This is a genomic window from Vibrio sp. HS-50-1 (genome assembly GCF_024747315.1).
Taxonomy (GTDB): Bacteria; Pseudomonadota; Gammaproteobacteria; order Enterobacterales; family Vibrionaceae; genus Vibrio; species Vibrio diabolicus.
On the sequence record NZ_JAMPZF010000001.1, the window covers coordinates 1 to 57671 of the forward strand.

Annotated in this window: 53 protein-coding genes (1 of these 53 running past the window's edge); 16 read left to right on the forward strand and 37 right to left on the reverse strand. The window is 44.4% G+C overall.

Translation table 11 applies throughout. The features are described from left to right. Nucleotides 1-37: 37 nt before the first annotated feature. From NDJ01_RS00005 to NDJ01_RS00040, 8 genes are all read right to left on the reverse strand, one after another. Entirely contained in the window at nucleotides 38-511 is a 474-nt protein-coding gene (locus tag NDJ01_RS00005; protein WP_046876177.1) for a DUF2947 domain-containing protein, read from the reverse strand. Nucleotides 512-524: 13 nt separating this feature from the next. After that, on the reverse strand, nucleotides 525-1112 hold the full coding sequence (locus tag NDJ01_RS00010; protein ID WP_005376917.1) for an HD domain-containing protein: 588 nt from the start codon (nucleotides 1110-1112) through the stop codon (nucleotides 525-527). 1 nt (nucleotide 1113) lies between these two features. Beyond that, nucleotides 1114-1698 (reverse strand): ribosomal protein S5-alanine N-acetyltransferase, encoded by a 585-nt coding sequence (rimJ, locus tag NDJ01_RS00015; protein WP_226420851.1) that lies wholly within the window; start codon nucleotides 1696-1698, stop codon nucleotides 1114-1116. A gap of 54 nt (nucleotides 1699-1752) precedes the next feature. Continuing rightward, a complete protein-coding gene (tyrR, locus tag NDJ01_RS00020; protein WP_258586039.1) occupies nucleotides 1753-3297 on the reverse strand; it encodes a transcriptional regulator TyrR in 1545 nt (514 codons plus the stop codon). Between the two features lie 100 nt (nucleotides 3298-3397). Then, a complete protein-coding gene (locus tag NDJ01_RS00025; protein ID WP_258586040.1) occupies nucleotides 3398-4438 on the reverse strand; it encodes a YcjF family protein in 1041 nt (346 codons plus the stop codon). Then, the gene (locus NDJ01_RS00030; RefSeq protein WP_145532999.1) at nucleotides 4435-5811 is read right to left on the reverse strand and encodes a YcjX family protein; all 1377 of its coding nucleotides are present in this window, start codon (nucleotides 5809-5811) and stop codon (nucleotides 4435-4437) included. The genes NDJ01_RS00025 and NDJ01_RS00030 overlap by 4 nt, the downstream gene beginning before the upstream one ends. A gap of 263 nt (nucleotides 5812-6074) precedes the next feature. After that, nucleotides 6075-6260 (reverse strand): hypothetical protein, encoded by a 186-nt coding sequence (locus tag NDJ01_RS00035; RefSeq protein ID WP_012841654.1) that lies wholly within the window; start codon nucleotides 6258-6260, stop codon nucleotides 6075-6077. Nucleotides 6261-6433: 173 nt separating this feature from the next. Continuing rightward, on the reverse strand, nucleotides 6434-7951 hold the full coding sequence (locus NDJ01_RS00040; RefSeq protein WP_243186445.1) for a fumarate hydratase: 1518 nt from the start codon (nucleotides 7949-7951) through the stop codon (nucleotides 6434-6436). Nucleotides 7952-8222: 271 nt separating this feature from the next. Between NDJ01_RS00040 and pabB the strand changes: the two genes are divergently transcribed. Further along, entirely contained in the window at nucleotides 8223-9584 is a 1362-nt protein-coding gene (gene pabB, locus NDJ01_RS00045) for an aminodeoxychorismate synthase component I (RefSeq protein ID WP_258586041.1), read from the forward strand. Nucleotides 9585-9953: 369 nt separating this feature from the next. On the opposite strand, the gene NDJ01_RS00050 is transcribed toward pabB, so the two are convergent. Together NDJ01_RS00050 and NDJ01_RS00055 are read right to left on the reverse strand one after the other, a co-directional pair. Further along, nucleotides 9954-11654, reverse strand: a complete 1701-nt coding sequence (locus tag NDJ01_RS00050) for an ATP-binding protein (RefSeq protein WP_258586042.1) — start codon at nucleotides 11652-11654, stop codon at nucleotides 9954-9956. 7 nt (nucleotides 11655-11661) lie between these two features. Next, nucleotides 11662-12201: a heme NO-binding domain-containing protein gene (locus tag NDJ01_RS00055; protein ID WP_258586043.1), complete on the reverse strand. Its 540-nt coding sequence runs from the start codon at nucleotides 12199-12201 to the stop codon at nucleotides 11662-11664. Nucleotides 12202-12443: 242 nt separating this feature from the next. Between NDJ01_RS00055 and NDJ01_RS00060 the strand changes: the two genes are divergently transcribed. The 5 genes from NDJ01_RS00060 (at nucleotide 12444) to NDJ01_RS00080 (ending at nucleotide 18589) form a co-directional block, all read left to right on the forward strand. Next, nucleotides 12444-13043, forward strand: a complete 600-nt coding sequence (locus NDJ01_RS00060; protein ID WP_005396902.1) for a CoA pyrophosphatase — start codon at nucleotides 12444-12446, stop codon at nucleotides 13041-13043. Nucleotides 13044-13387: 344 nt separating this feature from the next. Continuing rightward, on the forward strand, nucleotides 13388-14641 hold the full coding sequence (locus tag NDJ01_RS00065) for an aromatic amino acid transport family protein (RefSeq protein WP_047009959.1): 1254 nt from the start codon (nucleotides 13388-13390) through the stop codon (nucleotides 14639-14641). A 98-nt stretch (nucleotides 14642-14739) separates the two neighbouring features. Then, entirely contained in the window at nucleotides 14740-16101 is a 1362-nt protein-coding gene (locus tag NDJ01_RS00070; RefSeq protein ID WP_005396900.1) for an L-serine ammonia-lyase, read from the forward strand. A gap of 210 nt (nucleotides 16102-16311) precedes the next feature. Next, nucleotides 16312-18027, forward strand: a complete 1716-nt coding sequence (locus NDJ01_RS00075) for an EAL domain-containing protein (protein WP_145532987.1) — start codon at nucleotides 16312-16314, stop codon at nucleotides 18025-18027. 94 nt (nucleotides 18028-18121) lie between these two features. Next, entirely contained in the window at nucleotides 18122-18589 is a 468-nt protein-coding gene (locus NDJ01_RS00080) for a GNAT family N-acetyltransferase (RefSeq protein ID WP_065646580.1), read from the forward strand. Between the two features lie 90 nt (nucleotides 18590-18679). On the opposite strand, the gene queD is transcribed toward NDJ01_RS00080, so the two are convergent. Beyond that, nucleotides 18680-19042, reverse strand: coding sequence for a 6-carboxytetrahydropterin synthase QueD (gene queD, locus NDJ01_RS00085; protein WP_005376896.1), 363 nt, complete (start codon nucleotides 19040-19042; stop codon nucleotides 18680-18682). A gap of 292 nt (nucleotides 19043-19334) precedes the next feature. Between queD and NDJ01_RS00090 the strand changes: the two genes are divergently transcribed. Both NDJ01_RS00090 and asnS read left to right on the forward strand, forming a co-directional pair. Continuing rightward, on the forward strand, nucleotides 19335-20960 hold the full coding sequence (locus NDJ01_RS00090) for a methyl-accepting chemotaxis protein (protein ID WP_258586044.1): 1626 nt from the start codon (nucleotides 19335-19337) through the stop codon (nucleotides 20958-20960). 188 nt (nucleotides 20961-21148) lie between these two features. Then, the gene (gene asnS, locus NDJ01_RS00095; RefSeq protein WP_046876186.1) at nucleotides 21149-22549 is read left to right on the forward strand and encodes an asparagine--tRNA ligase; all 1401 of its coding nucleotides are present in this window, start codon (nucleotides 21149-21151) and stop codon (nucleotides 22547-22549) included. A 101-nt stretch (nucleotides 22550-22650) separates the two neighbouring features. Here the strand turns inward: asnS and NDJ01_RS00100 are convergent, their stop codons facing one another. Together NDJ01_RS00100 and NDJ01_RS00105 are read right to left on the reverse strand one after the other, a co-directional pair. Further along, a complete protein-coding gene (locus tag NDJ01_RS00100; protein WP_012841649.1) occupies nucleotides 22651-22869 on the reverse strand; it encodes a hypothetical protein in 219 nt (72 codons plus the stop codon). Between the two features lie 106 nt (nucleotides 22870-22975). After that, entirely contained in the window at nucleotides 22976-24397 is a 1422-nt protein-coding gene (locus tag NDJ01_RS00105; RefSeq protein ID WP_065646581.1) for a PLP-dependent aminotransferase family protein, read from the reverse strand. A gap of 259 nt (nucleotides 24398-24656) precedes the next feature. Here NDJ01_RS00105 and NDJ01_RS00110 point away from each other — a divergent pair, with 259 nt between their 5' ends. The 3 genes from NDJ01_RS00110 (at nucleotide 24657) to NDJ01_RS00120 (ending at nucleotide 26954) form a co-directional block, all read left to right on the forward strand. Then, on the forward strand, nucleotides 24657-24887 hold the full coding sequence (locus NDJ01_RS00110) for a hypothetical protein (protein WP_065646582.1): 231 nt from the start codon (nucleotides 24657-24659) through the stop codon (nucleotides 24885-24887). A 245-nt stretch (nucleotides 24888-25132) separates the two neighbouring features. Then, entirely contained in the window at nucleotides 25133-25432 is a 300-nt protein-coding gene (locus NDJ01_RS00115; RefSeq protein WP_074191498.1) for a hypothetical protein, read from the forward strand. A gap of 331 nt (nucleotides 25433-25763) precedes the next feature. Then, nucleotides 25764-26954, forward strand: coding sequence for an amino acid aminotransferase (locus NDJ01_RS00120; protein ID WP_258586045.1), 1191 nt, complete (start codon nucleotides 25764-25766; stop codon nucleotides 26952-26954). An 82-nt stretch (nucleotides 26955-27036) separates the two neighbouring features. Here the strand turns inward: NDJ01_RS00120 and NDJ01_RS00125 are convergent, their stop codons facing one another. After that, on the reverse strand, nucleotides 27037-27678 hold the full coding sequence (locus tag NDJ01_RS00125) for a porin family protein (RefSeq protein ID WP_258586046.1): 642 nt from the start codon (nucleotides 27676-27678) through the stop codon (nucleotides 27037-27039). 318 nt (nucleotides 27679-27996) lie between these two features. On the opposite strand from NDJ01_RS00125, the gene NDJ01_RS00130 reads away from it, so the two are divergent. Continuing rightward, complete coding sequence (locus NDJ01_RS00130) at nucleotides 27997-29886, forward strand: DUF294 nucleotidyltransferase-like domain-containing protein (protein ID WP_005396868.1); 1890 nt, start codon at nucleotides 27997-27999, stop codon at nucleotides 29884-29886. An 8-nt stretch (nucleotides 29887-29894) separates the two neighbouring features. After that, entirely contained in the window at nucleotides 29895-30614 is a 720-nt protein-coding gene (locus NDJ01_RS00135; protein ID WP_080936826.1) for a 3'-5' exonuclease, read from the forward strand. Between the two features lie 70 nt (nucleotides 30615-30684). Here NDJ01_RS00135 and NDJ01_RS00140 read toward each other — a convergent pair whose 3' ends face one another. Then, nucleotides 30685-32568 (reverse strand): methyl-accepting chemotaxis protein, encoded by a 1884-nt coding sequence (locus NDJ01_RS00140; RefSeq protein ID WP_012841645.1) that lies wholly within the window; start codon nucleotides 32566-32568, stop codon nucleotides 30685-30687. Nucleotides 32569-32798: 230 nt separating this feature from the next. Beyond that, nucleotides 32799-34370, reverse strand: a complete 1572-nt coding sequence (locus NDJ01_RS00145) for a BCCT family transporter (RefSeq protein ID WP_005394723.1) — start codon at nucleotides 34368-34370, stop codon at nucleotides 32799-32801. A gap of 387 nt (nucleotides 34371-34757) precedes the next feature. Between NDJ01_RS00145 and NDJ01_RS00150 the strand changes: the two genes are divergently transcribed. Beyond that, nucleotides 34758-35234, forward strand: coding sequence for a MarR family winged helix-turn-helix transcriptional regulator (locus tag NDJ01_RS00150; RefSeq protein WP_031780419.1), 477 nt, complete (start codon nucleotides 34758-34760; stop codon nucleotides 35232-35234). Nucleotides 35235-35274: 40 nt separating this feature from the next. On the opposite strand, the gene NDJ01_RS00155 is transcribed toward NDJ01_RS00150, so the two are convergent. The 6 genes from NDJ01_RS00155 to NDJ01_RS00180 form a co-directional block, all read right to left on the reverse strand. Further along, nucleotides 35275-35913 carry a response regulator transcription factor gene (locus NDJ01_RS00155; RefSeq protein ID WP_257888995.1) on the reverse strand — a complete coding sequence of 213 codons (639 nt, stop codon included), beginning with the start codon at nucleotides 35911-35913 and terminating at the stop codon, nucleotides 35275-35277. Continuing rightward, nucleotides 35906-37261, reverse strand: a complete 1356-nt coding sequence (locus tag NDJ01_RS00160) for a cache domain-containing protein (RefSeq protein ID WP_005394729.1) — start codon at nucleotides 37259-37261, stop codon at nucleotides 35906-35908. The genes NDJ01_RS00155 and NDJ01_RS00160 overlap by 8 nt, the downstream gene beginning before the upstream one ends. Nucleotides 37262-37412: 151 nt before the next feature. Beyond that, nucleotides 37413-38699, reverse strand: a complete 1287-nt coding sequence (locus tag NDJ01_RS00165; RefSeq protein ID WP_170891591.1) for a TRAP transporter large permease subunit — start codon at nucleotides 38697-38699, stop codon at nucleotides 37413-37415. Between the two features lie 12 nt (nucleotides 38700-38711). After that, the gene (locus NDJ01_RS00170; RefSeq protein ID WP_047009966.1) at nucleotides 38712-39251 is read right to left on the reverse strand and encodes a TRAP transporter small permease subunit; all 540 of its coding nucleotides are present in this window, start codon (nucleotides 39249-39251) and stop codon (nucleotides 38712-38714) included. Between the two features lie 115 nt (nucleotides 39252-39366). Next, complete coding sequence (locus NDJ01_RS00175) at nucleotides 39367-40458, reverse strand: TRAP transporter substrate-binding protein (protein WP_005394734.1); 1092 nt, start codon at nucleotides 40456-40458, stop codon at nucleotides 39367-39369. A gap of 414 nt (nucleotides 40459-40872) precedes the next feature. Then, entirely contained in the window at nucleotides 40873-41277 is a 405-nt protein-coding gene (locus NDJ01_RS00180) for a hypothetical protein (RefSeq protein ID WP_005394736.1), read from the reverse strand. A gap of 273 nt (nucleotides 41278-41550) precedes the next feature. Here NDJ01_RS00180 and NDJ01_RS00185 point away from each other — a divergent pair, with 273 nt between their 5' ends. Next, entirely contained in the window at nucleotides 41551-42216 is a 666-nt protein-coding gene (locus tag NDJ01_RS00185) for a DUF2982 domain-containing protein (RefSeq protein WP_012841641.1), read from the forward strand. 18 nt (nucleotides 42217-42234) lie between these two features. Here the strand turns inward: NDJ01_RS00185 and NDJ01_RS00190 are convergent, their stop codons facing one another. The 15 genes from NDJ01_RS00190 to nrfB all read right to left on the reverse strand — a co-directional run bounded on the left by NDJ01_RS00190 (nucleotide 42235) and on the right by nrfB (nucleotide 56692). Further along, entirely contained in the window at nucleotides 42235-42891 is a 657-nt protein-coding gene (locus NDJ01_RS00190; RefSeq protein WP_258586047.1) for an MBL fold metallo-hydrolase, read from the reverse strand. A 95-nt stretch (nucleotides 42892-42986) separates the two neighbouring features. Continuing rightward, the gene (locus NDJ01_RS00195; RefSeq protein WP_048625700.1) at nucleotides 42987-43535 is read right to left on the reverse strand and encodes a DUF882 domain-containing protein; all 549 of its coding nucleotides are present in this window, start codon (nucleotides 43533-43535) and stop codon (nucleotides 42987-42989) included. A 166-nt stretch (nucleotides 43536-43701) separates the two neighbouring features. Further along, nucleotides 43702-45243 carry a murein L,D-transpeptidase gene (locus NDJ01_RS00200; protein ID WP_258586048.1) on the reverse strand — a complete coding sequence of 514 codons (1542 nt, stop codon included), beginning with the start codon at nucleotides 45241-45243 and terminating at the stop codon, nucleotides 43702-43704. Nucleotides 45244-45384: 141 nt separating this feature from the next. After that, nucleotides 45385-46467: a DUF1513 domain-containing protein gene (locus NDJ01_RS00205; protein WP_258586049.1), complete on the reverse strand. Its 1083-nt coding sequence runs from the start codon at nucleotides 46465-46467 to the stop codon at nucleotides 45385-45387. Further along, nucleotides 46448-47485, reverse strand: a complete 1038-nt coding sequence (locus tag NDJ01_RS00210; protein WP_074191508.1) for an imelysin family protein — start codon at nucleotides 47483-47485, stop codon at nucleotides 46448-46450. The genes NDJ01_RS00205 and NDJ01_RS00210 overlap by 20 nt, the downstream gene beginning before the upstream one ends. Nucleotides 47486-47495: 10 nt before the next feature. Beyond that, entirely contained in the window at nucleotides 47496-48878 is a 1383-nt protein-coding gene (locus NDJ01_RS00215) for a di-heme oxidoredictase family protein (RefSeq protein WP_258586050.1), read from the reverse strand. Nucleotides 48879-48975: 97 nt separating this feature from the next. Further along, nucleotides 48976-50238 carry an imelysin family protein gene (locus NDJ01_RS00220; RefSeq protein ID WP_258586051.1) on the reverse strand — a complete coding sequence of 421 codons (1263 nt, stop codon included), beginning with the start codon at nucleotides 50236-50238 and terminating at the stop codon, nucleotides 48976-48978. Between the two features lie 176 nt (nucleotides 50239-50414). Further along, on the reverse strand, nucleotides 50415-51071 hold the full coding sequence (gene ribA / locus NDJ01_RS00225) for a GTP cyclohydrolase II (protein WP_005394759.1): 657 nt from the start codon (nucleotides 51069-51071) through the stop codon (nucleotides 50415-50417). A gap of 217 nt (nucleotides 51072-51288) precedes the next feature. Next, nucleotides 51289-51465, reverse strand: coding sequence for a hypothetical protein (locus tag NDJ01_RS00230; protein WP_005394761.1), 177 nt, complete (start codon nucleotides 51463-51465; stop codon nucleotides 51289-51291). A 146-nt stretch (nucleotides 51466-51611) separates the two neighbouring features. Further along, entirely contained in the window at nucleotides 51612-52022 is a 411-nt protein-coding gene (nrfF, locus tag NDJ01_RS00235; protein WP_005394762.1) for a heme lyase NrfEFG subunit NrfF, read from the reverse strand. Further along, nucleotides 52009-52542, reverse strand: a complete 534-nt coding sequence (locus NDJ01_RS00240) for a DsbE family thiol:disulfide interchange protein (protein ID WP_164666484.1) — start codon at nucleotides 52540-52542, stop codon at nucleotides 52009-52011. Before NDJ01_RS00240 ends, nrfF begins: the two co-directional genes overlap by 14 nt. Next, a complete protein-coding gene (locus NDJ01_RS00245; RefSeq protein WP_258586052.1) occupies nucleotides 52520-54424 on the reverse strand; it encodes a heme lyase CcmF/NrfE family subunit in 1905 nt (634 codons plus the stop codon). Before NDJ01_RS00245 ends, NDJ01_RS00240 begins: the two co-directional genes overlap by 23 nt. A 9-nt stretch (nucleotides 54425-54433) precedes the next feature. Beyond that, on the reverse strand, nucleotides 54434-55405 hold the full coding sequence (gene nrfD, locus NDJ01_RS00250; RefSeq protein ID WP_258586053.1) for a cytochrome c nitrite reductase subunit NrfD: 972 nt from the start codon (nucleotides 55403-55405) through the stop codon (nucleotides 54434-54436). Beyond that, a complete protein-coding gene (gene nrfC, locus NDJ01_RS00255) occupies nucleotides 55402-56088 on the reverse strand; it encodes a cytochrome c nitrite reductase Fe-S protein (protein WP_017636123.1) in 687 nt (228 codons plus the stop codon). The genes nrfD and nrfC overlap by 4 nt, the downstream gene beginning before the upstream one ends. 1 nt (nucleotide 56089) lies before the next feature. Beyond that, nucleotides 56090-56692, reverse strand: coding sequence for a cytochrome c nitrite reductase pentaheme subunit (gene nrfB / locus NDJ01_RS00260; protein WP_258586054.1), 603 nt, complete (start codon nucleotides 56690-56692; stop codon nucleotides 56090-56092). A gap of 467 nt (nucleotides 56693-57159) precedes the next feature. On the opposite strand from nrfB, the gene nrfA reads away from it, so the two are divergent. Next, nucleotides 57160-57671 carry the beginning of an ammonia-forming nitrite reductase cytochrome c552 subunit gene (gene nrfA / locus NDJ01_RS00265; RefSeq protein WP_374044605.1) on the forward strand. The gene runs 898 nt beyond the window's last position, so only the first 512 of its 1410 coding nucleotides appear in the window; its start codon is at nucleotides 57160-57162; its stop codon lies off the right edge, out of view.

Sequence of the window (57671 nt, forward strand, 5' to 3'; positions counted from 1 at the left end):
AAAGCCACCTCGAAAAGGTGGCTTGCTGTATAACTCGCTATTGACGAACACCGAGTTTCACATTGCCTTTTGAATCAAACCAAAGCGCTTGTGAACGGCGACGTCCAATCAATATTGGACCATCATCATAAAAGAGAAAGTTCTTCCAATGCTTTTTAAAAATCGACCACTTAGTTTCGATGACATTGTACTTCTCGTAGCAAAAGTAAACGGTCACATCGTCTTGCCAATCGATATGTGCTTCTACTTCCGCTGGCATGTCCGGATCATCCAACTCCCACGCAGCCATCCAATCAACGACTTCAGACCAGTTCGCCTCATTCATTGGCCAATCTTGGGAGCTAAGTCGATCCATATCAGGGCTTTGAGCACTAATATTTTCTTTCCAAAATTGTGCTGAACGAGCTTGGCTCATCGGCTTAATAAAAGCCAAATCTTCTTTTGGCACAGGCATCGACTGATGCGTAAAAATCCATTTTCTTTGGTATTCATCCAAAGGCAAATAAGACATTCAGTCTCCTTTATTACGATTTCAGCCAACCTTTCTCTGTGGCTTCTTCTATCAACTCTTTCGCTTTGTCCCATAAGGTAACAGAGCCAAATTCAATTCGTTTATTAATGGTAAGTGCTTGTTCACGAGAGACGCCATGCTCCTTCCAACTCTGACCATTATTATGGTAGTTCAAGAGCATTGGAATTAACCGATCGAGAGCTTTTGCATACTTTGCATCATCGGTCTGCGCGGCTTCAAATTCATGCCAAAGCGCCAATAACTCTTGCTCCTGATCGCTGGGTAACATACCAAACAAGCGTTCTGCCGCTCTAATTTCTTTTTCTGCCTGCTCTTGAGACGCGGCAGTATCATAAACAAAGGTATCCCCCGCGTCGATCTCTACTACGTCATGTATCAATAACATTTTCATCACTCGGCAAATATCAACAGGTGCATTTGCATGCTCTTCCATCAATATTGCCATCAGTGCGACATGCCAACTATGCTCACCACTATTTTCGAGACGCCCTTCAGCACTTTTAACTCGGGTTCGGCGCAAAATACTTTTGAGTTTATCGAGCTCGATTACAAGTGCTAATTGCTTTTCCAATCGCTCCATACTATCGCCCTTCTGGTTGCCAATTCGGATTAATAAGTGACGTTAGAACGTGGTCTTGCCATTCACCATTAATCAAAAGGTAATCTTTTGCATACCCTTCTCGATTGAACCCTACATGCTCTAGCACAGATTCACTACGTTTGTTGTGAGGCATGTACCCGGCTTGAATACGATGCAGTTTCTGAACGTTAAACATGTAGTCGCAAGCCATAGTTAATCCACGACGCATATAACCATGCCCTTGTGCTTTTTCAGCGAGAGAGTATCCGACGTTACAAGAATAAAAAGGGAAACGACTCAAATTACTAAAGGATATCGTACCTAGCATTTCACCCGAAGAGGCTCTGACCAAGAGGCAATAATACCCCAACCCCATTCGATGCAGCTCATTGAGCTTGATAAGCTTTTGCAACCAACCGTTCACTGAGAAAAAAGCCTCTTCACGTTTCGGCTCAAACGGTTTCAGGTATTCTCGGTTCGCTTGAAAATACTCGGCAATCATATCTGCGTCAACGATTTCAGCGGTACGCAGAAGCAAGTCACCGTCCAACTTATGAACGGCGATAGATGAGCTGTTATCTTCCATTACAAATGATTAATTCCGTCTTTTCGTTCAATTCGATTAATTCGATTAATTCGATTAATTCTTGCGGATACCGTAATCACGCAGTTTATTAGCGATTGAGGTATGCGATACATTTAAGCGCTTAGCAAGCTTGCGGCTTGATGGGAATGACTGATACAAACGCTCCAGAACCTGAGATTCATAGTCACGCATGATCTCATCCAATGAACCGTCGATGTTAAGAGTCGCACTACCAGCACCGAATGATTGAGGCTGAGGTAAATTGAAGTGATCCGCGTTTAGTATACCACCATCCATTTCTGTGAGCGCTCGAAGAACCATGTTATCGAGTTGGCGCATGTTTCCTGGCCACTGATAATTTGCAAGGGCATCAACTAGACCATCATCAAACTCTGGCTTATCAAGCCCAAGCTGTTGAGCATGTTTCGCCACAAATAACTCAAGCAATGGCGCAACGTCATTTGAGCGCTTACGTAACGGAGGAATGCTGAGCGTAAGTACGTTGAGACGATAATACAAATCTTCACGGAACATTCCTGCCTCAGAAAGTTCGGCAAGGTTATGTTTTGTTGAAGCGATGATGCGAACATCGACATGCATCTCATCTTCTGCACCGACACGACGGAAATTACCATCCTGTAGAAAACGTAACAGCTTGATTTGAAGATGCGAACTCATTTCACCGATTTCATCAAGAAATACCGTCCCGCCATTTGCTTGCTCAAAGATGCCTTTGTGACCTTGTTCATGATTAAATGAACCCGGCGCGTGACCAAAAAGTTCGGTTTCTGCTACATCGTCAGGCATCGAAGCACAACTCAAAACTAGGAATGGCTTGCTCGCACGGCTAGAACGGCTGTGGCAAGCTTTAGCAAGCATTTCTTTACCGGTCCCTGTTTCGCCCTCAATTAACAGTGGCTGGTCAAGCACAGACAGCTTCTTAGCTTGGTTCATTAGCGCTTTATGACGGTTCGATATACCAACAAAGTGCTCAAAACCCAGAGGATTATGCAGCGGTAGCGCTTCTTCAATTCTGGCAACTTGCTGACTAGAGCGAATCGTCATTAGAGTACTCGCTAGAGTCGAGTTTTGCGCTTCGTCTCGGATATAAACTGGCATCAACTCAAGAACATAGTCCAAGCCATCAATCACAAGGTTTTCCCGCGTTCTGCCATTCACACCTTCAGACCAGCGAGAAAAACGAACACTTGGCAGCAAAGCTCCGATCTGCGTACCAATTACTTCTTGCTTGTGAAGACCAAGCAGTGAAAGTGCAGACATGTTTGCCATGTCTACGGCACCTTTAAGGTCGATGGCAAAAACCGGATCGGGCAAGTTATCAACTAGCGAGAGCAACTCCGTATTGTGGCGCTCCATCGGCATAAACTGGATTTTACGTACGTCTTTCACCCCCGGAATACGGCGGATTTCAGCCATCAGCTCACTAAACGTATCAAAATCAATATCTGGGCAATTCAAATAGATAATACCGCTAATATCGATTTCGATACCACGCAAGTCGATGCTTTTAGACGCTAAAATATCGAGCAGTTCTCGGGTCAAGCCGAGTCGATCTTCACATAAGACTTCAAGACGCACTGAAAATATCCCAATTCACGACTGTCAGGAAAAGTTGACAGTAGTTTCTATCATGCTTGGAATGGCGTCAAGCAATCCTATCCATCAAAGTTGATATTCGTTACGGTTTCATCGTAATTGATGCAACTTTCGCCGCCACAGCCTTGCGTATGGTGCCCAATTTAACCTGACGGTCAGGATACCATGGTAGTGGACGCAATAAGGTCATCGCTTTCAAGCCCAAACGTGCCGTTAGAATACCAACACCTAGCCCCTGCCCCACACGAGCGGAGACTTTACCCGCAAGGTCCATCGACATCAAGTCCATACTGGCATCAATAGCTAGCTCACTGGCACCAGCCGCCGCCATATTGACAAATACCGCTTTTAGTAGCTTGATGCGAGAGGCGTAACCTAGCTCTACCCCATATACCTTGGAGAGGTTGTCGATCATTTTGAAATTTCGCCACGCCACCAGCAACATATCAGCGGCAGCCAGAGGGCTCACCGCTACTAGGGCCGCACACTCGGTTGCGTGCTGCGATACGATTTTCGTTGCCAATTTGTCTTGTTGGCTCACAACCATCGAGTCATACATATCAAGGATTTCAGCATCACTATGAGCAGGGTTAATGCTGTTCTGCCAACGATCAAAGCCCGGGTTCTCTGCCATCACACCACTTTGTTCTGCCACTGTTTCGCAAAAGGCTTTCCCTTTCCCCACACTCTCACTATTAACAAGTGCTTCGGCTTCTTCTTGAACACTAAAATGATTTCGTAGTTTGCGCAGTTTCCAAAGCTCTTTACCCATCGCCCCTAAACCAAGCGAAGCGATCGCAGCAATAAACCCCGTCCAGCTTAAAGCCAGCCAATCAGAAGTTTGAATTGCGGTTATAACCGAGTCCACCGCTTGCCAGCCAACCAAACCAGCAAAGGTGGCAAATGCGCCAGTCGCAAGCCATTTTCTGCCCGGTTTTGGACGAATGACATGCTCGAGTTGCAATTCCTGTTCGGTCTCCTGGCGCTCTTCTTTAAGTTCAACAGGTACGAATGTTTCTTTTTCGCCGAATGTTTGCTGCGCCGTCAACTCCGGTTGATTCGATTGCTGCTCTTTTTCCATCGCCTTTTCAGAGAAAACTTGTTTTTGCTTCAACTCACTCATTTCAATTTATCTCCAATCAGGTAATCCAGTGCTTTGTCTAAGCGTATGTGCTTCACTGGCTCATCATTCTGTGAGGGCATTGGACGGAATGACGTAAAATCAAACCCGTTGTTTTGCCAATAAGCCGCATTTGGTAGTTTTTTCGGCACTTCTCCCGGGAACATCGTCATCGGCTCACCATCCAACGTCGTACCCTGTAACGCCGGAATCGTCTTATCTCCAGAAGAAATAAATCCCGTCGTGGTTGATTGGATAGAAGCGATACTCATGCAACTCATCTCGATATTCTCGTAGGCTGCGGTTTGCCACGCTGGATGCACCATTTGTTGTAGCAAAGACACTAAATTGGGATGCTGATCGGGCGTTATGTGATCCGCTTTTGTGGCAGCAAATAGCACTTTGTCTATTTTTGGCGAGAACAAACGACGTAAAAAGCTACTGCGGCCATAACGAAAGCTATGCATGATCTGCTCTAGCGCTTGGCGCATGTCGTAAAACGCTTCATCGCCGGCATTGAGAGGCTGCAAGCAATCCACAAGTACAATCTGGCGATCGAAGGTCGCAAAATGATGCTTATAAAACGCTTTCACTACTTTCTGTTGGTATTCCTGAAAACGCGCTTCGAGCATCGCCAAGTTGCTGCCCTTAAGCGCCTTGCTTTCCGAATCAGCACGACACGGGAAAAACTGTAGCACTGGCGCGCCTCCGAGCTCACCAGGTAATACGAAGCGGCCAGGCTGTACCCAATGAAGACCTGCGTCTTTACAGGCATGAAGGTACTCGGTGTATGTATGCGCAACTTTCTCGAGTAGTTTCTCGTTCACTTCAGCAGAAAGATCCACCTTTTCTAATTCAGACAGCCAAGCTTTGGCTAAATCGCCACGCTGGCCTTTAAGTGCATCAAACTGAGTTTGCGACCACGTCGCAAAGTCCATGTCCAATAACGGCAGGTCGAGCAGCCACTCTCCTGGATAGTCGATAATATCAACATTTAAAATTGCGGTTTTACTCAACAGCTTTTTCGTGGTTTTATTTGGTTTGTACTTGAGCGCTAAGCGAATCTCACTCACATCCCGTGTTGGTACTGGCCATTGAGGTGGGGTCGCATGGATCTGGCTCATCGCTTCGTCGTAAGCAAAACGTGGCACCATCATATTCGCTTGAGGTTCACGCTTCGCTCCAATAAGACGCTTATCTCTGGCTGCAGTCAAAAGAGGCAAATTATCATGGGTAGCGGTATGGAGGAGCTGATTCACTAATGACGTGATGAATGCCGTCTTACCTGCACGAGAAAGTCCGGTGACGGCAATTCGAACATTGGAGTCCATACCTCTGTTGATAAAGTCATTGACTTCTTTCTTTATTCTTTTCATTGCGCTTCTTTATCTTGCTCCGCTCTAAAACAACGTTATCAGCAACTTCGGGTATTAATCTATAAATACTTACCTTTCAATACTGAACTCTATGAGTCTAACTTTATATACCTTAATAAAAGATGAACAAAACATTCGCTTAAAGCAGGGTGAAAAAAGAAAAGCCCCTGAGTGGTTCAGAGGCTTACTTAATCAACACTAAAGCATTAGTGACCCTATTTATGCTGATTACTGTGTTGAACAGAAACCTGCTTTCTTTGAGTCTAGTCGTCTTCGATTAATTTATAGATAACAAATAGAGCGATTTCTAAAATCAGCCACAACACACATGTGATGGTCACGTACTTCTCATCAAAAATGCTGATGCCGTGAAGGATCAAGTCGTAGCCAACAAAGCCACCTACCACTACAGCAAGAATAATTTGTAGAATCTGAATAAAACGAGGCATGCCGTCTCCTAATTATTGTTCGCATAACGTTTGATTGCTATGCCCTGAGGTTTATATCTACATTATATAGACAAAAAGTGCAGTTTTCGCTGCACTTTTGTCAAATGTTTGCTAGGTAAATCAGCACCTTGTCACATTCTCTCTACTGAGACAATGTAAGATTACCGTTTGCCTTACGCTTCCATCTCTTGAATTTTCACTTTCCAAGTGTCTGGACCGATTTGGTGCGCGTTAACACCATTTGAGTCGACAGCCACTGTTACTGGCATATCTTCAACTTCAAATTCGTAAATCGCTTCCATACCTAAATCTTCAAATGCGACAACGCGAGCTTTCTTGATCGCTTTCGCTACAAGGTACGCCGCGCCACCAACAGCCATTAGGTAAACCGCTTTGTGATTCTTGATAGATTCAACCGTTGCAGGACCACGCTCAGCTTTACCGATCATGCCCATGATGCCTGTTTTTTCTAGCATCATATCGGTGAATTTATCCATACGCGTTGATGTTGTTGGACCAGCAGGACCAACGACTTCATCACCAACTGCATCGACAGGACCTACGTAGTAAATGAACTTACCGTTTAGATCTACACCTTCTGGTAGACCTTCGCCATTATCTAGCATGCCTTGAATACGTTTATGCGCTGCATCACGGCCAGTCAGAATTTTACCTGATAGAAGAACGGTTTCGCCTGTCTTCCACTCTTGTACTTCTTCTTTAGTAATCGTGTCTAAGTTTACGCGACGCGTGTTTTCTCCCGCTTCCCAAGTAATGTCTGGCCAATCTTCTAGTTTAGGTGGAGTGAGCTCTGCTGGGCCGCTGCCATCAAGCGTGAAGTGTACGTGACGAGTCGCCGCACAGTTCGGGATCAAACAAACAGGCTTAGAAGCCGCGTGCGTTGGCGCCGTTTTGATCTTAACGTCGACAACCGTCGTCAAACCGCCAAGGCCTTGCGCGCCGATACCAAGTTTGTTCACGCGGTTGAAGATATCAAGACGAAGCTCTTCTTCTGCATTTTGTGGGCCACGGTCAATAAGCTCTTGAATATCGATGTGTTCCATTAGAGATTCTTTTGCCAATACCGCTGCTTTTTCAGCCGTACCGCCAATACCAATGCCAAGCATGCCAGGAGGACACCAGCCCGCACCCATTGTTGGTAGCGTTTTCTCTACCCACTCTGCAATATCGTCAGATGGGTTTAGCATCACCATCTTAGTTTTGTTTTCACTACCGCCGCCCTTCGCTGCGATCTGAATTTCAACTTTATCGCCCGGAACCATGTTGATGTGTACGACAGCAGGCGTGTTGTCTTTGGTATTAATACGTTTACCGGCAGGATCCATAAGTACTGACGCACGCAACGGGTTGTCTGGGTTCGTATACGCTTGTCGAACACCTTCATCTACCATCTGCTGAACCGTCATATCGGTTGAGTCCCATTGCACGCCCATACCGATGTTGATGAAACACGTCACGATGCCAGTATCCTGACAAATTGGTCGGTGACCTTCTGCTGACATTCGGGAGTTAATTAGGATCTGAGCAATCGCGTCTTTCGCGGCTTGACTCTCTTCGCGGTGATAGGCTTTTTCAAGAGCTTGAACAAAGTCTAGCGGGTGGTAGTAAGAAATATACTGTAGCGCATCAGCGACACTGCTGATCACATCCTGCTTGCGTATTACCGTCATTACATGCCTCGTTATAGTTATGCTTCCATTATTGGCTTGGCTTCAATCGTGTTTGTTGAGCTTATTGCTCTTTTGAGCTTCGTTTTTTTATAAACAATTGTCGAACGGCTGATATCGACACACGAAACGCTGAAGTCGCCTACTTGTAAACCATCTCAAAACCCTATGAATAGAGGGTGTTTGGCTATACAGAGGAATATGATACTCTTGCTGCCCATGACATGCCATGCAGTGAACGATCTCTTTGTCACAAATTACACAAATGAACAACATGGACAATCAATTCATTGATTTTAAAGCGCTGGAATATGCACCAGAGTTTGCTCTTCACCTCTTTTCTCGCATTCAACACCAGCCTTGGGCGATGTTGCTGCGTTCTGCATCAGAAACGCATATCGATAGCCGCTTCGATGTGTTGGTTGCCAACCCAATTGCAACGTTAGTAACCACTGCCGAAATTACACAAGTTGAAACGCCATCGAATGCCTATTCAACTCAAGATGACCCATTCACGCTGCTTCATCAGTTGCAAGAAGAGTGGCTTCCTCACGTTGAGTTAAATAAAGAATTGGATTTGCCTTTTGTCGGCGGTGCGCTCGGTTACTTCAGTTACGATTTAGGTCGACGCGTAGAAACGATGCCAGAACTGGCCGAAAAGGATCTCAACACGCCGGATATGGCTGTAGGTCTGTATGAATGGGCCGTCGTTGTTGACCATAAGCTTAAAAAAGCCTGCCTAGTCGGTCAGAATATCGAGCAAGCTTGGCAATGGTTAGACGAGCAAGAAGCAAAGCAAAGCGTAGACTTCGCTCTGTCTGGTGATTGGCAGTCAAACATGACGGAAGAGAGCTACGCTACTCACTTTGACAAGGTGCAAGAATACTTGTTGAGCGGTGACTGCTATCAGATCAATTTGGCGCAACGCTTTAACGCACCGTATCAAGGCAGCGAGTGGCAAGCGTATCTAAAATTAGAGTCCGCCAACCAAGCGCCATTTTCCGCTTTTATCCGTATGCCAGAGTCTTCGATTTTGAGTATCTCTCCAGAGCGCTTTCTAGAACTCAAAGATCGCGTCATTGAAACGAAACCAATCAAAGGTACTCGCCCACGCCATGAAGATCCAAAGCAAGATAACGCTAATGCTCATGACTTGCAGACTGCGGAAAAAGATCAAGCAGAAAACCTGATGATTGTCGATTTGCTGCGTAATGACATTGGTCGAGTTGCATCACCGGGTAGCGTTCACGTGCCAAAGCTGTTTGAGATTGAAAGCTTCCCTGCTGTGCATCATTTGGTGAGCACCATTCGTGCGAAGTTGGATGAGCAATACTCTCCTGCGGATTTGCTGCGAGCGTGCTTCCCGGGCGGTTCAATTACGGGCGCACCTAAAGTTCGCGCAATGCAGATCATTGAAGAATTGGAGCCGCATCGACGCAGCGCGTATTGCGGCAGTATTGGCTACATTTCTCGCCATGGTCGTATGGATACCAGCATCACCATCCGCACTCTCGTAGCGGAGAATCACAAACTGTACGCTTGGGCAGGCGGCGGCGTCGTTGCGGATAGCGATTGCGCTTCTGAATATCAAGAAACGTTGGATAAGCTCTCAAAGATTTTGCCAGCGCTGCAATAGTAGGTTTCGCCAAATGGCAACGGCCTATGAATCCTGCTAACGAAAACAAGCAAAAACGACTCCAGTACGGATAATGCCGCTCGTTTAACAGCGAGTGGCATATTTCTGTATCTCGTCATCCTGTACCGCGCCGAAAGAGCGTGATACAGGCTCTTCTATCCGAGCACTTTATGGTCAAATTTGTTTCATTAGCCGCTCAGCATGCTGCTATTAGATTCCTAGTCTCGCCAAGGCTCGCTGGAATGACACAAGAAACATCGTTAAGCGATCGGCATTATCCAGTGTGGAGCGTTTTTTGTGTGTTTTATTTACAGGTACTTTGGCTTTTAGCCGTTGGCTAACAAGAATCCGTTTTTTAAGAGGCAGCGTCTACTGCTCAAGCCACTTACACATGATCTGTTCAATATCGGTTGCGGTGTACGGCTTAGTGAGGATGTCGTCCATGCCTGAATCAATACACTTTTGACGCTCTTCAATGGTTGTACCGGCGGTTAAGGCAATAATAGGATGGGTGAAACCACGCTCTCTTAGGTACATCGTCGCCTCATAACCATCCATTTCTGGCATTCGGCAATCCATAAATATCAGTTCGTAATCTTTGTTTTTCACCGCTTCTAAAGCTTCTTTCCCATTGGCTTTTAAATCAGGCGTAATTTCGAGTTTTTTCAGCATTTGAGTAACTATCACTTGGTTCATTCTGATGTCGTCAACCACCAGTATTGAGCGTCCTGCCAAATCACTTCGCTCTATGGTAGCTAATTCCCCCTCTGCTGCGCCTTGGGCTTGCCCCTCCTTTAGAGGTATAAAGACTTTAAAGGTGGTACCTTTGCGTTCTTCACTTTCAAAGCTAATCTCGCCCTGCATCAAATCCACTAGATTTTTACAAATCGCAAGGCCCAAACCTGAGCCTTCAAAACTGCGCTTCGCCGAGCGATCTACTTGCACAAATGGGTCAAATAGTGAGGGCTGTGCTTCTATCGGGATGCCAATACCCGTGTCTTCAACCTCAAAATGCGCAATACCGTTTATCCACTCCACTCGCAGCACCACCCCACCCAAATGAGTAAACTTAATAGCATTTCCCACCAAGTTGACCAAGATCTGTGTAATTCGCTCTAAGTCACCAACTAAAAACTCAGGAATACCGAGCTTTTTATCGATGGAGAAATGAATTCGCTTTTCTGCTGCTTTAGCTGAAAATACCCCCATGATGGCTTTTTCAAGCTCTTCCCAAGCAAAGACCTTATCGATGATTTCCATCATACCGGCATTCATCTTGCTGAAGTCGAGAAGATCGTTAATGATGACCCTCAACAAATCTCCCGATTGAGTCAAATTGTTTAGGTAATGGCGTTGCTCTTCACCTAACTGTGTTCGACTTAGTAGTTCAGCACTACCTAATACGCCATTAAGAGGTGTACGCAACTCGTGGTTAATCATTGCGACAAACTCTTTCGTCGCTTTTTCCGATTCCTCTGCCCGCTTTCGCAGCTCCACTTCTCGCTCTAAACTCAAATGACGGCCAATGACCCCATGAACCAAATCCGATACCAGCTCCATCTGTTTGGAAATAAAAGACTGATCGATTTGGTCCAACTGAACAGAGAAGATCAACTCCCCTACTGTTTGCTTGTCAATGATGATAGGCAAATGCAAGTTCTCCCCCTGCCAATTGGGGACAGTCTTAATCGTATTCTCATGGCGAAGCTGTAAATGACCAAAATGATGTCGGCGCAAAGAAGAGAGTTTTGTGGAATCAAGATGTAAGTAAGCCGCAGAAATGATTGAGTTCGAAGTGAGCTGTTCAATAAAACTGGCAATCATGGCTTCATCAAACGTGCTCGACAAAAAAGTTCGACCAAACTTAATCAGCGTCGCGTCAACTTTCTCTTCGAACTCAAACTTGCGTAAATCCTTTTTTGATTTCAACTCAAGCTTTTTCAAAGCAACACTTAGCTGTTGAGTAGATTCATAAAGTTCGAAGCTCTTCTGCTCCAATAACCGCTCAGCTGCTTTTCTTGATTCGATTTCTCGTTTGAGTTTCCTTTCTAGCGAGGAACTTCCTGTCATATCGTTCTTATTGTGCCTCTAACCAAAAGCGAACCTGGCTACCATCTTCTGACTGGTTTTGGTGTTTGATATGAATAACTTCATCAAAGTGCGCCGCGCAGCCTTTTATTAGACCTAAACATACGTGAGACATGCACCGCGCACTCCGATAATCAAACACCATGTTTGATTGAGTCTCGCTGATAAAATCAAACTGAGGAGGATTAGCATCTGGGTAGAGCTTTTTGACCTCGACATGAATAAAATCTTCAACATGGCGAACAAATTGAAATGTCGTTTCACACTGCTGCAAACTGGCATGACTAGGAATCGAGCGAAGTAAATTCAAAAAAACGCACTCTCCAAATACTTCTTGCAGTTGTTCAGGCGGAATGCCAGATACTTTGCTGAGATTCACAATCAATTTAACCAAGTCTTTATGATCGTAACTGCCAACTGCCGTATAAATCCCTTCGTCATTAGAAAGGTCGAGCACTTGGTCTAACACATCGAGACCAAACTTCTCTTCCACTAACTCCATGAACTCGGTGAAAATAATCCCTTTCATTAGTCAATACTTGCCCCATAGTGACGTCTTAAAATAAAGAATGGTTTATAACCTTATAAGTTTCAAATTATTATACCCAAGCAGAGTGAGACACACGACACAAAGCAGGGAAAGAACCAATGGACGTGCTTTGGTATTGCCGCACTAATACTTTAATACTGTACCAACAGCGATAGCACCACGCCTCTTGCGGCCATTGAGTATAATAAATAATGGTTAGGCACAATAAATAAGGATTTGGTTTGGTTATCGACAAAACTCAATTACTGCAAAACTTTCAATTTCGGCTTCCAACGGGTTACCACAAAGAGTCCCTCGCGCGACTGAAATGGATGAAAGGAAAATCACTGCGAGACGCAGCGGTCTTAATTGGTTTTGTAGAACGCCCGGAGGGGCTACAGGTCATTTTGACAAAGCGAGCTGCGCACTTGCGTCATCATCCGGGACAAATCAGTTTCCCCGGCGGTAAGTTTGAGCAGGAAGATCATCATCTAATCAATACGGCATTGAGAGAAACCAAAGAAGAGATCGGCATAGAAGATGAACATATTCATGTATTTGGCCAGCTTCCAACATTGCCAACGATTAGTCAGTTTAATGTGACACCGTTTTTGGCCTTTATTTCTCCTGAGTATAAAACGCATATTGACCCAAATGAGGTGGAGTCTGTTTTTGAAGTTCCTGCTAACCACATTCTGAATCCGAAAAAGTTGTACAGCACCAAGTTTGACCTAAAAAACAGCAGTCATCGTGTATTTGCTATCCCATATAGACAGCATTTCATCTGGGGCATGACCGCACAAATCATCGAATCAATGCAAAAACATATCATTTCACATTAAAAACTTCTGATATCGGTATTTTTATGGATGCGATCATCATGCGCATCAATATTAATAAAACGTTGCTTCATAAACATTCATTCACATTAGATTAATTTGCCGCTTTCACCGCAAACGCTTGCGGTGAAATAAATTTATACAAACAGCCCTATCGATAAGTTTTTCTAATTTTACTCATTAGCAGAAATCACGAGTAGCACATCATTTTCGTGATAAAAAGCAGGTTTTTGACATATCATTCAATAAGCGTAAGCAATAAATGATTTAGATCTAATTTTCCTAGTGTAAAATCTTGCAAAATTACTCCCGACTTATTTCCTGTTCCCAAAATGAGTAACTAAAAAATGAATACAACTACTTCTGCGGTTTCTACCGCACAATCGTCTAGTAAGTTTTCTTACAAAGACTTTACCTGGTGTCTGTCCCTTTTTGGTACGGCAGTAGGTGCCGGTGTACTATTCCTTCCTATTAAAGCAGGTGCAGGTGGCTTTTGGCCATTAGTAATCCTATCCCTAATCGCAGCACCAATGACTTGGTTCGCACACAAATCTTTAGCTCGCTTCGTTCTTTCTGCGAAAAACCCAGAAGCGGACATCACTGACACAGTAGAAGAGCACTTTGGTAAGACTGGCGCAAACCTTATTACGTTCGCTTACTTCTTCGCTATCTACCCAATCGTACTTATCTACGGTGTTGGTATCACAAACACGGTTGACTCTTTCCTAGTTAACCAAATGGGTATGGAATCTATTCCTCGCTGGCTACTTTCCGGTGCACTTATCGCTGCAATGACAGCGGGCGTAGTGTTCGGTAAAGAGCTTATGCTGAAAGCAACTTCAGCGATGGTTTATCCTCTAGTGTTCATCCTACTAGCGCTGTCTGTGTACCTAATTCCTGGTTGGAACACTTCAATGATGGAAGTATCACCTGACTGGGGTGCAATGCCAGCTATCGTATGGCTAGCAATCCCTGTTATCGTGTTCTCTTTCAACCACAGCCCAATCATTTCTCAGTTCTCTAAAGAACAACGTCGTGTATACGGTGATGACGCAGTTAAGAAAACTGACGCTATCACTGGTGGCGCAGCGATGATGCTAATGGGCTTTGTAATGTTCTTCGTTTTCTCTGTTGTACTTTCTCTGTCTCCAGAGCAACTAGCAACAGCACAAGAGCAAAACATCTCTGTTCTTTCTTACCTAGCAAACGTTCATGAGTCTCCACTGATCTCTTACTTAGGTCCACTGGTTGCTTTCGCGGCTATCACTTCTAGCTACTTCGGCCACTTCCTAGGTGCGCATGAAGGTCTAGTTGGTCTAGTGAAATCTCGTTCAAAATCGCCAGTAAGCAAGATCGAGAAGATGTCTCTTATCTTCATCGTAATCACAACTTGGATCGTTGCTATCGTTAACCCAAGCATCCTAGGTATGATTGAAACAATGGGCGCACCGATGATTGCGGCAATCCTATTCTTGATGCCTATCTTCGCAATGCAAAAAGTTCCAGCGATGGCGAAGTACAAAACTTCAGCACCTGTGCAAATTTTCACAGCAATCTGTGGTCTTGCTGCCATTAGTTCTGTAATCTACGGCGCTCTTTAATCATCCCTGCCCTAGCACGGTATGATTAATCCAAAAATATAACGATAAAATTAAGCCTCCCAACTCCCCTTGGGAGGCTTTCTTCTGAGGTAATCGATATGATTAGTGTTTTTGATATCTATAAAATCGGTGTTGGACCTTCAAGCTCACACACTGTAGGCCCAATGAAAGCGGGTAAAGAGTTTATTGATGACCTTCGTGCAATGGGAAAACTGCGCGACATCACTAAAATCACCGTTGACGTTTATGGATCACTATCACTGACAGGGAAAGGTCACCACACAGATATTGCTATCATCATGGGTCTTGCAGGCAACACTCCTGAGAAAGTTGATATCGATTCTATCCCGGGCTTTATCGCTCGCGTAGAAGAAACTGAACGCCTTCCTGTTGGCATGCACTGTCACACAGTATCGTTCCCGCGTGAAGGTGGAATGAACTTCCACAAAACAAACCTTGAGTTACACGAAAACGGCATGCAAATCCACGCTTGGATTGATGACGAAAAAGCGTACTCAAAAACTTACTACTCCATCGGCGGTGGTTTCATCGTTGATGAAGAAAACTTCGGTAAAGAAGTTGAGAACCCAGTAAAAGTTCCTTACCCGTTTACAACGGCAGAAGAGCTTGTAAAGCAATGTCATGAAAGCGGCCTGTCTATCAGTGCGCTAACCATGAAAAATGAACATGCGCTTCATTCTGACGAAGAAACTCGTACTTACTTCGCAAACATCTGGCGCACAATGCGCGAATGTATGGATCGCGGTATGAACGAAGAAGGCATTCTGCCTGGTCCACTACGCGTGCCTCGTCGTGCAGCAGCACTTCGTCAGCAACTGCTTACTTCTGAAAAAACAACGAACGATCCAATGTCTGTTGTTGACTGGGTAAACATGTTTGCTTTTGCAGTAAACGAAGAGAACGCAGCAGGTGGTCGTGTTGTAACTGCTCCGACTAACGGTGCATGTGGCATCATCCCTGCGGTACTGGCTTACTATGACAAGTTTATTCAAACCGTAACTGAGAAAGACTACATCCGTTACTTCGCAGCTTCTGGTGCAATTGGCGGCCTTTACAAGCGTAACGCGTCTATCTCTGGTGCAGAAGTTGGCTGTCAGGGCGAAGTTGGCGTGGCATGTTCTATGGCAGCAGCTGGCCTTGCTGAGCTTATGGGTGGTAGCCCAGAGCAAGTATGTATGGCGGCTGAAATTGCGATGGAGCACAACCTAGGTCTAACTTGCGACCCGGTTGCAGGTCAGGTTCAGGTTCCATGTATCGAGCGTAATGGTATTGCAGCTGTAAAAGCAATCAACTCAACTCGTATGGCACTGCGTCGTTCTTCTGCTCCTACTGTTTCTCTAGATAAAGTTATCGAAACAATGCTAGAGACAGGTAAAGACATGAACGCGAAATACCGTGAGACTTCTCAAGGCGGCCTAGCAGTAAAAGTTATCTGTTAATAAGCCTTGCTGAATATCGACGAAACCCGAGCCGCCGCTCGGGTTTTTTATACCTCATTAACTATGAATAATGGGTTGCTACGCCCAGCATAAAAAAACCTAAAACCTTGAATATATCCAATTATTATGGATATCCCCGTAAAAAATCACATCCCTCTCCTAGCTTTATTGATAACGTAGCCAAAAATTAAACTTGGAGCACACCAACACATGATTAGGTTTGAAATTGGAAACCAAATCTGCGTTTGCTTGTCCGAAAACGAAATATCTTTAGAGCTCAATCAATCACTCCACCACTCCATTCCAGTCAACCCAAATGAGTACGCCATTCTGTCAACCATCGCCAAATACGGCAGCTTAAATACGCCAATTAGCCAGCGATTGATAGAAAGCAAAATCACTCAACAATACAAAATGACACTGCCTGAAAATGGCTTTAAAAACGCGGTGGCCGCTCTAAGAAGGAAATTTCGCAAGCTCACGGAAGAACACGTAACCACAAAAAAAAATATTATCGAAAATATTCACCGGACCGGATACTTCATCCCTTTTACTATGCAAAACAACCATCAGAATGGCATCGACCATCAACATAAGATCAATCAGTACACAACAAACAGCCTTGGCAAAGCCCTTCGTATTTGTCTGCGTAATAAAAAGATCTATTCAGATACGCTGTGGGTCGTGTTGATCACAGCGATCATTTTCTTTGCCATCTGTTATTACGCGATAAACAGCATTGTGAAACATAATTATCTGGATAACGCCTTCGAAATTGCAGAAAACCTTTCCCAAAAGAGCTGCTTTGCTGATGAAAGAGAATTGAAGTCGCTCTTTGATAATGTAAAGCTGGTGGAATCGAGCATGATGCTGGACCGTTTCAATATCCGGTGTTTAGTCACCCCCGAAACCGTTGTCCCTGTCAGCAAAAAAGCATTTGAAGAGTGGAGTAATAATAGCAATTATACGACCCAATCATTTGACTTGAATAACGCGACCGTTTTGGTTCGTGTCAAAAACATTAACTTATCCGACAACGTTGAAAATCATATTTCGCGTTTTTTTCTTTCCGGCATGAAGCTATCAACCAATACAGGGACCTCTTTAGAAATTGGTAACACCAATGAACGCTTTTTCAACTATCACGTGAAGAACAGCGGCTATAAAGAGGTGTATTACATCTCTGGCCCGTTTCAAAGCATCATTTTATTAAGCTTGCTGTTTCTCATAATACTGCGTCATCGCTCCCTACAAGCCTTTATGGCTTATTTGTGCGCAATTCGACAATTTAAAATCAAACTGGAGCCGATTTATGACACTTCAGCGCAAAAGATTGTGCATTACGAAGCGCTCTCGCGGTTTAAGGTAAAAAATACGCAACGGTTTATTGAGACACTGATCCGCAATGGGCTGCTCCTAACTCATACCTTAATGATGATAGAGTCCATCTATACTAAGCACAAAGCCTTGCCTATTCCTATCAGCATTAATGTTTGTCCTTCTTTGCTGCGAGGACGCAACTTTTCAATCCTACACAGAGAACTATCTAACCGAGATTGTCGTTTGCTGACGATTGAAATCACGGAAAATGCATCGATGTACTATACCTCCGAGATTTATGGCAATGTCGCGAAACTAAAAGCACTGGATTGTAAAATCAGTATCGATGACTTTGGCACTGGCAACAACAACGTGTCGCTCATCAGTAAAATCAATCCAGATTATTTGAAAATAGATCGGGAGTTTGTGATTGGTTTAAAGTCGGACGATAAGAAAGTGGAAACGTTGCGTCAGTTAATCGCCATGGGAAATACGTATCGCTGTACAGTCATTGTCGAAGGCGTAGAAACCGCCGATAGCGCTCACTTACTCACAACATTAGGTGCCTATATTCACCAAGGTTATTATTATCCTCTGCATTTCTAGCTTTTCTTAACCTCGTGAGTTACTTAAACTAGAGGAAATACTCTATTAAAGTTCGTGGCGGCATGAGGATATGCCGCCAATTTGTGGTTGAACGATGATTGCTATTAAACCCACCAAACTGAAAGATTTTTCGAGTTTGATGCAATTGGATGTGCAGGAAGAGCAGAAAGGATTTTCTACGCCGTTTGAAGTGGCTTATCAAAAACGCAATAAGTCTGAAGCGTTCTTTACGATTTATTCTGACGATCTATTAGTTGGCTATCTTGTTATCGATAAAGGCTTCTCCCAACATGCGCCCTTTGCCAAAAGGCACGAACTGGGGCTCAAGTACTTGATGGTTGATCAACGTTTCCAACGCCAAGGGGTTGGGAGTGAAGCGTTACGCAAACTGTTCGTTTACGCGTATACCATTGACCCTGAAAGCAACTCTCTTTGCGTCACTGTGCCACAGAGTCAGCAATACGCTATCAGTTTTCTTGATGCGTGTGGATTCATCAATACAGAGAAAACAACGTTTGGTGAGAACGAAAAAGAGTGGATTTTACGTCATCCACTGAGCTAGCAAGAAAAGTATAAAAAATAGGGAATATCCAGATACAACAAAGGCAAGCTCATGGCTTGCCTTTGTCTTCAATGCTCAATAAAAAGTGACTTATTCACCTTTGTAAATACAACCGGCTGTGCACGTCTCTTTGATTTCAACTTTACTTAGCAACGGTAAACTTGGCTTAAGCTGTTGCCAAATCCATTTTGCTAGCACTTCGCTCGTCGGATTCTCCAAACCTTCAATGTCGTTCAGGTAATAATGGTCTAAACGATTGTAAATTGGTTTGAATGCCGCTTTGATTTCAGCGAAATCCACTACCCAACCAGTATGCGGGTCTACCTCACCTTCTACATAAAGACGAACTAAGAAAGAGTGTCCATGCAAACGACCACACTTATGGCCTTCAGGTACATGTGGCAAGTGATGTGCCGCTTCGAACATAAACTCTTTGTACAATTCTGTTTTCATCTTGATTCTCAGGCTTTAAAAAGACACGCAATACTAAGGAATTCACTGCCAACAGACAAGTGCTACTCAATACAAGCGTAGCAAAACGCCGTTTGTTCTCAGCGAAAATAATTAAACCTTTGTCCTGATCGTCGTATTTCTGTCATGCGCCAAACATTTGATTACACAGCACTCACATCACAATTACATATCCCCAACATGAGTGGGGTCACAATCATTAATCTCGTTGATCGCAGTGTGCATTTGCGCACATTAAGATTGTGCAGTTCGTTCCAATTACACTTATAAATTTATGCGCTCTACTATCACTTTTAAGCTCTTGCTCGCGTTAATTGCCGTCTTCAGCTGTGTTCTGGCTGCCTCTACGGCTTATCAATACCATCAACAAAAAACCTTAATCAATGATGTTCTCAGTGAACAGCTTCATGATAAGGCTAGTAATTACTTCGATAGCCTAAACATGATGATGCTAACAGGCACCATGTCGCAAAAAGAAACTTTGAGAAAAAAAGCACTCGCTCAAGAAGGGATTGAAGAAGTTCGCGTGTTGCGAGCTGATACCGTCACCAAGCTTTACGGACCAGGACAAGCAAACCAACAACCGGTCGATGATATTGATCAACGAGCTTTAAATGGCGAACTGGTCATTGAGCCAATTTCAGCCGATTGGGGGAACGGACTGGTTGTCGCGCTACCAATGAAATCAAGCGAAAATTATCGTGGCACCAACTGCGTTTCTTGCCATATAGCACCAGAAGGCGAAGTATTGGGCGCGATTCGTTTGGAATACAACATGAACCACGTCAATTCAATGATCAATAAACAGGCAATGTTTGCGATGGGAATAATGGCCGTTATCGCTTTTGTTGGTTTTATTATAACGATGAGTTTGATTCGTAAGATCATTGTTCGCCCAATACAAAAAACGTCGCAATTCATGGCGAATGTGAGCCATAGTAAAGATCTATCTCAACGACTTGTTCATCACCAAAAAGATGAGGTAGGCCAACTTTCTACCGCGATTAATTCGTTTATGGATACGGTATCCGAGAGTTTAGAGCGTGTACAAGACACCTCCCACTCTCTTGCCAATTCAGCCAGTCAGTTAACGGATGTTGCACAATCAACAGACAAAGCGGCCAATAATCAACAATTGGAAACCAGTGACGTACAAAGCAACATCACCGACATGTTGCAACAACAAACCGCCGTTGAAGACTCAACCAATAACGCCACAGCTCTAGTCAACCACACCGTTGATGTTGCTACTCACAGCGCAAGCCAAGCACACAGCGTGAGCGAAGACATCAAACACTTGGTGAGCAATATTGACGGCGTACGGGAAAAAATCAGTTCGTTAAACCAAAGAACCGAGGAAGTGTCGTCCATTCTTGGGGTCATTAAAGGCATTGCAGAACAAACCAACCTGCTCGCGTTGAATGCTGCAATTGAAGCCGCCCGAGCCGGAGAGCAAGGACGCGGTTTTGCCGTCGTCGCAGAGGAAGTGCGTAACCTAGCTTCTCGGACCGCCGAAGCCACGGGCAACATTGAGCATATCATTTCTCAATTCCAGCAAGGGAGTGAAGAGTCCTTAGCCTCTGTGGATACTGTCTGCCAGTTTGCTCACCAACGTTCAGTCGATGTCGAGACACTTTCAGTCACGATGCATAACGTTGTCGATGAAATGCATCAAGTTCTGAAACATGCGGAAAACATTCAAAGCCAGACGCAAACCACATCCGACGTCAGTCAGCGTATTCAATCCAAAATTGATGTGATCACGCTGCATGCTGACGACACATCGCAATCAGCATCGCACACGCGTGATATTAGTGTTGATTTAGAGCATCTATCCGAACGTTTAGAGCAATTACTTAACCAATTCACACTTTCAGAGCATCAAAGAGTGAATAAATAGAGAGATTCTCCCCATCAAAATGAATATAAAGGTTGATGCGAGCGAATTGACAGGTAATATGTCTCGTTGAATCTGTAAAATGCTACCCAACTCAGCACTTAGCTTGTTTTTTGAACAAAAATGTTATTAGACAAGTACTTTAATAAGTGTTGGGTTGAATTTTTACCTCAATGGAGAATATTGAAAACATGACTTACGCGCCTGTATCAGACGTATTGAAAGGTCAGCTAGCAGTAGACAGCGAAGTGACTGTTCGTGGCTGGATCCGTTCACGTCGTGATTCCAAAGCTGGAATCTCTTTCCTTGCCATATATGACGGCTCTTGTTTCGACCCGATTCAGGCCGTGGTCCCAAATAATCTTAATAATTACGAAGACGAAGTACTAAAGCTAACGACTGGCTGCTCTGTTGAAGTAACTGGTAAGATTGTTGAATCTCCTGCAAAGGGCCAAGACTTCGAACTTGCTGCCACTGGCGTTAAAGTGGTTGGTTGGGTTGAAGACGCAGAAACTTACCCGATGGCAAAAACTCGTCACTCTATCGAATACCTACGTGAAGTAGCGCACCTACGTCCGCGCACAAACGTAATCGGTGCGGTAGCACGTGTACGTAACTGCCTATCTCAAGCGATCCACCGCTTCTACCACGAGCAAGGTTACTTCTGGGTATCTGCGCCGTTGATCACTGCCTCAGATGCTGAAGGCGCTGGCGAAATGTTCCGCGTTTCTACGCTAGACATGGAAAACCTACCTCGTACAGACGCTGGCAAAGTAGACTACAACGAAGACTTCTTCGGTAAAGAAACTTTCCTTACGGTATCTGGTCAGCTAAACGCGGAAGCTTACGCTTGTGCACTAAGTAAGGTTTACACTTTCGGCCCTACTTTCCGTGCTGAAAACTCAAACACAAGCCGCCACCTAGCAGAGTTCTGGATGGTTGAGCCTGAAGTTGCGTTTGCAGAACTGGACGACGTTGCGAAACTGGCTGAAGACATGCTTAAGTACGTATTCAAAGCAGTACTTGAAGAGCGTCGCGATGACCTTGAGTTCTTTGCTCAGCGCATCGACAAAGAAGCCGTTAGCCGTCTAGAGAACTTTGTTTCTTCTGACTTCGCACAAGTTGACTACACTGACGCGATCCAAATCCTGTTGGATTCTGGCCGTGAGTTCGAATTCCCAGTTGAGTGGGGTATCGATATGTCATCTGAGCACGAGCGTTTCCTAGCGGAAGAGCACTTCAAAGCGCCGGTAATCGTTAAGAACTACCCGAAAGACATCAAAGCATTCTACATGCGTATGAACGATGATGGTAAGACGGTAGCGGCAATGGACGTTCTAGCACCTGGCATCGGTGAAATCATCGGTGGTTCTCAGCGTGAAGAGCGTCTAGACGTACTGGATGCACGTATGCGCGAAATGGGTATCGACCCTGAGCACATGAGCTGGTATCGCGACTTGCGTCGTTACGGCACAGTGCCACACGCTGGCTTTGGTCTAGGCTTTGAGCGTCTAGTATCTTACGTAACAGGCATGGGCAACGTTCGTGACGTGATCCCATTCCCACGTACGCCTCGCTCTGCGAACTTCTAATCACTTTTTAGTGAGACAGAATTAGAAAAGACCTCCCTAGTGGAGGTCTTTTATTTTGTGCTCAACCGTCAATACTATCTGCCAAGCAACTCAAGCTTGAGTTAGTCTTCTTCCTTATCTCTGTCCGCTTTTTCAGCGTACTTTACGCCCACAATACATAAGCCAAACATTACGAAAGGGATCACGGCCGCGGTGTACTCTGTCCATGCCATATGAGAGAAAGACTTCGCCAAAATGAGATGCGCAAATACCAGTAAAAACGCACTAAAAATAGCAACGGCGATTAACCTTAACTCATGTTTAACCAACTGCTTTTTCATCTTAAATCCTGCTTAATCATCCAAGGTCTGTCGACCTGAATAATGATTGAAGCACAATTTGCAAAAATGGCGCTGATACAGTTGGAGCAAAAAAACACTAAGCAGTTTAATGAGTTTCAATTCTGAGTAATTCGCGAAGCAAATCACCTAACCTTTTGATAGCACGTTCCAAACTCGTTTCTAAAGGAAGCGATGTATTCAGTCTTAAATAGTTTTCGTATTGATCACTTATCGAAAAGAGTTTGCCATAAGCGACAGTAACCTGCTCAGACAATAGTGCTTGATATACCGCTTTACTTGATATTCCATCTGGCAATTTCAGCCAAAGAAAGTAACCACCATCAGGACGTTGATAGGTAACCTCTTTAGGTATGTGCTTTGCGAGTAAATCCACGAAGTCAGCTTGACGGTGTTGCAGTGTCTTACGCAGCTTTCTCAGGTGGTTGTCGTAACTGTCGTTTTGTAAGTAATGTGCAACCCCCTGCTGAATAGGGGCACTCCCAGACAATGTCGATATTAACTGGAGCTTTTGAATAGTCTCGTTAAAACGCTTATTCACCACCCAACCCAAGCGATATCCAGGGCATAAACTCTTAGAAAAAGAACCACAATGAAGGACACGCTCTTGCTCATCAAAGGTCTTTAATGAGTTCGGCCTTTTGTCAGAAAAATACAGCTCAGAGTACACATCGTCTTCGATGAGATACACATCATATCGATTGGCTAACTCAACAATGTATCGTTTGTGTTCATCAGACAAAGAAGCCCCGGTTGGATTATGAAAGTTCGTCATTAACCAACAAGCCCGAACGTCTTCATTGGCAAAAGCTGCTTCGATTTGTTCAAGCGAATGCCCACTCTCATCATCGACACTGATTTCAATAGCTTTGAGACCTAACCGTTCTACCGCTTGAAGTGCGCCATAAAACGTTGGGGATTCGACAACGACGGTATCACCTGGTCGGGTGACCGCTTGCAAACTCAAGTTTAATGCTTCTAGCGCACCGGAAGTAATAACCACATCATCATGGGTTAATGATATCCCATGATGAATATACCTCTGAGCGACGAGTCGCCTTAACGACTCGGCACCAGGAGGTAGGTTGTCTAGCAACTTATCCGGCCCCATTTTTCGTCCCGAGCTGGCCAAATTACGGTTAAGCGACTCCAAAGGAAACAAACACGGATCCGGAAACGCCGAGCCTAAATGAACAACATCCGATGTTGCTTGGTGCTTCAAAAACGAATACAACTCATCATTCAACTTAGTGCATGGCATATTATTGCTTTTAATTCCATTCGTATTGGTGAGACGTTCAAGATCGGCAGTCACATAGTAACCAGATTGAGGCTTTGCTATCACCCAACCTTGCGCCTCTAGCAATTGATAGGCTTGTAATACCGTACCTGCACTTACGGAATGATTGCGGCTGGTGACGCGTATTGAAGGCAGCTTCTCCCCTGCTCTCCAAGTATCTTGCTGAATTTGTGCCTTAAACAATTCGGCCAATTGACGGTATCGATTCATGTATCCCTCATTTCACTTGCAGCCGCACCATAGCATACTTCGCGCCAGCATTCTGATATGGCAGTAGTCAATTTAGCAACGTAATTTATCAAGCTTGTTTATAGCAATTTCGACGACGAAGTGAGAATTTATGTTCCATACTTTTACTGATACGTCCGAGTGGTTTTAAATCTTTGCCTTGTCTGAAAAGCAAGGCATTTCACGGGACTGAGAGTGTTAAATCCACTTAGACATCTATCTTTTAAGCCGGGAGGAAGCGATGAAAGTATTTACAATGGACGATCTCTCTTATCGCGGGAAACATAAAGGTGTACATAGCTGGGACCATCCTGGCGGCACAACCCCTTATTACTGGCATCCTGATTGGTTGCATATCGCTGAAGATGCTATGGGTGAACACAAAAAGGCTGACCTTGAAGTCCCTGACGGAGAAGCAGCGACAGAAGAGCATGCAAAAGCGGCGATTCTCAAACACTTGAATGACGAGTAGTTTAGGCTCTATCACCGTTCAAGAATAGCGTTAGGCAGGCGAATCCATCGTCGTATGCTTTAAACGCAGATAAAGCCAAAACCTGCCAAATAATAAATTCTTCTGAATGAGAAGTACGCATCGTCTGTAGCTATCGAATGACAAAATAAGTCGATAGTTATCACATTAATTTTCATTACATCTGTTACATTTAGATAGTAATGGTGATGCACACCTCAACTCATGGATTATGAGAGAAAACAATAATGGCGAAATACAACGAAGAAGACATTAAATACAAAGGTGAATCCAACGGCGTACATTCTTGGAGTTCACCTTCCGGCCAACCTTATTATTGGCACCCAGATTGGCTACACGTAGCGGAAGATGCGACGGGCACACACCCGAAACAAAAGCTTGACGTCGAAAAAGCGGAAGTCCCAACAGAGAAGCACGCGTTAAAAGCAATCTTAAAGCATATGAACGACTGGGCGACTGAGAAGCTTTCTTCTAACCCAGACATCGAAACCAATGCGGTTGAGTCTGAAATCGATCTGAAGAAATAACATCAATCGGCCTCTATACTTCTTACAAGCAAACGCTCCAACTTTAGTGGGGCGTTTTTGTCTCAACTAGTAACCGCCACTCCACGTAAATCACTAACGCAAAGCACTGAAGTCAAACGATTGGTACGTGAACAAAACTTCATCAACCATGGTATAAATCCCCTTCAAACTCTGTGCCTACCAAACGTTTTCATGGCAAAAACTTTAGTTATGTTAGAATTCTGTTTCAAATCGCAACTTTTTTAGGTTTTCTTTTCAGTAACGGTTGTAACCAATATTGCTGAAAGGTATAAATGTTAGCACACCCCTTCGATTAACATGGATGAAGATTATGTTTGAAAAAGTAGTTGCCGCTCCGGCTGACCCTATTCTTGGCCTTACTGAAGAGTTTAAAAAAGATACTCGCGAAGACAAAATTAACCTTGGCGTAGGTATTTACAAAAACGAGCAAGGCGAAACCCCCGTTCTTGCAACAGTAAAGAAAGCTGAAGCAGCACTTGTTGAAACTGAAAAAACCAAATCTTACCTAACTATCGAAGGCACAGCTGAGTACGGCATTGCAGTACAAAAACTGCTTTTCGGCTCTAATGCAGAAATTGTAAACGAAAAACGCGCTAAAACAGCTCAAGCTCCAGGTGGTACTGGTGCATTACGTGTTGCTGGTGAGTTCATTAAACGCCAACTTGGCGATGTAAAAATCTGGATCAGCAATCCTACTTGGGCAAACCACAACGGCGTATTTACTGCCGCTGGTATCGAAACGGCACAATACAGCTACTACAACGCTGAAACAAAAGACAAAGACTTCGATGCAATGCTAAACGATCTGCAATCTGCATCTGAAGGTGACATCGTGCTTCTACACGGCTGCTGCCACAACCCTACAGGTATCGACCCAACTGCTGAAGAATGGGAAACATTGGCGAAACTAGTCGCAGAGAAGAAATTGCTTCCTCTATTTGACTTCGCATACCAAGGCTTTGCTAAAGGCGTGGAAGAGGATGCTGCAGGTCTTCGTACTTTTGCTAAGTACAACAAAGAAATCCTAGTCGCGAGCTCGTTCTCGAAAAACTTTGGCCTATACAACGAACGCGTTGGTGCCTTCACGTTAGTAGCAGAATCAGAAGAAGTCGCAACAACCGCATTTTCGCAAGTTAAAGCCATTATTCGCTCTATCTACTCTAACCCACCTGCGCACGGCAGCGCGGTCGTGACTCACATTCTTGGCAACGCCGAAATGCGTGCGGAGTGGGAAGCTGAAGTAGCAGAAATGCGTGACCGTATCCAAGACATGCGTGAACTATTTGTAGCGACACTAAAATCAGAAGGTGTGGACGCAGACTTTAGCTTCATCGAACGTCAAAATGGTATGTTCTCTTTCTCTGGCCTATCTAAAGAGCAAGTAAACCGTCTGAAAGAAGAGTTCGGTATTTACATCGTCGGTTCAGGCCGAATCAGTGTTGCTGGTATGACGAAGTCAAATATGGGCCCTCTGTGTAAAGGCATTGCAGCGGTTTTATAATCGATAGTCGCATACTTTATTAAAAGGAAAGGTCAGCATAAGCTGACCTTTTTTATTTATTGCCAATAAATGAACCAGTCCGCTAGTAGACAAACTTCAAACTCAGTCCCACTTCATTGACATAATCAGAGCTCTCACCGCTGTAATCGGTATCTCTAAACTGATAAAAAAGACCGGTACCAATAACATCATGCCATTGGTAGTTAAAACCTATCTTAAAATTGTTCTCATCGACGATATCACTGCGGTTAACTTCCACCTCGGCCGTCGCAATAAGTTGTTCACTGAATAAGTAATTCACCCCAACGGTGACGGCTTGAAGCAATTCGCTATCTGAAGATAACGTATTATCCGTTTTGTCGTCCGTCGCTTTCGCTTTGATTGCACCTATTCCATATTTACCGTAGATATCGAATTGATCCGTAATCCCATAACGATAACCACCACCAAACAACAAACGGTCAATGCGAAGAGTAAAGTCGTCCGGATGGAAAAACTGCGCCGAGTAATCGACATTAAACAACCAGTTCTCAGTAAATAAGTAATTACCACCGAGTCCAATTGTGGTCGCGTTCGAATTATCTAACCACTCTTCATTTGTGGTTCCGGCACCCACATCCAGGTGAATGTGTTCATACCCAAATTTTTCTGCTTGGTCCATGACCGCTGCGCTAGTTACTGCTGGCAAAGCAGCTAAAGACACAAGCAATAAACTTCTCACCATTCGACTTCCTTTCATGAGAATTATTTAAACACTGCCCCCAAATCACCTTGAGTGGCTTAGTTCAACAAAAATAACTTAGTTTACAGACGCGGTAACGATTTGAAATCTGCTATGCCTCTAAATCAAGCATTGGCCCAAAATATATCGACCACCTCCGCTCACCTTTTAAGTGACTATATAGTAGTAGAAATGCCGATTCCTTATCGTGCGATATGTCAGAATCTTATGACTGAGCACGAAAATCAAGGTTCAGATAAGACTCTGTTTTAAAACTAAGTTAAGATTACTTTATTATTTGCGAACTAAAAGGCACCTTCGATGGATGCAGAACTTCTCGAGATTTATAACTTTCTCGCCAAGTACCCCCCGTTCAATGAACTCCCTGAAGAAACACTAAACAAGGTGACAGAGAGCGTCGAGATCTCGTACTACCGAGAAGATACCCCAATCATCCATTTTGGAGACTATATCCAAGATCTCTACGTGGTGCGAAGCGGGGTCGTAGAAGTTTATCGACGCAAAGGAGAGCTTTATAACCGTCTTGATGAAGGTGACCTATTTGGCCAGATGGGAATGCTAACCAACAACAAAGTACGCTTTCCGGTAAAAGCCATTGAAGATACTCTGCTCTACTGTATTCCTGGTGACGTTTTCCAAGAGATATACGACAACTTTGATTCCTTTGCAGACTTTGTCGAAGTGGAAAATAGTGCTCGTTTACGCCAAGCCATTTCAGAAAACAAAGATGCCAATGACCTGACGACATCGAAAGTGAAAACCTTGCTGACTGGCGATGCTCATACGATTGATCGTGGTCAAACAATCCAGCAAGCCGCGCAGCAGATGGCGAATGACAACGTATCTGCTCTACTTATCGTCGATCCAGATTTCGTTCGTGACGAAGATGACCCACAGTCTCCGGTACTTGGTATTATTACTGACCGTGACTTGTGTACCCGTGTGTTAGCCGAAGGCTTGTCTCCACAGGACGATGTATCAAGTGTGATGACCACTGAAGTCATGTCTCTTGATCACAATGCCTACATCTATGAAGCAATGTTAACCATGCTGCGTTACAACGTGCACCATCTGCCTGTGGTTAAAAACCAATTGCCTATTGGTATTATCGAAACAACCGACATTGTTCGTTATGAATCACAAAACTCGCTCTTATTGGTGAGCAGCATTTTCCAACAACAGACCATCGAAGATTTGGCAGTTGTTGCTGAAGAAGTAAAAAGCAGCTTTGTACGCCTGGTCAACGAAGATGCCAACTCACACATGGTGGGCAGTGCGATGTCCGTGATTGGTCGAAGCTTCAAACAGCGTCTGTTAGAAATGGCCGAAGAAGAGCTTGGCCCACCACCAATTCCTTATTGTTTCCTTGCACTTGGCTCAATGGGACGTGATGAGCAACTGTTGGTGACTGACCAAGATAACGCCATCATTCTAGATGAGACCTACCAAGAAGAGAAACATGGCAAGTACTTCGAAGCTTTAGCGAAATACGTCAGTGATGGATTAGATGCCTGTGGCTACAAGTATTGTACGGGCGATATTATGGCAACCAACCCATTATGGCGCATGACTCGTTCAGAGTGGGAAGAGTGCTTCGCTGACTGGATTGATAACCCGAACCCGAAAGCGCTACTCAACGCGTCTATCTTTTTCGATTTGGATGGCGTTTACGGTCGCTTAAAATGGGCAGAACAATTAACCAGCTTTATTGTTCGTCGTGCGCGTAAAAACAATCGCTTCTTAGCCTGTCTGGCTCGTAACGCACTTAACCGAACGCCGCCACTTGGCTTCTTTAAAGACTTTGTGATGGAGAAAGATGGCAGACACAACAACTCCATCAACCTCAAACGTCGTGGTACGGCTCCTCTGGTCGACTTAATTCGCGTTCACTCTCTGGCGGTTGGCTCACGCGCACAGAACTCGTTTGAGCGTCTCGACGACATCATTGATGCTGGCATTTTGCCAAAAGGTCGTGCACAAGACTTAAAAGACGCACTAGAGTTTATTTCCATGGTGCGTATTCGTCACCAAGCGACGGACGTGGAATTAGGCATTGACCCAGATAACAATATCGAACCAGAAAATCTCTCTGAATTTGAACGTCGCAACCTAAAAGATGCTTTCCAAATCCTAAGCAATGGTCAGAACTTCCTTAAATTCCGCTACCAAGCGAATAAGAGCTTTAAGTGAGGTTGAACATGATCAAAAAGCTCTTTCAGAAGCCAACCATTCAGTGGCCAACGAAATTTGAACAAAAGTTGGAGATGGCTAAAGATGAGAATTTAATTGCGTTTTATAGCAATAAACCACCGGCACCAGAGACCCCCCTGTCTGAGGTGGAGTTCGTCGCGCTAGATTTCGAAACGACGGGGTTGAACCCCGAAAAACATGACATCATTACCATTGGTTTAGTGCCGTTTAACTTGAAGCGGATTTTTTTGCGCAATTCGCGTCATTGGAAAGTTCGCCCGCAGCGAGCACTCGATGAAGACTCGGTAATCATACATGGTATTACTCACAGTGAATTGATCGATGCACCTGACTTGGGTGACATCTTAAGCGAGCTACTACCATGCTTAAGCGGAAAAATCATTGTTGTGCATTATCGTCGTATCGAGAGAGAATTTCTGGATAAAGCACTCAAAAGCCGATTAGGGGAAGGAATTGAGTTTCCAGTGATAGATACGCTGCATCTTGAAGAAACCATTCAACAGAAACGCTCTGGCTCACTCTGGGAGCGTTTAAAAGGGAAAAAGCCAGAATCGGTTCGGCTAGCGCAATCTCGACGCCGTTATGGTCTGCCAGACTATACCCCTCACCATGCATTAACCGATGCAATTGCTACGGCAGAACTGCTACAAGCGCAAATCGCCCATCATTATAGCGAAGACCAACCGATCAGTGAGTTCTGGCTATAACGTCTTGCTAGCTTAATAAGCGATCAAAAAAGGAGCCAAATGGCTCCTTTTTATTTAGGTCGGTATCCGATTACAGCTTAAAGCGTTGAATCTCTTGCTCTAATTCGTGTGAAAGCTCAGATAGGTGGGCAGCTTGTTCTGCTGCTTGATGAGCTTCTACCGACAGCTCGTTAGAAACGTCACGAATGCCTTCAGTATTACGAGTGATCTCGGTTGTTACCGATGCTTGCTCTTCTGCCGCCGATGCAATCTGCGTTGCCATGTCACTGATGCGCTCAACAGCAGTATGGATTTGCGTCAAGCTCGCTGCAGCCGCGTTTGCATCATCAACACTGGTGTCAGCCAGACGACGGCTATCACCCATGATGCCAACCGCTTTCGCTGTTGTGCCCTGTAACATCTCGATAGTTTCTTGAATCTCTTGCGTTGAAGCATGAGTGCGTTGGCTCAATACGCGAACTTCATCCGCAACCACAGCAAAGCCACGGCCTTGTTCACCTGCACGTGCTGCTTCAATTGCCGCGTTAAGTGCAAGTAGGTTAGTTTGCTCAGCAATACCTTGAATCGTTGATAGAATCGTATTGATGCTATTTCCGTGTGCTTCTAGCTCTTGAATCACATCAGTGGCAACTTGAACTTCTTGCGCCAAGTTCTGGATAGAACCTTGCGTCTGAGTCACTTGGCTAGAACCGTGTGAACAAGCTTGAACCGCTTCCTCTGAGTTACTTGCCGTGCTATCTGCATTACCTGCAATTTCTTGTGTCGCTGCAGCCATTTCGTTCACAGCCGTCGCCACCATGTTGATTTCATCTTGCTGGTAAGAGATACGCTGACTACGCTCTTCAGCTTGCTGTGCCGTCGTGCGTGCTTGCTCTGAAAGCGCAGATGATACGTGGCTAAGCTTGGTCACCATCGTGTGCATGTTGCCAACAAAGCGGTTGAAGTTTTCAGCCAGTTTACCTACTTCATCATCACTGCGTGGTTCTAGTCGTTGCGTTAAGTCACCTTCACCAGATGCAATTTCCTCAAGTGCATTTGATACGCGGCTCAAGTCACGGAACAAGAAACCAACCAACCAAGATACCGCAAGAATAACCACAATGGTGATCATCACTGCAGTGATCAATAGGTCACGTAGCAATACCGCATGCCCTGCTTCTTCCGTTGCGCGATCCATTTCAATCGCGAACATCCAATGCGTGCCAGGGACTTTATTAAAGTAGTAAAGCTTCTCTTTGCCTTTGATTACTGTATCTTCGATACGACCTTCATCTGCAGCGCGCTCGATTGCCTCTTCTGAAAAGTCTTTTAGAACACTGGTGATAGGCTTAAGCGTTAAGCTTTTATCTGGATGCGCTAGGAACGTACCTTCATTCATATCGATTAACATCGCATGCGCATTTTCACCTGCATCTAGGTTAATCACGTCGCTGATAAGCTGATCGATCAGTACATCTGCACCAACAACACCAACAAACTGACCATTTTTCATTACTGGCTCAGCAATGGTTACAAGCAGCGCGTTAGTGATTGCATCTTGATATGCAGCTGTGATGATCTGCTTACCTGCGGCGTTAGCATCTTTGTACCAAGGGCGAGTACGAGGGTCGTAATCAGCACGGTTACGCTCAGGGTGAGAGCGATACATATCACCGTTTGGTGTACCAAGGAAGATGTCATCAAAGCCACCAGCCTTGCGAGCTTGTTGTAGGAAAGGGACAACGTCTTGCTCTGTCGAGTAATCGTTGAATGCGGTAGCAATATCTTTACGGATATTGACCCAATCAGAAATTCCTTCTGACGCAGTAGTACTTAGACTTTGCGCACGTGAATAGACACCTGAACGAGTCTGATCAAATAATTGACCAGCCGACAACCAAGTAAGTGCTGTTGCCATCACAACAACAGCAGAGAGGCTTGCGCCAATAAGCTTTTGTTTTAATGATAATTTCATATTTATAGTTTTTGAGTTGGGAGAACAGTTAAGGTGTGTGAATATTACACACTTTTTCACGACTATTCACTAATTTTTAAAAAACAAAATAGCACATTAACTCTTTGTAAAATATGAACTTTCATGTGTCATTTTTTTGTCTCACCGTCATAAAAACCGCACAAAAAAAGCCAGCAAAATGCTGGCCTTTTGATTACTTGTTACTCAGACAGATTTATAAAATGCCTGAGTTATTGACGTTCTGTTCTCATACCCATCAATAAGCTCACACACATTGCAAGCAGAATGAAGGTAAACGGTAGTGCTGTAGAAATTGCACCTGCCTGAAGCGCTTGAACCGCTTCTGAGCCACCAATCCACAGTAGAGCAACCGCAATTGCACCTTCCATAAATGCCCAGAAAACACGTTGAAGTACAGGAGCGTCGACTTTACCGCCCGCTGTGATGCTGTCGATAACAAGTGAACCAGAGTCAGAAGACGTGATGAAGAACACAAGTACCAACACAACAGCAATGATTGAAAGCATGCTACCAAATGGAAGAACATCGAACATTTGGAACATAGCAAGTGAAACGTCAGTCAAACCATTCGTGCCCAACTCACCTACTTTATCAACAACTTGCTCGATCGCTAGACCACCAAATACTGACATCCAAACAACAGTAACAGCGGTTGGAACCAATAGAACGGCTGTAATGAATTCGCGAACGGTACGACCGCGAGAAACACGCGCAATGAACATACCTACGAATGGTGACCATGAAATCCACCAAGCCCAGTAGAATACTGTCCAGCCTTGGAACCATGCTTCATCTGTACGACCAAACGGGTTACTTAGCGGAATAATATTCTCTACGTATGCCATAAGTGTGGTTGGAATCGAACCTAGACTCGCCGCCCAACCGATAAGACCAACAAGAATCAGTAGCAAGAACGCCACAACCATGTTGATGTTACTAATGACCTTAACGCCACCATCAATACCACGTACGACTGAAACAACAGCAAGCAAAGTTACAACGGTAATGACAACGATTTGTAGGCCCAGGCCTGGCTCAACACCAAATACGTGATGAATACCACTTGCCGCTTGTTGTGCACCTAAGCCCAGTGACGTTGCAAGACCAAACAAGGTCGCAAGAACGGCCAAGATATCCACGATATGACCAGCCCAGCCCCACGCGCGATCACCCAGAAGTGGGTAGAAGATCGAGCGCATAGACAGCGGTAATCCTTTGTTGTAGGCAAAGAATGCTAAAGAAAGTGCTACAACACCGTAAATTGCCCATGGGTGAAGACCCCAGTGGAACATCGTCGCACCCAGTGCCAATCTCGCTGCTTCTGGTGTATTTGCTTCAACACCGAGTGGCGTTTCATACCAACCAGTGAAGTAAGCGACAGGTTCTGCGACACTCCAGAACATTAAACCGATACCCATACCAGCCGCAAATAGCATTGCAAGCCATGACATGAACGAGTAATCGGCAACAGCGTCTTTACCACCTAGGCGGATTTTACCCATTGGCGAAACGATAAGTGCCAAACAGAAAATAACGAAAATATTACCTGCAATAATGAACAACCAATCGAATGAACCAATGATCTTCCATTTCAGCCCATCAAGTGCCGTCTTTGCGGTATGTGCATCTAGAACTAATGCAGCGACAAGAAATAGCGCAATTAAACCTGCACTAATACCAAAAACTGGGTTATGAACATCAAAACCCCATTTTTGAACGTTGTCTTGACCTACCGTATAGTCGGTACTATCGATACTGTACTTATCTATACCCTTTGTCATCGTTCCTCTCTATTTTTGTACTGTTTTTACGTACCAAACAAAAAAATCTTTCGAACACGATACGTTTTACATTCCGTGAAGGCGCAAGATCCTATCATTTGACACGTTTTTGTCTATCTTTTTGCTATGAAAAAATCCAATAACTTACTTTTCACTCAGCAATTTCCGCCTTTAAAAGGATAAACCACTAGCGCAATAGTTAGACCACAAACATTTATTGCTATAATAATTTTAGGTCTTCTTATTTTGTCTACACGACGCGACAAAATGAAATTGGAGACACTACTTAAAATTGTAGTGGTAATTTTTGATTCCACCCCTTTAAATAAGGGCGCATTTAAGTTAGTGTCGCCTCGATAAATGTTCCCTACAGACTGGATGAATAAATTGGAAAAGTACGAAGAAGTATTGGTCTCGATTCGTCAGATCATCCGCGCTATTGATTTACATTCTAAAAAGCTGAGCAAAGAGTCTGGATTGACCGCTCCACAGTTGATTTTGATGCGTGCTATCAATGAGTTAGATAACGTAACGATTAAACAGTTGTCTAGCCACACTAACATGAGCCAAGCGACCGCAACGACCATTCTAGATAGACTAGAACGAGGCCAGTTTGTTGAGCGTCAACGCAGTGTTCAAGACAAGCGTAAAGTGCATGCTGTACTTACGAGCAAAGGCCAAGAAGCCTTAAAGCAAGCACCAACGCCATTGCAGGAACACTTCATTAATCGATTCCAAAAATTGGAAGAATGGGAGCAGTCTCTGCTGCTATCTTCCGTTCAGCGCATCTCAACAATGATGAATGCAGAGGATATCGATGTCGCTCCAATGCTAGAGCTTGGCAGCATTACAAAAGTCGATTAATTTCGCTCTCACGTGCTCGCTTTTTGCGGGCACTACTCTCCTACTCCGTTAACCCTGTTTCAAACGCATATTTCGCTAGCTCCGCCGTCGAATGTAAATCCAACTTGTGCTTAATGTTGTGGCGATGCGTCTCTACTGTTCGGTAGCTAATGTTAAGTAGTGTGGCTATTTTCTTACTGCTGTTTCCTTGAGCGACTAATTTAAGCACCGCCTCTTCCCTTCGGCTGAGTGGATTCGTTTTTTGAGTGGCTGGCACCACCTCTTGGGTAAAAAGCGTTTGTGTGACAGACTCGCAGAAATACGTTGAACCTTGATTTACCGTTTTTATTGCTTGCACCATTTTCTCGGCCGAGATTTCCTTGAGCATGTACCCTACTGCGCCAGCTTGCATGACTTTCATGATGTATTCGCGGTTATCATGCATGGTCAGCATAAGTATTTTGCTCTCTGGTCGCTCTTCTTTAATTACCCCAGTCGCTTCAATACCGTTCATTATCGGCATGCTAATGTCCATCAAGATAACATCAGGCTGAAGGTGCTTTGCGACTTCTATCGCTTCCAGCCCATTGCTTGCCGTACCGACCACTTCAATGTCAGACTCTAACTCCAAGCGAGCCATGAAGCCATCTAAGACCACTTGATGATCATCAACAATCACCACACTAATCGGTTTATCCATAAACTAATTCATCCAAATTAAGCAGCACGGTAATCTCTGTTCCTAAACCAAGCTCACTCATCAGTTCAAACTCACCACCAATGAACTCTACACGCTCTTGCATGTTCCTTAATCCAATCCCTTGTTGGTGCACTGCTTGGTTAACCACAAAGCCAACACCGTCGTCACGTATGAGTAATTGCAGCATATTGCCCATTTTTTGCAAAGTAACCGTCACTTTTTTCGCTCTTGCGTGTTTTTCGATGTTGTTCAAAGACTCTTGAGCAACACGATACAAGGTCGTCGCGACTTCCGACGTCAGTTTGTACTGCTGAGTATCAAAATTACTCTCGATATCAATCCCAGAGTGAGAGTGAAAGTCTTGCAGTAAAGTGGTCAGTGCCGCCTCTAAGCCGATATCATCGAGGGCGCTAGGGCGAAGTTGATGAGAAATATGCCTTACTTCATTTATCGCGGTGACCAATGAGCGTTGCGATTTATCTAAGTGGGATTTGAGTTTTTCGTCTTCCAGTCTATGACTCATTAAATCCAAATGACATTTACTAGAAACTAACAACTGGTTGATTCCATCATGCAACTCTCTCGCTAGATGCTTTTTCTCATCCTCTTGAAACATGACGGTTTTATGTGCCAACTCTTTAAGGTTTTTATCGGCAAGACGGTGTTCATGCAGATTGATCGCTAAAGTGAGAACGATAATTACAGCAACGGTCACCGCTAAGATCACGACGACCGAGAAAAAAGTCGTTTCAATATTTTTGTTCACCGCAGCGCGCATATTGGCGACTTCTTGGCTGACGTCCTCAATATAGAGCCCTGTCCCTATCATCCATTCCCACTTATCGAGCCATGCGGCGTAGCTAAGCTTTGGGACGACCTCACCCGTAGATGGCTTTTGCCACAGGTATTGATGAAACCCACCACCTGATTGAGCTTGATACAACAAAGCTTCAATTAGACGATCGCCATTCTCGTCTTCAAGATAGAGTAAGTTCTCCCCGACTAGCTCTGGAAGAACAGGATGTACAAGGTTGGTACCGTATTTATCGTAAGCGAAAAAGTAGCCGTCTGCTCCGTAGCTTAAACGGTTTAAAATCGCTTTCACGCGTGTTTTAGCAACGCTCTCTTCTAAGGTTGGATCGTTGTAGATATAAGAAATGGAGTCAAAGGCGACGTCGACCGTATCTTTCAACGCCGCCTCTTTTGATTGGATCAGGTTTTGATGAAAGATCTCTACCTCCCTTTTGCCAAGAGTCTTGGTTTGATAGATAGAAATCCAACTGATACTCGCTGACACCAATACCACGGGTATCAATGTCAGCAGAATTAACTTTGCTTTGAGAGGCATCCCTTTCCTCCATGAAACGCTGCTTTACAGCTCACTATCTTAGCAGCACAAATAACTCGACTTCGTCCGCCTAGACATAAATAGCAGCTTAACAACTTGTCTCAAAAGGTAAAAACTCTCAGTTCACAAAATCTCTTTTATTATCGAGTGATCAACTCATGCCATAAAAGCCTGGGAAAAACAGCAAAGAAGCCAACACGACAATTTGAATCGCGATAAACGGCATCACACCTTTGTAAATATCTCGCGTAGTGACACCTGCTGGTGCGACGCCTTTTAGATAGAACAAACTAAAACCAAATGGCGGTGTTAGGAATGATGTCTGTAAGTTCATTGCGATAAGAATCGCAAACCACGTCATGTTGATACCCATCAACTCAGCGACCGGCGCAATAATTGGCACGATGATAAAGCAGATTTCAACGAAGTCGATAAAGAAGCCTAAAATCAGAATCACCACCATGGTAATGATGAGGAAGCCCCACTTTTCTCCAGGCAATTCTAACATCCACTCTTCGACTAGATAATCACCGCCAGTGTAGGTAAATGCCATTGAGAAGGCGGTTGCACCTAGCAAAATAGCAAAGACCATTGCGGTTACTTTAACGGTTTCTTTCGATGCATCATAAATCATCGACCAACTAAACTGCTTATACAGTAACGACAGAACTATCGCACCAGCACCACCCAGAGCCGCTGACTCTGTTGGCGTTGCAATCCCTGCAAAGATGGAGCCCAATACCACAATGATCAGTGCTAGTGGCGGTAAAACGGCTTTCAGCGCGGTGAACACTTCTTGCTTTCGACTGATCGACTCATCGCGCTCTATCGACTGCGCTGCTTGAGGATTCAACTTCGCGTAAATAAGAATGTAGATAACATAGGCGCCGACGAGCGTGATACCGGGCCAGATTGCAGCTTGGAATAAGTCCCCGACCGGAACGCCGAGTACATCCCCTAACAAGATCAACACGATAGAAGGCGGGATAATTTGTCCCAAGGTACCAGACGCACAAATAGTCCCGCACGCCAAGCCTTTGTCGTAATTGTATTTAAGCATCACAGGAAGTGAGATCAACCCCATCGCAACAACCGATGCGCCGACTACGCCCGTTGACGCAGCAAGTAATGCGCCAACTAATACTGTCGAAATAGCAATACCACCACGGACGCCGCCGAACAGACGTCCCATTGACTCAAGCAGTTGCTCTGCAAGCTTCGTCTTCTGAAGTACTAGTCCCATGAAGACAAACAATGGTACGGCCATTAGCACCGTATTTTCCATAATGGATTGAATACGATATGGCATGAAAGCAAACATCTCGATGCCTTCAGCCCAAACACCAAAAATCAGTGCAATACCGCCAAAAGTAAAGGCAACGGGGAATCCTAATAAAAGCGCAAAGAGCGCGACAAAAAACATCACTATACCGATCATAATGACTTCCTTTTACGACTTACCGTTATTACCGGCATAGATAAGATGAGGGTTAACAATCTTGTTGATCGAATGCAGCAGCAGTCCAATGCCACTGACTGCCATAAAGAAAAATGACAGCGGAATCATCGCCTTGATGATCCAACGATATGGCAATCCGCCTGGGTCACCAGACGTCTCGCCTAGCGCGTAACTTTCTTTGGCGAAATCGACACCAAACCAAGCCACCAGTAGGCAAAAAGGGAATAAGAAAAATAGCGTGCCTATGATGTCGATGATGGATTGTGCTTTGTATGATAAGCGTTCATAGAAAATGTCAACGCGAACATGGCCACCAGACTTAATCGCGTAAGGCACACCAAGCAGAAATACGGCGGAGAATAGATGCCATTCCATTTCTTGGAATGCAATGGATACATCGTTGAATACATATCGCATCACAACGTCGTAAACCACATTCACCAACAACAAAATAAACAGGATGCTGGACAACCATCCGAGGAAATCGCTAAAGCGGTTAAATAATCGCTCAATATAAATAAGACTTCTCATTCCGAACTCCGTGGAACGTTTGGATACGCTCCGCTATGGTGCGGAGCATTCATTATGAAGTTTTCTTGGGCTTCGTTCGCAGGCTAAACATCTCGGCGTCGCCTGCGTCATAACGTTATTGTTGAGCTTGACTGTTTAAGTAAGCTCGGTGTGAAATGTCTGACCAAGGTCGAACTTGATTCATGTAGTTCGCTTGCGACTCTTGAATTTCTTTCGCCAAAGCATCTTTTTCTGCATGTTCTTTCAACAAACGATCGTTTGCTTCTCGCAACGCAGCTACTACTTCAGGCGGGAAGTCTTTGACTTCAACATTTGGGTATTCAGATTTGATAGATGCCCAGTTTTTGCCACTTTCGTGTTTCGATTGCGTGTACATATCGTAAGCGGCGGTTTTCATTGCTACTTGTAAAATCGCTTTTAGATCATCAGGTAGACGGTTCCAAGTACGCTTATTAACAAGGAACTGAAGCTCAGTTGCTGGCTCATGCCAACCTGTGTAGTAGTATGGCGCGATTTTGTGGAAGCCCATGCGCAAGTCCAATGATGGACCAACCCACTCCAAGGCATCAATTGTGCGACGCTCTAGAGAGGTATATAGCTCACCAGGGGCGATATTCGTTGGTTTTGCACCTAACTCTGCCAAAATCTCACCAGCAAAACCTGGGATACGCATTTTCAAACCCTGCAAATCCTCGACGGACTTGATCTCTTTCTGGAACCACCCGCCCATCTGAGTATCGGTATTACCGCCAGGGAAAGACATCAAATTATGTGGAGAGTACACCTTCTCCATCAGCTCCATACCACCGCCGTAGTAAAACCACGCATACTGCTCAGTTGGTAACATACCGAAAGGCATAGAAGTGAAGTAAAGTGTGTTTGGAACCTTGCCCTTCCAGTAGTAAGACGCCGAGTGGCCCATGTCGTATTGGCCAGACTTAACCATATCAAACACCCCAAAAGGCGCTTTGTGCTTGTTTGCGGAATCAATACGGATTTGCAGACGCCCGTTGGACATCTCCTCTGCCATTTTTGCCATGTTTTTTGTCGCATCACCAAAAATCGGGAAGTTAGGTCCCCAAGTTTCAGCAAGCTTTAAACGATAGACTTTTTCAGCAGCATTTGCAGAAGTCACAACGAATGTCATCGCGGCAACGACAGCGGTTGTTTTGAGCACTCGTTTTAAAGATTTTTGGATTAGACTCATCGTTCACGTCCTTTATCACCAAGGTTATTGTTGTCATCCATTTCATTAGGATTGGCTGTATTCGGTATAAAAGATGTAACAATGTTGTCGAATGCGAAATGGGCATGAACACGGAAGCGAGTAATTCATCAATAAGACATTAGCCTTAGGTATTACGTATAACTACGTAGGACAGTTGTTATACAACAAGTTTAACCATCATAAAATTAATGAGTTACTTTTCCCTTAACGATGTAAAAAGAAAAATGATACGTACGTACTTCTCTGCCAAAAAATTTACATAGTATTTAAGAAAATGTGACAAAGCACTTATTGGCAGCGTTAAAATCAATACCTAATGGATTACTTTCAATACGAAGATAAAAAAATACCCCGGCATTGGCCGAGGTATTCAATCTAGAACGGTAGCGGTAATTAAACTGCTTTGTAGATAACTTTGTTACCTGCTAACTGCTCTTTTTGAACTAGGTTTTCTTCAAGAAGCTTCTTCAGTGCGCCAGTAGCCCATGATGCCGCTTTAGTATCTTCTTGACCTGCAGCTAGACCAATGCCTTTAGGGTTAATACCTTCAGCATTTGCTACAACGATGTCTAATACTTGTTGTTGCTTAGGAGTAAGGGCAACATCAACTGTTTTCACTGCAGCTACTTTTTTCTCAGCTACTACTTTCTCCGCAACAGCTTTTTCAGCAACAGAAGGTGCTACTGCTTTTTCGGCAACAGGCTTCACTGCTTTAGGTGCTGCAGCTAAGTTTGCTACTGTCGCTTTAATGCGTTTTTGCAGTTTCATCTGCACTTTACGCTTATGAGCAAGTCTCATTGAATATTTCTCCAGTTCACTGCATCTCAGCAGGGATGAAAATTTGAAGCGCGTTTTATACCAAAATTCACAAGCAATTTGTAGGTTTTAGCGGCGAAACGCGATGAAAAATGCGCTCAAAGCATAGAACGTCTACTATTTAATCAGATATTTTATGAACGGATTTATTGAATACTGGGTATAAAAACAGAGGTTTCTTTTATTTCAAATGCAAGTCAATGCACATTTAGTCATCCACGCATTTTTGATCAAGTATTCGATGAGGTTATAAGCATGGAAACGCTGCACCTAACAAATTCACATTTCAAACCCGACTCCCCTATCAACAGAATACTTTTGTTGCTCGTTGCACTGATAACCCTGTTTTTGGTTGTCATTTCTCCGGGATGGAAGCAAGCCATGTTGTCGGTCATTTTGATGTCTGCAATTGTTGGTTTCGCCATCTTGATGATCAAAAAAAGCCAAGTCACTTTTACGCTGACAGCTTCTCACTTCCAACAACATCTTTTTAAAGGCGGATGGGTCGTCCGATGGCGAAATATTGAGTCAATAGGGATTTGTAGCTACCAGCAGGAAGGGTGGCATCAGCCGCTACCTTGGATTGGTATTCGTCTAAAACACTACTCACCTTATTTGGATTCGATCTGCCCTCGTATAGCGACAGAAATTCTCCTTAGCCAACGCGCACTACTTTATTTAGGTGCGAAGCAGAATCAGTGTGAAGAAAAGTTTGAAGATATGGTGCTTGATCCTAAGCCATACATAAACAGCAATGGGATTGAGTATAAAGGCTTACTGGCGATGCTCGCCAACCGTATGAAATATCAAAGAGGATTTTACGGCTACGATCTGTTTATATCAGCCAGTGACCTAGATCGTGAAGCAGAGGATTTTGTGGGACTGACTCGGCGATACTTAGCTGCCGCCGAGCCAGAATAATGCTTACTACACGCGCTTTTAGTAAAGCGGCATCTCGTCAGCAACGAACGGGTTAGTTTTACGTTCGTGACCGAAAGTCGATTGAGGGCCGTGACCAGGGACAAACGTGACATCATTGCCTAAAGGCCACAATTTCTCTTTGATAGAGCTAATCAAGGTATTGAAATCACCTTGTGGGAAGTCAGTTCGGCCAATGCTACCGTTAAACAATACGTCGCCCACAAACGCCAATCGCGCTTCTTCACTATAAAGAACAACGTGACCAGGGGTATGACCTGGTGTGTGGAATACCTTTAATACTTGATTACCAAATGTGACAGTGTCACCCTCATTTAACCATTGATGCGGTTCAAAGGCTTCAGTCAATGGGAAACCAAACATTTGGCTTTGCCCTTCTAGACCTTGTAGCCAAAAATTATCCGCTTTATGAGGACCAATGACCTCAGTACCACCAAGCATTGCAGCCAGCGGCTCTGTTCCGCCAACATGGTCTAGGTGACCATGGGTTAGCACCAAGTTGACGATCTCGATGCCAAGCTCTTTAATGAGCATAGCAAGTTGCTTTTCGTCACCGCCAGGGTCAATAACGATGCCTTTCATCGTTTCATCACACCACACGATAGAACAGTTTTGAGAAAAAGATGTCACTGGGACAACTTGGTATTTCAGAGCCATAGAAAACCTATTACCAAACAAATTTGCGTTAAAACTGGCGCAACTATGACACTAACCCCATGCGACTTCAAGACTTGCTGAGGCCTGCTATTGACTTACCAAGAGCGCACAGCACCTGTATCGATATGGACAAAGTTGCTACTTGGATAATACCCAACACCACCAGCTTTCAAGCTAATTGCTGCATCGCGTACAGTAGACAATTTAACTCCATCAAGACGGAAGTCTATTGCCTTACCTTCCATGTGAAGACTTTTCTTCGCCACTCCGCTAGCCCCTTTGCGCAGGGACGCATTGGTCAAAGGCGAACGGTACCCAGAAATTACAATGACTTCTGCATCTGTACCGATCAGCTTTTGAATCTGGCTGATTTGATCGAACAAGCGTCGATCCATCGGATGAACTTCGTTTCGACGGTGATCACGACAAAACTCATTCAGCTTTTTTAGTTCATCATCAAGATAGCGTCTACCATCGAAATAGCATGTTTCGAGGAGCTCTCCAGTATTAAGGTTGTTCATCGCCAACTCACGTGGCTCGTCAGGGAATGAAGCCCATGAAATCGATGGCAAAGCAGATGCCAATACTACGCCACCAGCGGTCATTTTAAGGAAATCTCGGCGGGAAAAATTACGACTTACCATTTCAAAAAACAATGCTCAACAACTAAACAAGTCGCGGACATTACCCAAACACATTTGTCACGTCAAACACATAAATCGCTCCACCCTAATTTTAAGATGTGGTGATTGACGCTTAATTATTGAGCAAACAGAAGATTCTTAGTTTTGTAAATTTTATTTAAAGATTTCAACTACGGTGATCGTATTTATAGATATCATCTCGGTAGTAAAGTGTTCCCTCTTCTAGCCATGCGGTTTGATAAATAATGTGCACTTGGATGCGTTCTCCTAAAGGAACCGACGTGTTAGAGCGACGCATACTTTCCCGTTTTTTCGCTAGGCGTTCTTCTAATCCCTGAGTTTTGAATAAGAGCTCCGCCAGTTGGTCGGCATGTTCAACGCGGACACACCCGGAACTGAATGCGCGTCTATCTCGTTCGAACAAGTTTTTACTTGGCGTATCATGCAAATAGATAGCTTGGGGGTTTGGCATATTAAACTTATACAATCCCAATGCATTGTGTAAGCCCGATGCCTGTCGCATACGATAAGGAAATGTTCTCGGATTCACCGTCGCCCAATTGATGGTTGTAGGGTCAATAATTTCGTTTGACGTCCAAGACCGGATGATTTGAATGTTATGGTTAATCAAATACATCGGATTACGTTTCACTTTAGGAATGATGTCTTTCACCATTATGGTCCATGGCACATTCCATGTGGGGTTGAGAATGACGGAGTCAAGCGTCCCCGACATGATTGGTGTTTTTCTTGAGGCTCTGCCAACCACAACTTTAGACTCGAACAACGGTTGACCATCGTGCCAATACGTTACTTCGTATCCAGGTACATTTACAAAGACAACATTATCTCTGTCTTTGGACCAAATCCTTGAACGTTCTGAGTTCAGCGCCAATAGATGCAATCGTTCTTGAGGAGAAAAGTTGATCCATCGAATGGTATTCGGGCCAATCACCCCATCCTCTTTCAAGCCATGAATACGCTGAAACTCTTTCACCGCTAACTCTAATTCTTCATCATACTGTTGGGTCGTGATATCTAAATACGATACATCTACACCAACCACTTCCATACGCTCAATCAGAAGCGGTTTATTTTCTAATTGGTCACCGACACGGACAAGGCCCGCTTGTTCATAGATTGGATATTGATACTGAGCGTGCTCGGATAAAGAGGAGTAAGCGGAATAAAAAGCTTCGTCCGTTTGTAAAGGAGAGCGAAGGCTTGCTAAGAATTGACCAAGTTTGCCAACCGTAATTTCGTTACTCAGTACGGACAAAGTATCGATGCTAGGAGCAGGTAAAATCACGTGGGCTTTGTTAGCAAATAACCAGTTGATACCTTCTTCAGGGAGCTGCTCGAGATAGCTGAGATACATCAACAGTGAATCTGTCATCACCAAATCAAAGTCGAGGTTATCTCCCTGCCATCGAACTTGGTTTATACGATGGAGTTGATTCTCGAATTCGTCCGTGACGCCTGCAAGAGCAACCAGGTTTACTTGAAAAAGAAACTGCTCAATATCGCTTTCATTTTCCCAGTTCAAACGGTAATTGGTACTTTGATAAAGCTGGTCAATCACCTCTGGATAATGGATCATTTTTTCGACAGACAGCTTTTGTACCGCTCCCTCTTGCTCTGTTTGTGCAGAAGCTTCGAGAGAAACGACGGTAGAAAAGCTGCAAAACGGCACCATAAGTGCCGTCATGATTAAAACCCTAGCAAACACTGAAACGATCCTTGCGCTACTTGCCATAATGAAAAGTATGGCAAATATCTCACAGCTTGCAGGTTTAAAATTAAGAATCTGATGTCGAAATTAACATCAAGTTTCTTTATCTATTTGGGTTCAAACAATCTTTGACCAATGGTTATCCCATTGAACACCACTAAAAGAAGCGCTTTTATGTGTCGTTGGCCTTTGCTCAATCACTTTGCCAGCACCAGAGCTGACCCTGAATTCCTTTCCATATGTCACCACTCCCGATGCATCTGGCAAAGCACTTAACTCAACCAACTTCCCTGTAGCTTTGGACCATATCCCATAACAACTGCCCGGAGGAGAAGTCGCAAGGATCCATTCATCCGTCGCCGCGATACTCGCGACATAGTGATTAAATCTCGCCCACTCTTCGGGTTCCGCATGCAAAGATTGCATCACGCCTCCACGAGTGTGCATCGCAAGTAAAGCTGGGTATTCATCCGGCTCTCCACGATATTGCTGACCACACAGTACCGTCTCTGCACCATCATGCGCTAAATGACGGATGCTCAACTTATGATCTGGTAAAGAGACTTGATCCAACAGCTCACCTTCTTGTGAAAGGTAACTCAGGCTTGGTCTCATGCTATCAAGATTGAGCGGTTCACGGCCGTTGGTGTGTACGCCACCGACGCCAATCGCTAATGCGCCATCAGGCATCATGATCACTTCATGAGGGCCAAGGCCAAAACCCGTTAACTCATCGATCTTTTCATATTGCTTTTGCACATCATAAACACCGATGATCCCACGGCTTGTGCCCCTTTCTCCTTCTGTCGCAAATAGCAACGTGCCGTCACGGGAGTAAACACCATGACCATAGAAATGGCGATCCGGTTTTGCTAGCTGCAGCTTGATCATCTGCTCAGAGCGATAATCAAACACCATGAAGAAAGTTCCTGGTCGACGACCAAAGACCACAGCGTGACCTTGTGGGTTGGTCGCCACACCATGACCACGCTCAGGAATCGGCAACGAAGATAGCGGCATACCATGCTCATCGGCCACTACCGCTGCGTATTTATCTCGGCCGATGATTGAGCAGCCAATCAACGCTGGTTGACGTGAACGTGTTGAAGCACAACCAAATGGCATCATAGGTGCGGCCGCGCCAAAGAGTGCGGCTTTCAGTAAGGTTCGGCGGGTTTGATCAGTCACCATCGGTTGCATTAAATCCTATAACCACGCCAAGCTCGATCGCCACCTCTTCATGGATCAAGTACTTCAATTGCTCTAGCTTATTGTATTGAGCGAGTACCATGCGGTAGCCTTCTTTACTTTGTAAAGCCGTGAACAAACTCTTATCTTCCGGCCATGTTTCCAACGCCATTTCAAACTGGTGAACAACACGGTCTGCGAGACCTGCATGGCCTTGCTCTCTTAGTAGAGTATCTAGACCATTACCGTTGGCAAGATACAGCGCTTCCATTGCTTCAAGGTTTGCTTTTAAGTTTGAAAGCGACGTCTCTGAACGCCAAGATTCAGAAAAGTAAGGACGAGGCTGACCAATTTTAGCTAACGGTCTGCTCAGCTTTTTCATGCTGTAGTCAAGCTGATTAGAGAGCAGCGAAATGTACTCGGATTTCCATTCCGTCATCTCTAACGACTTCCAAGGATTTTGTGCCCAAGAATCTGCGATGATCTGCGCTTTGTTCTCTAGGTTTTCAGCAATTGCAACACCTGTCGCACAGGTATTGCTGTTGCTAGATAAGGTCGACGCTTTATCGTAAAGCAGCCATTCTAGTGCACCTAGGCCTTGCACAGTAACACTTTGCGTGGAGATCTTTTCCGCACTCCAAACTTGGTCAGATTTCGTCAGCACAGACATTTTTCGGCCAGTGGTGTTCTTTTTATCTGGCCAAAACTGGACATTCCAACTTTGCTCCAACGCCGTAGCAGGGCCACGCTCTTGACCTTGTAATGCCATCCACGTCAGCATCGTTTGGTGCCATTGCTGTTTTACTTGCGCATCATCTTTCGTCTCTGATGAGCAGTAATCCGCGAAGCTTTGTTCAAGTTCTGTGGTTTGCGCTAAAAACGTCTGCGCAGATTGAAACTCAACTTCGTAGACCGCTTGAGAAATATGACTTGTACTCTCAGGCTTGGCAGAGCTCGAACCGACTGTCGATTGGCAACCAACCAAACTTAACGTTGCGGCAATCGCACTCACTAACAGTGTTTTTTTCATGGTTGCTTCCTTATAGAGAATTCAGAAACGCAATCAATGCGTCACGTTCTTTTTTATTCAGTGCTAAGACGTTTTGTTTCGCCGTTTCAGCTTCGCCGCCGTGCCACAGTACCGCTTCCATCAGATTACGGGCGCGGCCATCATGTAAGAAGTAAGTATGCCCGTTTACTTCTTCGGTATAACCAATGCCCCATAGGGGTGCCGTTCGCCATTCACGGCCGTTTGCTAAGTACTCAGGACGGTTATCGGCTAAACCTTCACCCATATCGTGCAGAAGCATGTCTGTATATGGATGGATAAGCTGCTCAGAAAGCGCTGGTAACTCTGGTCGCTTCGCCGTTTTGACACTGATCTTATGGCAGCTTTCACAGCCAGCTGCAGCAAAGATTTTCTGACCGAGTTTCACGCTAGGATCGTTCACATTTCGGCGAATAGGTACGGCTAAGTGCTGGCTGTAAAACTCAACGAAGTCGAGAATATTTTCACTCACTTCTGGTTTGCCGCCATTTGGCATGTCGTCACAAATACTTTGTTTCGAGGTACAGTTTTCATTGGGGAATAAATGGCTCGTCAGACCCACATCACCATTGAATGCTGCTGCATTTTGCTGCATTAACGTCGGTTGCCCGGCTTTCCAGCCAAAACGACCAATCGAGAAGTCGTCCTTCTCAATATCCCAAACCTTGTTTACTTTACCTGAGATACCGTCTTTATTTGCATCTTGTGCATCAGCCCATGCAAGTAGCGTTTCGTCAGGAATACTCTCTAACAAACCAAGGCCGATCATTGGCGGTGCAACACGCGCTGAAAATTCCGTATCAGGGTGCATATCGCCGTAACCTAGATCGGTAATATTCAAATGAGGTTTTCTTAGTGTCACCGTCGTGCCGTCTTTAAACTTCACTGGCACATCGGTGTACGTGATTTCGATTGTTCCTTCTGGCGTTTGATCTTGCAGGGCAAAGTCTTGGAGCTGGCCGCCATAAGTCGGCTCAGGTATAACGCCGTCTCTGATGTACGCTGTTTTTTGTTCTGACGTCATCGCAGGGATGCTCAAACGCACTAACATGGACACCGCATGCAAATCATTTTGCTCTGGAGGGTGACCACGACCATCTTTGATGTGGCAGTTTTGACAACCATTTGTATTGAAAAGAGGTCCCAAACCATCTCTGGCATCGGTAGACGCTGGCGCTTGTACCCAAGGGTTGCGGAAAAAACTATTGCCCACGCTAAAATCAAGACGTTTACTCATAGGAAGGTTCGCGGCAGGAAGAGAATACGCGTTGGCGCCTTCTTTTTTCACGCTCGTTTGTCCACCAGATTTCACATCATACGCGATAGCAGTAGAAGAAAAGATCACGGCCAAGGCCGAAATTAAGTAAGGCTTCATATCATTGCTCTAAAACACAACAAGAGGGGTGGGATAACAGCGAGTTAAAACGGTAAAGGGCTCAAACGAGCCCTTTCAATTATTTTTTGTACTTTGATTAAAACTCGTGGTCTGCAGTATCAGGGCTTAGGCTATCAATGCCAATGATACCCGCAGCACGTTCAATTGAACCGGTTTGAGCAACCAATGACATGATGGTGTCATTCACTAACGTGTTGCCTTGTGCATTACCCGCTGCAATTAACTGGTCGAAGTGTTGGTTGTTCTTCTCCGCAGACGTAACCAATTTACCAACTTGGTTACGCGTAACATCAAACTGCTTCTGGATCTCTTTAGCTGCTTGTTTGTCTTTTTGAGCCACTAGGTCAGCAATACTCGGACCAGAAAGCAATGTGCCGTCTTCACGCTTGTAAAGACCTGTGTAAACGTTATAGATGCCCTGCTCGTTGTAGTAATGAGAGTTGTGCGTATTGTCTGAGAAACAATCGTGCTCATCTTCTGTCGAGTTTGCTTCCAACGCCACCTTCATGCGCTCACCAGCAAGCTCACCCAAAGACAATGACCCCATACCGAACAACATTTTACGTAGACCATTATCCGCAGAATCATTAAGAAGCGTTTCACGGTAGTTGCCTTTCACTTCCGCAGACCACTGTTTTTCCATCCATTCAAGGTCTTGAACCAGTAGATCGGCTGCCGCTTTTAGGTACTCACCACGACGGTCACAGTGACCATTCGTACACTCAGAACCGACAACGAAGTCTGTGTAAGCGCGCTGACCTGCGCCTGCGTTTGTGCCGTTTAGGTCTTGACCCCAAAGTAAGAATTCAATCGCGTGGTAACCTGACGCAACGTTTGCCTCAGAACCACCTACTTCGTTGAGATCCGCTAGCAATTCTGGAGTAATTTTTGAAACGTCTAGTTTAGAAGCACCAATCTGTAAACTGGTGTTTGCGATGATGTTTGCAGCAGCGCCTTCGTTACCGAGTTCATATTGGTAATCTGTCGCTACGTAGTCAATTAGGCCTTCATCAAGTGGCCATGCATTTAACTGCCCTTCCCAGTCATCAACAATCGCGTTACCAAAACGGAATACTTCAGATTGTTGGTACGGAACGCGAGAGTCTAGCCACGCTTGTTTTACTTCTTCAAGCTTTTTCGCTGATGGCGATTTTAGGAATTCGTCGATTTTTACGTCGAGCGTTTTCGCCGTTGTCACTGAGTCAGCAAAGACTGCATGTGCAACGTCTGCATAATGTTCAACAACTTGTTGTTTCGTTACTTGGGCAGCAACGGTAGAACCACTGGCAATGAGGAGTGATGCAGCAATAGATTGGACTAAAACTGTTTTTGCATTCATCTGAAGCATCCTTGTTGAGCAATTTATTTGTTTTATTCGTAGTGCTAATTATTCTTATTTGCACTATTAGTCACGAGATAATACAAATTTACAATTTATTTTCAACTCTAGATACAAAAAAAGCCTCATCATTGTGAGGCTTTTAACATGCAAAACTGATAATTTAATAAATAAAATCAGAATTTTAGATTGTGCTTACCATGAGAAACTTTTGCTTTTAGGTAGCTTTCATTACCATCTTTAATATGTGCAGAGGTATTGACAACCTCAACAATCTCGATGCCGTATTCTGCTAATTCACGGATTTTCTTAGGGTTGTTGGTCACAAGGCGAATTTTACTTACACCTAATGCTTCGAGCATTTGCGCTGCTTCAGTGAAATCACGCAGGTCATCGTCAAAACCCAAATGGTTGTTTGCTTCATAGGTGTTCATACCTTGGCTTTGCAAACGGTACGCATCAATTTTGTTGTATAGACCAATACCACGACCTTCCTGACGTAGGTATAAAATAATACCGCCAGATTCGCCCATGCGTTGAATGGTTTCTTCTAATTGCTCGCCGCAATCACAGCGGGATGAGTGAAAAACATCACCAGTAAGACATTCTGAATGCATACGCACCAAAGGCGTTTCTTGCGTTTGATCCGCTTGCCTAAAGATAACTGCCACATGCTCTTTATCTGTCTTCAGGCCACGAAAAGACAGGATTTCAGCATCGATATTACTTTTAGCCCCGACTTTAAAATCTACTCTGGCACGTACTTCCGCCATATCTATACTCACTCGATTTATTGCTTGATGCGCTTGATGCGTTTTCGTTATTGCATTCATGGGATTCACTCATTGCTCTTCAACTATGGGGATTGATACCGCATTTTTCAATATAGAGATCACAATTGAGAGCAGTTATCCCCTAAAGACAGCCAAAGAGAACAACTCCCCCGCGCTGACGAATTGTTATAGTATAACAATTTTGAAAAACTACAATAAAAAACCCCAGACAAATTTTGTCTGGGGCTGATAATGAGTTGCATGTAGGGGTGATGATTTAATGTGTTTGGCTACGTTTCCAAACAGTAAGCTCTATCCATACCGCTTCGAGCTCTTGAATTTCTTCTTCGGTTAATACGGCAAGAGACGATGTAACTTGAGGCAGTTTCGAGGTTTGCAATGCACGAATCTGCGAATAAAAGTCTTTTTTTAACTGTAATATAACTGAATCCACTGCGTGCACCTACTTAGTTCTTTTATTACTTCTCCAGCTCAAATCGTTGATTTTCTTTATACTGGAATCTTCATAAATTCGGAAAAATGATAACATTCTGTTTGTTATCTGCACGATTTATTTCCCATAGTGGAATAGTGGTCACATTATTGACGCTTTATCATTTTGATCGAAAATAGGATAAAAAAGATCAAAAGTAATAGAGGAAAGATCCACAACGCTGCTGTCGAATAATTAAATGGTGGCTGATACAAAACGATATTCCCATATCTCTGAACCAAATAATCTTTTACCTCTTGATCCGTACTTCCTTCGTTTACCATCGAGTACACTTTCAATCTTAAATCTTTAGCGGCTTGTGCATTAGATTCAACAAGGTTTTGGTTTTGACATTGTGGGCATCGCAAAGCCTTGGCTAATGCATTTGCTCTTTGTTGCAGTTCAACGGAATGAAATTCAAACAGATCAACATGCTGCGTAATTTGCTCTGCTTTGACCCAAGAAGAACACAAAGAAAACAAAACAATAATGAAGTAAGCATATTTAAAGTGAGACATTAAAATACCCCGAAAATAACGAGTTCCATTTGTCTATTGTTAACTTACCTCTATATTTGATCAAAACATTGCCATTTTGATCAATTAAGTAAGTTTCAGGTGTTCCTATTACACCAAGTTCAACCGCCAGTTGCCCATTAGGATCGGATATAACTTCGGTATATGGATTGTGTGAAGAGCTCAAATAGCGTTTAGCCGCGCTCTCTTTATCTCGATAGTTAAGACCAACGATGGGCACACCTTGTCGAGCTAAGTTGAGCAAATCATCATGTTCTTGTTTACAAACCCCACACCAAGACGCCCAAACATTCAATAGCACATAACCTTGATTTTCTAGTACTGCATCGGTGATTCGATTGCCTGAAATGAGTGAGTAAGCGGTAAAATCCGGGATGGATAACACACGATTTTGTTGTATTTCTACGTTTGGTCTATCGGATAATGCCAATGTCGCGGTGACAACAAAAATCGCAACTAGCAATATGAGAACGATCAGTTTAAGCGTATTTTTCGATCTCATTACCTTTTCCCCTTCGATTCATCATACTCCCCAAAGCACTTATTACGATTAAAGCGCCACCAAACCATATCCACCAGATACCCGCCCGATATTGCACTTTAATTGCGTAGGCGCTGTTGTCGAGCTTGTCACCCAAAGTGATGTAGTAGTCTCCATGCCATAGTGATCGAATAGCGGGCTCGGTCATATTCATCACGCGTACAGGGTAATGCCGTTTCTCGGGTTGAAAGTTCAGCGCCTTACCGCTCTCCAAATAAAGATCAACACTTCCCTGTTCTGCGGTGTAGTTCGGCCCAACTAACCATTCAATTCCATGATAATCAACGGTGATACCCGCTTTTTGATACGAGCTACCTGGCTCTGCCCGTAAGTTGTATTCATACGAATAGTCACTATTAAATACTGCCCCGCTTGCAGCCAACGCAAAGCCAACATGAGCAAGAAACATAGGCATTAATTTGCTCTTGTTTTCTGCACAAAACAGCAATAGCACATGAGAAACCACTACCCACGTCGCTAATACCAGAGTAATCAAAGTCGTTATATGAAGCTCTTTAGTAGCAAAAACGAAAATAGCGCTAACCGCAATAACATGAATACCGACAAACCCAATGGTTTTAACGGCATGAGGACTGGCTCCTTTCGTCCACTTCAACACGGGCATAAAGGCGAGAAAGGTCAGAGCAAGTAATGTAAGGGGAAAAACGAGGCTATTAAAGTAAGGTGCCCCAACGGATATATTACCCAGGCCAAGCAGTTGATAAAGCATTGGGTAAAAGGTACCGAGGAAAACAATCGCCATACAAACAACGAGAAGCCCAATAGCGATGTATACCATGTAGGCACGACTTATTAACGAATCGAGCGTAAAACGAGGAATATGTAGCCCTCGCACAATGAGCACACCAAAGGTGACAATCACCAAAACGCTGAGAACAGCAAGAAGTACTACACCTTTGGTTGGATCAACCGCAAACGCGTGTACTGAGGTTAATACACCCGACCTCACCACAAATGTGCCGAGAATACTCAAACTGAACGTAGCAAAACCCAATGCGTAGGTGCTCCAAATTGCTCCTTTATTACGCTTCGACAACACACCGCTATGCAGTAGTGCGGTACCCATTAACCAAGGCAGCAAAGACGCGTTTTCTACCGGGTCCCAAAACCACCACCCGCCCCAACCTAATTCATTGTATGCCCACCAAGAACCAATCAAAATTCCAATTGTTAGCGTACCCCAAGCAAAGAAAGCGGCACTACGGGCAACACCATACCATTCATTTATAGGTCGTTTCGCTAATAACGCAGCTAAGGCGAACGCCAGTATCGCGGCATAACCAACGTAGCCCAAATATAACAGCGGTGGATGAATAATAAGCCCGATATCTTGCAACATCGGATTGAGATCTCGTCCCTCCAACGCTAGTGTCTGAGCATACTCAAAAGGATTGGACGTGGTGAGGGTAAACCAAGCGAAAATAGCAATAAGTAAGTTCATGATACCCAAGCAATCGCCTGTATATTGAGTGCAAACTGGCGACTTGGTAGCAATAAAAGACGCCCATAAGCTCAACGTAACCACCCAAAACAACATAGACCCTTGATGACCGCCCCAAGCAGCTGCAATCTTAAACGCGATAGGTAACTGGCTGTTCGAGTGTGTAACCACATACTCAAGCGCAAAATTATCCTGAATAAAACAGACTATCAAAAGCGCCAAACAAACTAAGGAGGCTAAGCTGATAATATGAGACGTTGCGGTTTGGTGTGGCAACACTCCCTTCTTCCGCAGCGTAAAGCAAACCCAATGCAGCAGCGTCGCACATGTCGATGCGACAGCCACCAATATCAACAAAAAGAAACCGAGCTCAGCCTCCATTTAGCCTCCTTACACGATGGTCATTTGACCAGCATAGAGAATGAAAGTACGCAGCATAAGTACGCCGACCAAGCTCAACGTCGTGACCACAAAAACGTAACTGCCTTTGTGGCGCACTTCAGAAGGCGTCAACCAATTGAGAGTCAAAGGCGTTATCATGCCGATGAACACTACCCCAACCCAGAACCATTGAGCCCAGAATCCACTCGAAATAGCATTCCAAGCCGCGACTTCGTTCTGACCACCGCTGAAAATCAGTCCAGTAAAGAATGTCACTAAGACAAACAACTCAAACAATACTACTGGGCGTTCAAATCCGTGTACCCAAGACACACTTGGGCTGCTGGTCGACTCTTTAAACACCAAGATACCGAACATCAAACATGCTGCTGCGCCAGATGACAAACTAGAGAACAGGAATAAGATTGGCAGTACTGGATTGTTTAGCATTGGGTAAGTCTTCAATGCAGACAATAAAAAGCCGGTGTATGCCGCAAGCACGATGGCTAAGAAGCCCAAGAATAATTCAATTGCGTTGTTGGCTTTCCCCGCCTTAATCAAAATGCCATCAGCAAAATCCAATAATTTACTCGGCAACTTTCCTTCGCAGAAGCTGATGATTTGATGACGGAAGATAACGCCGATCCAAACAAATAGCACTAGCATGTACACTTGGAACAAGATCACGCCCATCGACATCACGGAAGTCGGGTTGTAGTAAATCATGATCTTCCAAAACTCAAGCGGTTTAGTTAAGTGGAAAATCAAAATCACTAAGCCAGAAATAATGCCAAATGGCGCTAGCCAAGCCATTGCTTTTATAATGCCATTGTTTGCGGGATCACCTTCAATCACTTTGCGTTTTAAATAGATAGAAATCATCACCGCACCTGCTGACATCCCAGCAAGGAATAAGTAAATTGCAATAATCCAATCCCAGACTAACGAGTCAAAGTGGAATGCACTTTCGAAGCCGTTCATGATGACACCTCCCCTTTGCTATGCGGAATTTTGTACAGTTTAGGCTGTGTACCTAAATGCGATTTATCGCGATAGACAACATGGCTTTCAATGGCTTTGCTCACCTCACTAGTTGGGTCATTCAAATCACCAAAAATGAGAGCTTTTGTTGGGCAAGATTCCACGCAAGCTGGCTGCTTACCTTGCGCTAGGTTGGTATCACGGCAGAAGTTACATTTATCCGCAGAGTGATCGACTGGATTAAAGAAACGCACTTGGTAAGGGCAAGCGGCAAGGCAATAACCACATCCGACACATTTCTCTTTGTGCACATCCACGATGCCCGTCGCTTCATCTTTGTATGCAGCACCTGTTGGACAAACGTACACACATGGTGGGTTGTCACAGTGCTGACAGGATTCGCGAGTAAACTGGTATTCCACATCTGGGAATTCGCCAATCGGTTCACTGCGATGAATTTTAAGTCGGGTCACGCCTTCGGGGACTTTATTTACTTCGCGACAAGCATCAGTACAGGCGGTACAGCCAATACAGGCATTTTCGTCATGAACCATACCCATGCGTTTCGCTTGTTCACTGTTGCTGGCATAAAGAGAGGAGCTAACAACGGAAGTGCCTGCAACGCCTGTAGTTAAAATCAACGCGCCGCTGCCGGCTAAAAAGTTTCTTCTCGAACATTTCATGCTATCTCTCCTCTTCTTTGGCAAGTTCAGGTTCGACGGCAAATTCAGAGTGACAATCCACACACTGCTTGATCAGTTGTTTTCTGTCGTACGACAACGCTTTGGTTTTCGCTGCGTGTACATCGTGGCAATTTGAACAAGTGAGGTTTTTGGCGTGCATATCGTGCGTCCAGTGGCTTTCTCTCAGTTGTGTCGGTGCATGGCAATCCACACATTGGCTATTGGCTTTAAGAATCATGCTTGGATCAAGGAACACTTTGTCGTGTACCTCTTTCGATTGCGCGGCAGAAAACTTAATCACATCAGGTGCCCCTTCACGATGGTCGGAACCAATGTTGCTATGGCAATTGGTGCAATTAAGTTGCTTCCCTTGGCTGAGTAGAGCTTGCGGGTCATGCGAAAGGTTCAGAGTCTCTTTTTCATCCTTATGACATTGAAGACATTTATAGTCTCGGTCACGGATCAACTCGACTTGATGACGCTCAGCTTGAGCACCTTCAACTGGCTCTGAAGAAGTCGCATGGGCGGCGGTGAAAAAACCATAGATGGCAAAGATGAAGAGAAATTTCAGCATTGTCTCTATGGTCAATTTTATATTGCCCATATTTTTCTTTCCTTAGCTCGATAATAATTGATAACTGTTATCAACTATTATTTGAGCAACAATTAATTTCCTCTGAAGATATTTTTACACCTTCAAATGACATCAATTCTTATTTTGGAAAGCCACAACGCTAAACCTGTATTTATAATACCTCTATAATTCCTAAGAGGTAGAATCACATGTTCAAAAAGCGAACTTAATCACCTTATTTTTAAAATGGTTATATCTATAACACACTGTGATTAAAGGGGATTACAACATACCACTTTAGGGGTATATGGACTTAAACATGATTAAGATCACTAGCATAAATTGATCTAAAACAAGGCCAATTTCGGTCACTATTTCATCTATTCAATTCACTATTAATATTAACGATAGATCTCCGATTCTTATTTGGAATAGCTCCTCACAACGCTGCTAATAAAAACGAATATGGAGATAACACCGTGAGCATAAAACACTGGATGAGCGCACCTATCGCGGTTGCGACCTTATTCGCCAGCCAATTATTTTTGGTTGGTGCTCCTTTGGCGGCAGAGGATACTGGTCTCATAGAGCCTCGCAATGATACCTTTGAACAAAACCATCCTGACCAATATCACTCTTGGAAAGCCACATCGGAAAGCGAGCATATTGAAGATGCCTTAAGTGAAGACCCAAACATGGTGATCTTGTGGGCCGGTTATGGTTTTGCTAAAGACTACAACAAAGCGCGCGGTCACTTTTACGCGCTTGATGATGTGAGGCAAACCCTCAGAACCGGCGCACCAGCAGACGAAGACTCCGGGCCAATGCCGATGGCTTGTTGGAGTTGTAAAAGCCCAGATGTCGCCCGCGTAATTGAAGAGCGCGGTGAAGACGGCTATTTTGAAGGTAAATGGGCGCGCTTGGGCTCAGAAATCGTCAACCCTATCGGTTGTTCCGACTGTCACAATACGGGTTCTGAAGCCTTCAAGAAGGGCGAACCCGCACTGGC

Bases quoted from the DNA above. Each gene is read 5' to 3' on its own strand.
- NDJ01_RS00005 (WP_046876177.1), bottom strand. From the start codon at position 511: ATGTCTTATTTGCCTTTGGATGAATACCAAAGAAAATGGATTTTTACG.
- NDJ01_RS00010 (WP_005376917.1), bottom strand. From the start codon at position 1,112: ATGGAGCGATTGGAAAAGCAATTAGCACTTGTAATCGAGCTCGATAAA.
- rimJ (WP_226420851.1), bottom strand. From the start codon at position 1,698: ATGGAAGATAACAGCTCATCTATCGCCGTTCATAAGTTGGACGGTGAC.
- NDJ01_RS00025 (WP_258586040.1), bottom strand. From the start codon at position 4,438: ATGAGTGAGTTGAAGCAAAAACAAGTTTTCTCTGAAAAGGCGATGGAA.
- NDJ01_RS00030 (WP_145532999.1), bottom strand. From the start codon at position 5,811: ATGAAAAGAATAAAGAAAGAAGTCAATGACTTTATCAACAGAGGTATG.
- NDJ01_RS00035 (WP_012841654.1), bottom strand. From the start codon at position 6,260: ATGCCTCGTTTTATTCAGATTCTACAAATTATTCTTGCTGTAGTGGTA.
- NDJ01_RS00040 (WP_243186445.1), bottom strand. From the start codon at position 7,951: ATGACGGTAATACGCAAGCAGGATGTGATCAGCAGTGTCGCTGATGCG.
- pabB (WP_258586041.1), top strand. From the start codon at position 8,223: ATGGACAATCAATTCATTGATTTTAAAGCGCTGGAATATGCACCAGAG.
- NDJ01_RS00050 (WP_258586042.1), bottom strand. From the start codon at position 11,654: ATGACAGGAAGTTCCTCGCTAGAAAGGAAACTCAAACGAGAAATCGAA.
- NDJ01_RS00055 (WP_258586043.1), bottom strand. From the start codon at position 12,201: ATGAAAGGGATTATTTTCACCGAGTTCATGGAGTTAGTGGAAGAGAAG.
- NDJ01_RS00065 (WP_047009959.1), top strand. From the start codon at position 13,388: ATGAATACAACTACTTCTGCGGTTTCTACCGCACAATCGTCTAGTAAG.
- NDJ01_RS00070 (WP_005396900.1), top strand. From the start codon at position 14,740: ATGATTAGTGTTTTTGATATCTATAAAATCGGTGTTGGACCTTCAAGC.
- NDJ01_RS00075 (WP_145532987.1), top strand. From the start codon at position 16,312: ATGATTAGGTTTGAAATTGGAAACCAAATCTGCGTTTGCTTGTCCGAA.
- NDJ01_RS00080 (WP_065646580.1), top strand. From the start codon at position 18,122: ATGATTGCTATTAAACCCACCAAACTGAAAGATTTTTCGAGTTTGATG.
- queD (WP_005376896.1), bottom strand. From the start codon at position 19,042: ATGAAAACAGAATTGTACAAAGAGTTTATGTTCGAAGCGGCACATCAC.
- NDJ01_RS00090 (WP_258586044.1), top strand. From the start codon at position 19,335: ATGCGCTCTACTATCACTTTTAAGCTCTTGCTCGCGTTAATTGCCGTC.
- asnS (WP_046876186.1), top strand. From the start codon at position 21,149: ATGACTTACGCGCCTGTATCAGACGTATTGAAAGGTCAGCTAGCAGTA.
- NDJ01_RS00100 (WP_012841649.1), bottom strand. From the start codon at position 22,869: ATGAAAAAGCAGTTGGTTAAACATGAGTTAAGGTTAATCGCCGTTGCT.
- NDJ01_RS00105 (WP_065646581.1), bottom strand. From the start codon at position 24,397: ATGAATCGATACCGTCAATTGGCCGAATTGTTTAAGGCACAAATTCAG.
- NDJ01_RS00110 (WP_065646582.1), top strand. From the start codon at position 24,657: ATGAAAGTATTTACAATGGACGATCTCTCTTATCGCGGGAAACATAAA.
- NDJ01_RS00115 (WP_074191498.1), top strand. From the start codon at position 25,133: ATGGCGAAATACAACGAAGAAGACATTAAATACAAAGGTGAATCCAAC.
- NDJ01_RS00120 (WP_258586045.1), top strand. From the start codon at position 25,764: ATGTTTGAAAAAGTAGTTGCCGCTCCGGCTGACCCTATTCTTGGCCTT.
- NDJ01_RS00125 (WP_258586046.1), bottom strand. From the start codon at position 27,678: ATGGTGAGAAGTTTATTGCTTGTGTCTTTAGCTGCTTTGCCAGCAGTA.
- NDJ01_RS00130 (WP_005396868.1), top strand. From the start codon at position 27,997: ATGGATGCAGAACTTCTCGAGATTTATAACTTTCTCGCCAAGTACCCC.
- NDJ01_RS00135 (WP_080936826.1), top strand. From the start codon at position 29,895: ATGATCAAAAAGCTCTTTCAGAAGCCAACCATTCAGTGGCCAACGAAA.
- NDJ01_RS00140 (WP_012841645.1), bottom strand. From the start codon at position 32,568: ATGAAATTATCATTAAAACAAAAGCTTATTGGCGCAAGCCTCTCTGCT.
- NDJ01_RS00145 (WP_005394723.1), bottom strand. From the start codon at position 34,370: ATGACAAAGGGTATAGATAAGTACAGTATCGATAGTACCGACTATACG.
- NDJ01_RS00155 (WP_257888995.1), bottom strand. From the start codon at position 35,913: ATGGATAAACCGATTAGTGTGGTGATTGTTGATGATCATCAAGTGGTC.
- NDJ01_RS00160 (WP_005394729.1), bottom strand. From the start codon at position 37,261: ATGCCTCTCAAAGCAAAGTTAATTCTGCTGACATTGATACCCGTGGTA.
- NDJ01_RS00165 (WP_170891591.1), bottom strand. From the start codon at position 38,699: ATGATCGGTATAGTGATGTTTTTTGTCGCGCTCTTTGCGCTTTTATTA.
- NDJ01_RS00170 (WP_047009966.1), bottom strand. From the start codon at position 39,251: ATGAGAAGTCTTATTTATATTGAGCGATTATTTAACCGCTTTAGCGAT.
- NDJ01_RS00175 (WP_005394734.1), bottom strand. From the start codon at position 40,458: ATGAGTCTAATCCAAAAATCTTTAAAACGAGTGCTCAAAACAACCGCT.
- NDJ01_RS00180 (WP_005394736.1), bottom strand. From the start codon at position 41,277: ATGAGACTTGCTCATAAGCGTAAAGTGCAGATGAAACTGCAAAAACGC.
- NDJ01_RS00185 (WP_012841641.1), top strand. From the start codon at position 41,551: ATGGAAACGCTGCACCTAACAAATTCACATTTCAAACCCGACTCCCCT.
- NDJ01_RS00190 (WP_258586047.1), bottom strand. From the start codon at position 42,891: ATGGCTCTGAAATACCAAGTTGTCCCAGTGACATCTTTTTCTCAAAAC.
- NDJ01_RS00195 (WP_048625700.1), bottom strand. From the start codon at position 43,535: ATGGTAAGTCGTAATTTTTCCCGCCGAGATTTCCTTAAAATGACCGCT.
- NDJ01_RS00200 (WP_258586048.1), bottom strand. From the start codon at position 45,243: ATGACGGCACTTATGGTGCCGTTTTGCAGCTTTTCTACCGTCGTTTCT.
- NDJ01_RS00205 (WP_258586049.1), bottom strand. From the start codon at position 46,467: ATGCAACCGATGGTGACTGATCAAACCCGCCGAACCTTACTGAAAGCC.
- NDJ01_RS00210 (WP_074191508.1), bottom strand. From the start codon at position 47,485: ATGAAAAAAACACTGTTAGTGAGTGCGATTGCCGCAACGTTAAGTTTG.
- NDJ01_RS00215 (WP_258586050.1), bottom strand. From the start codon at position 48,878: ATGAAGCCTTACTTAATTTCGGCCTTGGCCGTGATCTTTTCTTCTACT.
- NDJ01_RS00220 (WP_258586051.1), bottom strand. From the start codon at position 50,238: ATGAATGCAAAAACAGTTTTAGTCCAATCTATTGCTGCATCACTCCTC.
- ribA (WP_005394759.1), bottom strand. From the start codon at position 51,071: ATGAATGCAATAACGAAAACGCATCAAGCGCATCAAGCAATAAATCGA.
- nrfF (WP_005394762.1), bottom strand. From the start codon at position 52,022: ATGTCTCACTTTAAATATGCTTACTTCATTATTGTTTTGTTTTCTTTG.
- NDJ01_RS00240 (WP_164666484.1), bottom strand. From the start codon at position 52,542: ATGAGATCGAAAAATACGCTTAAACTGATCGTTCTCATATTGCTAGTT.
- NDJ01_RS00245 (WP_258586052.1), bottom strand. From the start codon at position 54,424: ATGGAGGCTGAGCTCGGTTTCTTTTTGTTGATATTGGTGGCTGTCGCA.
- nrfD (WP_258586053.1), bottom strand. From the start codon at position 55,405: ATGAACGGCTTCGAAAGTGCATTCCACTTTGACTCGTTAGTCTGGGAT.
- nrfC (WP_017636123.1), bottom strand. From the start codon at position 56,088: ATGAAATGTTCGAGAAGAAACTTTTTAGCCGGCAGCGGCGCGTTGATT.
- nrfB (WP_258586054.1), bottom strand. From the start codon at position 56,692: ATGGGCAATATAAAATTGACCATAGAGACAATGCTGAAATTTCTCTTC.